A 57,671-nucleotide genomic window follows, 5' to 3' on the forward strand; every position below is an offset into this window, starting at 1 on the left:
AAGAGCAATTTGACTCGTTTTGCACGCAGATTACTTATCATAAGCATAAACGGGTGACGGCAGCTATGCGCATGCTCATTGATATAACTGAAAAGCACGCTGCTCACTGGACATGAGTAGCCTCTATCCATACAAAAACAGTCTGAGAAAATTCCCAGACTGTTTTTGGTTCTAAAGGCTATTCCTTGTGGTAGACTCTCTTGCCCGCTACAAAGGTCATGCTCACATCAAACTGCTTATCCAATACCGTCACATCCGCATCGTAGCCTGCTGCGAGACGCCCTTTTCGCTCCCCCAAGCCGAGAATCGTTGCCGGAGTGTGCGAGGCCATCTCTACCGCTTCTGGCAACGGAACCTTACTTAGCGTCACCATGTTTGCCACCGCGCGATTGAGCGTCAGGATGCTGCCTGCCAATGTGCCATCTGCCAGCTTTGCCTGATCGCCATGCACATGTACTTCCTGTCCGCCCAAGTCATACGTGCCTTCTCCCATCGCCGCTGCCCGCATGGAATCACTGACCAGCGCGAGTTTTCCTGCCGTTTTGACGCGATACAAAATGTTCATCACGGCGGGGTGCACATGTATTCCGTCTGCGATCAGCTCTGTACTGAGCTGTTCATGGTACATAGCGGCGCCAACAACGCCCGGCTCCCGATGATGCAGCCCTGTCATCGCATTAAAGCAGTGAGTAAAATGGCGCACGCCTGCCTCAACTGCCTGCGAAGCCTGCGCGAAGCTCGCACCGGTATGCCCTGCCGACACAATCACACCCTGCTCCTTCAGCCAGGCAATCGCTTCGAGCGCCTCCGGCTGCTCGGGTGCGATGGTCACAACCTTGATCAGCCCCTCCGCCAGCTCATACAATCGCTGCACCGCATCCAGCTGCGGCAAAGCGATATTTTCTTCCTTTTGCGCTCCTTTATAACGCGGGTTGATCCACGGTCCCTCCAGATGGATGCCAACCACCTCTGCCCCATCCAGCCCCTGGCGACTTACCTGAGCAATCGTGGAGAGGACAGGCTCGATCTCTTCATACGGCGCGGTCATGGTCGTTGCCAAAAAGGAAGTCACGCCAAAACGGGTCAAGGCTTTGGAAATCCCCTGAAACGATTCAGGCGTCCCGTCCATCGTATCGTGTCCGTCAATTCCATGCATATGAATATCCATAAATCCTGGGCAAATCCATCCCTCTACCTGAAGGATTGTATCAGGCAGCTCGCCACTGTAATCCTGCGCCTCTCCGGCAAAACGAATGCTGCCCCCATCGATTACAACGAGTCCATCCGTTATTTCAGCGCCATTTGCGATTACTGCCCCACGTAAACCAAACTCCTGGTTCATTCTTTTTCCTCCCATGAAGATCTTGCTACCTGTCTGTCTATGCTTGATGAAACCGTCCAATGACTCGCTCTGTTTCTGCTACCAGCTGCAGCAAAAGCTCGCTCGCGCTCATTTCCCTAGACAAAGACGCAGCCTGTCCTGCCCACATCGACATGTATTCGCCTCGCTGGTTTTTCGCAGCCGCTGCGCGAATGTCCTTGGTCAGTGCATTTTGGATCGGATAGGACGGCAATTCGTGATCGTGGGGAAGCAGCCTCATCATGAAATCATTTTGTATCCCTCTCGCCCACTTACCTGAAAAGGCCCGCGTCAGTACAAGCTGCTCATCCTGTATTTCCTGAATCGCTTTTTTATGCAGGGCATGTGCCCCACTTTCCGTACAGGTCAAAAAGGCAGTACCTAGCTGCGCAGCCGCTGCTCCTAGAGCCAGAGCCGCAGCAATCCCGCGCCCGTCCATAATGCCTCCAGCTGCAACGACTGGTATGTTGACTCGATCTACTATTTGCGGAACGAGTGCCATGGTGCCAATCAGGTTGCTCGGTGAATCCGGTAAAAAAGAACCGCGGTGACCGCCTGCCTCACTGCCCTGTGCCGCAATCATATCGACTCCACTGGCTTCCAGTGCGATCGCCTCTCGCGTCGTCGTCGCTGTACCGATAACGGTCGTTCCTTGCTGCTTCAGCTCGGCAAGCCAGCGCTGGTCCAGAAGCCCAAACGTAAAGCTGAAAACGGGCACCTTTTCCTCCAAAACGACAGCAATCTGCTCCTCAAAAGGCTCCGTATAACGGGACACTTTTGGATCAACCGGGATGCCCAGCTCCTCACGCATCGCATTCATTTCCGCCGCCACATCCGCAGCAATCGGCTCGTTCGGGTCAAAGCTCTCTGGTATAAACAAATTGACCGAAAAAGGCTTAGCGGTTTGCTCTCGAATGGATCGGATCGCTTCCCGGATACTCTCCGGACTCATGTAAGCAGCCCCGAGTGAGCCTAGTCCACCAGCTTCGGAAACGGCAGCAACCAAAGCGGGTGTCGTCGCTCCGCCTGCCATTGGCGCCTGAATGATCGGCCACTTGATTTGTAATCGAGTCGCAATTGGATTTGATGACCACATACGGCATCTGCTCCTTAATCGATAGTTTGTCTTATGAAAAGGCCTCGTCTGACTGAAGCAACTCCAGAAAATGTGCCAATACCTTTGCCGTCAGCCCCCAGATTACTCTGCCGTCTATCTCATAAAATAGGTGCTCAACAGTCCCCGCACGCCACGGATAGCGCTTGCCTCCTGGTATAAGATGAAATGGAAAATCGTCTTCGGGCTCTGTCGATATGTTCGAGCGATACGTAGCTGGCTGAGTTGTACGCAATGTATCCAACGGGATGATAAACACGTCTCCGACCTCTTCTGGATTCGGCTGCATGCCTTCGATCCCTTCCACATAGCCCACAAACGGATAGATGGTTGCTGATCCAGGTCCCATCAGCATATCCAGCTCTCCTATATAGTGAATATTTTCTAGCGGCAAGCCCAGCTCCTCGCTCGTTTCACGGCGTGCTGTCGCCCAGCGCGAGTCATCTCCTTCTTCGGCTCTGCCACCAGGAAAACAGACCTCGTTAGCTTGTCTGCGCATTGTACTTGCCCGCTTTTCGAACAAGATTCCGAGCCCTCCCGCTTCCATCTTGACCAAAGGCAGCAGCACGCTGAAAACGCCTGATCTTTGCGCGCCCATAATTCCCGCTTCTCTTTGATTAAATACCCGAGAAATATTTGTGAGTAGCGGATCAGCGGGTGAGTCCTTGCCAGCTGGCGGCACCGTCAAATAATTGGAAACCTCGATGAGATTGTGATCGGGGTCACGCATGTAGACGGACAGGATCGGACCCATCGCCCCTGTTTTTTGCACAGGCCCTTCTACAATCTCGACTCCATATGTCTTCATGGACTGAATCACTTGTTCCAGCGGGACGGAAGCGATCAGACACAAATCCGCAGAACCGCTGACAGGGTGCCATGCTTTTGGCTCAAACTCGTGCCCGACCTGATGCAGGTTTATTTTTTGTCTGCCAAACTGCAGCGCTTTCCTGCCCTCTGCAAACGTAACTGTCTGCATCCCCAACACTTGCTCATAGAAGCGACAAGTAGCTTCGATATCTCGTACCGTCAAAACCAAATGGTCCAATCTATCAATCACGTTTCCCACTCCCTTGCTGCTTGCACCATTCTCTTATTCGTTATTATATCAAAACGCGATCGTCCTTCTGCCAATAAACCAGTTTGAAAGTGTTTTTGCGTTTTTTAAATTGTATCTGATCCAATAAATTACACGATCTCATTATACTGCACGCCATGCTGCAAGCCCATAAACAAACGAGCGCCCCCACTTTTGTTGTGGAAACGCTCGCTTCTTTCTGAACCTGTTGATCGTGATCTGGCTTGAGTAATACATGATGGATGCTACGATCCGAATTGTGCCTGGTGGAGCCGGCTGTACACTCCATGGGTTTGCAGCAGCTCGTCATGCTTACCTTGCTCTGCGATGCCTTTCTCTGCAACGACAATAATTCGGTCTGCATTTTTGATCGTTGCCAAGCGGTGGGCAATCACAAGAGTTGTTCGTCCTTGGGACAATTCCGAAAGAGCTTGCTGGATGGCTGATTCCGTCTCTGTATCCAGTGCAGAGGTAGCCTCATCCAAAATAAGAATCGGTGGATTTTTCAAGAACATCCGTGCAATCGACAGGCGCTGCTTTTGTCCGCCTGACAGCTTCACACCGCGCTCCCCGATCAGTGTATCCAAACCTTCTGGGAGTGACATTATCAGCTCTTCCAGCTGCGCCCTTCTTGCTGCCTCCCAAATATGTTGATCAGAAGCTCCAAGCTTGCCGTATGCGATGTTTTCCCGAATACTGCCATCGAACAGGAAAACCTCCTGCTGCACGATACCGATATGGGAGCGGAGCGACTCCAGAGTCATTTGGCGAATATCGATATGATCGATTGTGATGCTTCCCGCGTCCACATCATAAAAGCGCGGCAGCAGGCTGCACAAGGTCGTTTTCCCTGCACCGGATGGACCTACCAGTGCGACGGTTTCCCCAGCGCGAATGGACAGGGAAACGTCAGTCAGCACCTTATCCTTGTTTTCATAGCCAAACGTAACGCCCTCGAAGCGAATATCGCCACGGACGTTGCTGATTGCTTTCGCGTTAGGTGAATCTGCGACATCAGGCTCTGTTTCCAGAAGCTCCAAATAACGTTTGAACCCTGCCACACCCTTTGGATACGTCTCAATGACCGAGTTAATTTGTTTAATCGGTCCTAAAAACACGTTGGACAGCATGACAAATGCGATGAACTCCCCATACGTCATTTCGCCAGCGATGACAAACCACGTACCGCAAACGAGGACAAACAACGATACGAGCTTCATCAAAATAAAGCTAAGCGATGAATTCCACGCCATAATGCGATACGTGAGAAGCTTTGTAAAACGAAAACGCTCATTGTTTTGTGCAAAACGTTTAATTTCATGATTTTCGTTAGCAAACGCTTGAACGACACGAATTCCACTGACATTATTCTCTACGCGCGCGTTGTAATCAGCGATATCTTTGAACATACGATCAAACGCTTTTGACATTTTGCGGCTAAAGTACATCGACAAGTAAATCATCAACGGCACGATAATAAAGGTAAGAACCGCCAGCTGCCAGTTGATGCTGAGCATGATTCCAAAAGCACCCGTCAAGGTCATGATCGCAATAAACAAATCCTCTGGCCCATGGTGAGCGATTTCGCCAATGTCCATCAGATCGTTCGTCATACGCGAAACGAGATGGCCTGTTTTGTTGTTATCAAAAAATCGGAACGACAGCTTTTGCACCCGATCAAACAGCTTCTTGCGCATGTCTGACTCGATATTGATCCCCAGCTTGTGTCCCCAGTATGTAACGACAAAGTGAAGCCCGGCACTGACCACATAAATCCCCAAAAGAATCAGGCACGCATATAAAATCACCCTCCAATCGCCGCTGGGAAGCAGATCATCCACCACCCTGTTTACGGCAAGCGGGAAAGCAAGCTCTAAAAGCGCTGCTAAAATGGCGCACGAAAAATCCAGGATGAACAAACCCATGTAGGGCCGGTAGTAGGCAAAAAAGCGGCGTAGCATGTATCTCCTCATCTCCCTTCAGGTACTGCCTCATTCGACTTGCAAACGCAAGTCTACGACTTCGTACGAGCGAGCAAATACAAGAAATAAGGAGCTCCGATAACTGCTACTACGATGCCTGTGGGAATCTCAGATGGTTGTAATATCCAGCGTCCTATCGTATCTGCAACAATAACGAGCAGCGAGCCAACGAGTGCTGCAGTCGGCAGTAGCATTTCATGCTTTGGACCAACCAGTCTGCGCGCCAGATGCGGTCCGATCAAGCCAACAAAGCCAATTCCGCCACTCACGGCCACGCACGAAGCAGCAAGACCGACGGCTGCTGCGAGCAGCTTCAGCTGTTCTCTGGATACGGGAGCGCCAAGGCCAGTCGCCAGCTCTTCCCCCAGATTCAGCACGTTCATGACACGTGCTTTGTAAAAAACAAACGGCAAAAGAACAACGATCCACGGCAGCAGAGACAAAACAAATTTCCAGTTCGTGCCCCAGATGCTACCAGCCAGCCAAGTTGCTACAAATTGATACTTTTCCGGGCTCAGCTTGAGGGTCAATACGATCATGGCTGCGCTCATCCCAGCCGCAACAGCGATCCCGGTCAGCAAAATGCGGATCGGAGACAAGCCTTTGTGTCTTTTATATGCGAGGATAAAGATTAGTGCAGCAGTGAAGCTCGCACCTACCAATGCCAGGACAGGCAGCAAAAATACTGGTGCTGCGGCAGTAGACGGGTAAAACGAAATGAACAGCATGACCATCAAGCCCGCTCCGGCATTGATCCCCAAAATTCCCGGATCTGCTAATGCATTTCGCGAAATCCCTTGGATAACGCAGCCAGACACAGCCAGACCCGCTCCAATCAGGATGGAAATCACAATACGAGGTAGGCGGAAATCAAACAGAATCAGACTTTGTTTCTCCGTTCCCGAACCCAAGAGGGTCATAAGCAAATCCATTGGTGATAAGCGAATAAATCCTGTATTCATACTGATGATAAAAGCGATCAAGATCAAAACACCAAGTACGATCATGACAGCTATGCCCCTCGCTCGCTTACGGGCATCTACATGAGCTGTGAGTGATTGCATGATTACATCTCCCTTCTTTCTTTACGTGCCAGGTAAAGGAAGAACGGCACGCCGATTAGCGCGATGAGTGCCCCAAGGGGGGTCTCGAAGGGTGGATTCACCATTCTCGCCGCCAAATCGGCAAAAACGACAAGCAAGCTGCCCAATACCGCTGAACACGGAATAATCCAGCGATAATCCACACCAACCAAATAACGGGTCAAGTGAGGAATAATCAGACCGACGAAGCCCACTGCCCCAACAACGGATACTGCTGAGCCTGCCAAAATCAGTACAATGATCATTCCTAAAAATTTGACCAATACAGTGCGCTGCCCAAGTCCCTTGGCAATATCCTCACCAAGGCTAAGCATCGTAATGGAGCGAGACAGGGCGATCGCACCGAGAATCGCTACCAAAATCCACGGGAACATAATTTTCAGCTGGAACCATTTTGTTCCGGCTACGCCACCTGCGTACCAAAATGCGAGGTCTTGGCCAATTTTGAAATAAAGTGCAATCCCTTCACTCAGCGCAGACAATAATGCACTTAGTGCCGCGCCAGCCAAGACCAGACGCACTGGCGTGAGGCCCCCCTTTGCCAACGAGCCAATCCCGTAGACGAGTCCGGCACCAACACCGGCACCCAAAAAACCGTAAAGAATCAAATACATGAACGGCAAGCCAGGAAAAAAGGCAAAGCACAGTGCCAAAACAAAGCCTGCCCCTGCATTTAGACCGAGTAAGCCGGAATCAGCCAAAGGATTGCGCGTCATCCCTTGCATGATCGCCCCAGCCACGGCAAAGCTGGCTCCCACCATCGCCCCGCCTAAGAGCCGCGGAAGTCGAATCTCCTGAATAATCTGATGCTGTGTCAAATCAGGATTAAAATGAAAAATCGCATCCCAAACGACTGAGAAATGGATGTCAGCCGCTCCAAATGAAACGGACAAAAACATTCCAAGTATTAAAGCCAAGACGCCACTCGTCAAAATAAGTGTTGCTGCCCAAGGACGAGTGCGAAACGTGACCGGATTCGTTGTTGCTCCTTTTTGCATGGAATGTGCATGTTGACTCATACTTGCCACCTTTTCTATCAATATCAATAGGGATATAACCTGCTTTGGATTATGTTCCCTTCCCAAAAGCATTGATATTGATAATTATTATCACAATGAGAATTGTAGGCGATTGAGGAAATAAGTGTCAATGGATAAAAACGATAAATCTTTTGGACATTTAGGACATTTGTTACGCCAGCAAGCGTAATACCTCATCAATTTTTTTCGAATTTGCGATAACCCCATGATTCATCCAGGTCATAAAATCGACGTGGTAGGCACAGTTGTTTTGGACAGCTGGAAGGGATCGCCAAAGCGGATGCTGAATTTGCTTTTGTTCCGCACCTGTCCCTGCCTGATGCCATTTGTCAAATGCATAAAAAATATGATCCGCATCCAGTGTAGACAGCTGCTCCCATGTCACACCCGCCCTCGCTTCCTGCGGAGATAACTGGGTGACGAGCGGATGGGGCTTCATCTCCAAATCCTGAAACAAAACAGGAGCCGTATAGTATTTTTCAACACTGATCGTCTCTGCAGACACACGCAAAAAGGCGACTGTCTGCCCCTTGAGACTGCGTGCCAGCACGCTTTTAGCTGCCAGGGCTTTGTACTCGTACTGCGAAATTGCTGTTTCAGCCTGCTCCCCCCGGCCGAGCTGCTCCCCTAAAATACGCAGAGTCGAGCGCCAATCCGGGCCGAGCTGACGAATAACGCATGTACGTGCAATACGGGCGCACTCCTCGTACAGATCAGCTTTCAGACCGGTGCATTGACGCAGCATAATGACGTCCGGATATTGACTCGCCAAGTCGTTTACCTTGCTTTTTAATACGTCATACGTAGGTACTCCGTCCAGAGCGAGGTAATCTTGCTTACCCCAAAATGAATGCGCCCACTGTACAATCGGAGTAAGCCCCAAGGCAACTACATAATCCTCCATAAATAGAGAAACCACTCGCAAATCATCACGATGAATATTCCGATACTTTCCCGGGGCAAGCCCTACGCTTTGCTTGAAGCGGCGGTTAAAATAATATTCACTCGTAAACCCGACATTTTGCGCGATCTCATGAATCCGGTCACCAGTCATAAGCAGCAGCTGCTTTGCACGGTTCATCCGCAAGCCATTGATATAATCTAGCGGAATCTGCCCGGTTACCTCTTTGAATAATTGCGTGTAGCGCCAGCGCGGGACTTGTGCTTTTGCAGCCAATTGATCGACTGTCAGCTGCTCTTGGTAATGCTGCTGAACATACTCAATCGAGTGCTCGACAGCCTTGCGAGGGTCCAATGCAGGCATCGCGGAAGCATATTGCTGGAGTAAAAAACGCATGAGCTCCTCGAAGCGCACATGATTGTAATATCGTTGAAGCCCGTCTGCCTCTTCCCGATGCCTAAATATCTCGTTTACAAGCTCGACTAGCTTGGAAAAAGGAGTGCAGGCCAGCTCCCCCGTCCATGGAAAGGGCTCCGTAGATTCGCAGCTCTCCATAGAAGTCAGGTGCAGCATGCGAAAGGTCATCCGAAAATATTCAAGGACGTGTCGATCCGAACGAATCCAGTGATTTTGACCTGGCTGTATCACCCAGCAGCTTTCCCGTTTGATATCACATTCTGCATCTTCTACATACAGGTGACCCTGGCCGTCTAAGGCGATGAGAATCGTATAATGATCTACTTCTCTATAAGACTGCAAAGCAGCAGGTGCAAGACTGCCTCTTTCCATTCCTGTCAACAGGTAGAGGGAAGGAGGATACAGCACTTCATCGGAGCTGAGAATATGTATCTCCCTCTTTCATTTAATCGAGAATGATTATCATTTTTATTTATTATAATGAAAAACAGAAAGCTCATCAACCATCGTCGACAAGCTTTCTGCCTATTTTTTGAAACGCGCTATAGACGCGACTTATTTGACGAACGTTTTCACCAAGTCATCTGCTTTCATCATGTTCGCCAGCAGGGCACCTGATTGCCAGTGAGTCCGGTCCATTTTATAAACATGTCCTTTTTTGACAGCAGAAACCGCTTGCCAGATCGGTGTTTCGAGAATTTTCAGCGACTCTTTGTTATCCTCAGAGTCCCAAGTGCCATTGGACGGGAACAAAATGATATGATCCGCATCAATAGCCGGAATTGCTTCCTCCGTAAGAACTACGTGTGTTTCCTGATTTTTGGCAGCCGAGTATGGCGTAAGGCCAAACTCCGAATAAAGCATACCCGTATAGGCATTGCCATCACCAAACAGGGCGAGCGTAGGCTTGTTGCCGACATTCAGGCGAATGACTGCGACTGTCTCATTCCCAACTGCCTTTTGCAGCTTTGCTTTTGTATCGGCTATTTTTTGCTCATATTTCTTAATAACCTCGTCTGCTTTCTCCGGAATTCCAAGCAGATCTGCGATTTTCTTGAGACGTCCAGTCGTATCATTGCGCAGTTCATCCGGCAGCTTGTAGGTAGGTGCGACTTTGCTGTACTGCTCGTATTTCTCTGCATCCGCTCCCCCATCTACGATAATCAAGTCAGGTCCCGCCTGCAGCAGCGCTTCCATGCTTCCCGTTATATCAAACTCCGGCACGTCCAAACCGAGGTAATCCTGTTTGCCCCACGCAGGATGATACCACTGGACAATCGGCTTCACGTCCAGTGCCAGCAGGAAGTCTTCCTGATAAATGGCAGCCACTCGCTGTGGATGAGCAGGGATGGTGACATCGCCATATGCATCCTGAACCACTCTTGTTTCAGCTGATTTCTCTGCAGGTGCCTGCTGTTCTGCCGGCTTTTGTTCTGCTGACGAGGTCGTTGGCGCGGCTTGCTCGGGCGCTTTTTCTGCGCATGCAGTCAAGCTGAGTGCCATAACCATAACCAGAGCTATGGACATCCAACCCGTTTTGGTTCTTCGTTCGGTTCTTTCCATGTCTCGATCCTCTCCTGTATGCAATGAGCATCATTTTTGTGTGATTCTCATTCTCATCCGTTGTTTTCCATCCCGATCATATGTCCATACACTGCCTTCTGGCAATGCACTTTCTCCAGTTTTTTTTGTCCAAACTCGTGAACAAGCTTCCCGTATATCCTTGTTTTTGTACAAACGCAAGGAGGCCTCATCGATTTTGTCCATTGAGCAGCCCGTTTCGTTTTACTATGATGAATCAGTAAGTGATAATGATTATCACGCACAAGCACTAACTTATCATCGATTTCTTATTGGAGGAAGATTTGGAATGAACAACATTCGTAACATAGCGGGAGCACTGGGAACCATTGTACTTGCCACGAGTCTGCTTTTTGGGTGCAGCAGCCAGACTAATCAAAAGCAAGAGAGCGATCCTCCATCTGCAGAAGCGGTTACTCGCTCGTATACCGATTATAAAGGGCACACAAGTACCATTCCGGTATCACCGCAGCGGATCATCTTTTGGGGCGAGACTTTCGGAGATACACTAGCGCTGGGAGTCAAGCCAGTTGGAGGCTATGGCTATACCAAGCAAGTATTTGAAGACAGACTGCAAGGCGTAGAGAACGTAGGCTTCCCGATCAATTTGGAAAAGGTATTGGAGCTGAAACCAGACATCATTTTATACGCTGGCATAGAAGAGAAGGACTTTGAGGCACTTTCCAAAATTGCACCCACAGTCATTTTCGATACATTTGCCCCTTTGGAAGACCGAATGACGCACCTTGGTGATCTGCTAGGGAAAAAGGAAGAGGCAAGCAAGTGGCTGAAAGAGTACAAACAAAGCGCTGAAAACATGTGGAAAAAGCTAAAGGAAACGGAGATGAAGGAAGGCGAAACTGCCTCTGTCTTTACGTACTATCCCGGGGATCGTCTGTTTGTCATGGCGAGAACAGGCTTATCTCAAGTCTTATACGACGAGAACGGATTCAAGCCGACACCGCTCATCCAGGAAGTGCTTGATGCCCAAAAAGGGTTTGAGCTTGTCTCACTGGAGCGCTTGCCTGAGTTTGCTGGGGATCGGATTTTTATTTTGAATTCAACAGATGAAGAGCCGAAACGATCGACAGAAGCATTGCTCAAAAGCCGCATCTGGAATGACCTGCCCGCTGTCAAAAATGGAAAAGTCTACTCAATTGATATCGAAAAAGCAAACTCAGATGCAACCACCAGGGAATGGCTGATAGAAAAAATACCTGCTATGCTGCATAAATAATCCAGGCATATCCGAAGCTTTCAACCATCGTTGAAAAGCTTCTTTTTTTTGGATACAATGATTTGGTGATGATAATAATTATCACTATCAGAAAGGAGTGCAACAGCCTATGCTGGCTTCCTCTATGACTCCTGTCTCCCTATCTTCCCTCTTGTTTCAATTAAGAGCTTGCGAAATGGTGCATAGCCATCTGAGCAAACAACGCGAGGTCATCACAACTGCTGAACATACCTTGCTCATTTTTACAGAAGGACAAGGATTTTTACATAGTGATCATACCTTTTTCCCTATCCTGGTCGGAAAATGCTATCTGCTTCCGCCTGCGACTGCCTATCAGCTTGAACAGGAAGTCACTCGTCCACTCGGCTACTACCGCATCGCATTTTCAGTTGTTCATCTCGCTGACCAGCATATGCCTGTGCTTTATCAGCAGACGCTTTTACCAGGTCGTATGGAATTGACCGCTCACCCCGTGAATCGACTCTATCGGCTGGCGGATGAATTGATGGCAAGGAGCGACAGATCAGATGAACATGAAGCATTCACGCAGCAGCTTCGTTTTCAGGAGCTGATCGGTTTTTTATTAGAGCAAAATAGTTCTCGCGGTAAGCAGACGATGAGCACAGCCCAAGACGTAGAGAGCACGATTGATTATATCAGGCAAAACTATCATGAAAATATGACAGTCGGACAGCTGGCTGAGCTGGCTCATGTGCCCTCCTGGCAGTACACCCCGCTCTTTCGGGACCTTACAGGGAGGAAGCCGCTTGAATTTTTGACTGAAATCCGGGTTGAACAAGCCAAGGATTTATTGATTCACTCAGATGCTTCGTTGCGAGATATTGCCAACCAGGTCGGCTTTTCCGACGAATATTATTTCAACCGCCGTTTTCGCAAAACAACAGGGTACTCCCCCAGACAATATGCCCGGTTGCTCAAAAGCAAAAAAAGCGTCCGTGATTGGACAGGGCATGAGGTCGAGATTCCCGTACAGCCCCAGCGGATTGTATATATCGGCGAGACTTTTAACGATTTGTTGGCCTTGCAGGTGGAGACAATTGCAGGCGGGAATCTTTCCTGGATTGATCGGACCATGTACAGAGATAAGCTAAAGCATGTACAAGACCTTCCTTTTCCGTTCACCCCAGACGATTTAATGGCGCTGGGGCCTGATCTGATTCTTTTCGCCAGCTCTGATGAAGACGAGTACAACCAGATTGCAGGGATTGCCCCAACACTCACCTTTAATTCCTTTGCTCCGCTTGGATGCCGGCTACACACACTTGGAGAGTGGCTTGGAAAAGGAGAGATCGCCAGGCAGTGGCTTGAGCATTACGACGCCAAGGAAGCTCACATGTGGCAGCAATTGCGTACGGTGCTAAAGCCGGGGGAAACTGCCTCTGTCTTTATTCATGATCACGGGGATCGACTGTTTGTCATGGGCGTGAGCGGATTTTCCTCTGCCCTCTATCACCCGCATGGCTTTGCAAGTGGAGGCAAAATTCAGGAGATGCTCGCTGCTGAGGAGGGCTTCTCGGAAATTTCAGAGGCTGCTTTGCCGGACTATGCTGGTGATCGCCTTTTCATGCTGCTCTCTGAGAAGCCGGATTCCCGGTTAGCAACCCAACAACTGCTAAGCAGCGCGCTTTGGAAGAGTCTGCCCGCTGTCCAAAATGGAAAAGTTCATCTCATCGAAGCGCAGCAATGGAACTGGGGCTCGGCACTCGTACGGGAAAACTTGCTGCATGTTCTGCCGGGATTGCTGCGCAGGTCATCCTGAGGCTAGGACACACACAGCACTCACTAAGACAAAAGAAACGGAACCTCGTCAATGGTCCCGAAAATCATGCCGCATACATGAAGCTCGGTCCCGATAACGTGTTCCGTTTTTTCTTCTACAGCTCTCCTGCAACCATCCAGGTCACATTTTTCGTTTGCAAATCTGTGTCCCATTCCTCAGGAGCAGGTGTATCACTGATGACGATATCAACCTCTTTCAGGTCGGCTACCTTGCACAAGGTACTGATCCCGATCTTGGAATGATCCGCCAAGACGATGCTTTCATTTGCATTTTCGATAAAACGCTTGGCCAGCTCAGCACGCTCTGGATCGTAGCAAGTAAGGCCTTTGTGCAAAAGCAGCCCGTCCATCGACAGAAACGCTTTGTCGACAAAGAAGGACTTCATCATCTTTTCTGCAAAGGCGCCTCCGACCCGATGGTGCTTGGCATTGACTTTTCCGCCCAAAAAGTAGACTTCTGCTTTGAGAACACCACTGTTTTGATACTCGATCAAGAGGTTGAGCGCCGTGATGGAGCTCGTCAAGATCGTCAAATCCTTTTTGGTGGACAAAAAGCCGATCATCTGCAGTGGAGTCGTTCCTTCATCGATGACGATCGTATCATTGTCCTGCACCAGCTCAGCAGCGACACGGCCGATCCGCTTCTTTTCCTCGGCTCGCATAACCTCACGACTGAGATGCGAAGGCTCGGAGCGCTCCATATTCAGCTTCACTGCACCGCCATAGACCCGTTTCAGCTTTTTTTCCGCTTCCAGGTCTTCCAAATACCTGCGAATCGACTCTGAAGAAACCTGCAGCTTCTCCACCAGCTCATTGGTTCTCACTTTGCCGTTTGAGTTGACCAGCTGCAAAATGATCTGCTTACGTTCTTCTCCGAATAACGACGACACGCCATGTCCCCCTACTAAATCTGCTATCAGATCAAACACTCCTCAAACGAGATCTGACGCTTCACTTCCTTTTGCAGGCATCCTGCGTGGAGTTTCCCAACATTTCTGCATCTTTTCCTACCATAAATTGTAGAGGTATTGGGATCTACAATCAAGGAGCTATCTACCAGAATCGATTCTCTTCGATTGCTACTAGTAAACGTTCCATATCTTCTGCATAGACTTCGCCGATGTTTCCAATCCGAAACGTATCTGCTTGTGATATTTTTCCTGGGTAAATGACGAAGCCTGCTTGCTTCAAACGATCATAGAGCTCTTGGAACGAAAAGAAATTGCTCTCGGGATAATAGAAGGATGTAATGAATGGAGATTGGAACTCTTTTGGCAGCAAGGTTCGGAATCCGAGGCGCTCCATCCCGCCAGACAAGATTTCTTGATTACGTGCATAGCGCTCATATCGCTTAACTACCCCGCCTTCTGCCAGAAGCTCTGTCAGTGCTTGGTCAAAGGCACGTACAACATGAGTCGGAGAGGTATATCGCCACTTGCCGTTCTCCTCCTCCATGGTTTTCCACTGATCGTATAAATCGAGGGAAAGTGTTCGAGCAATACCTTTGCACCCCGTGAGCGCAGCTGTTCGGGCAATGACAAAACCGAAGCCAGGCACACCCTGAATGCATTTATTCGCACTTGAAATGAGATAGTCGATCGAAAGCTCTGCGACATCCAGCTCGATTCCTCCAAAGCTACTCATCGCATCTACGATATACACTTTGCCATATTTCTTGACGGTTTCGCCGATTTCACGGATCGGATTGAGCATCCCTGTCGTCGTTTCCGAATGTACGACTGCTACGTGTGTGATCGAAGCATCCTCTTCCAGAGCTCGACTTAATGATTCGGTAGACACCTGCGCTACTTCCCCGTAATCGATCACGGCAGTTGCTATATTGTGTACCTGCGCCATTTTCACAATCCGATCACCGTATGCCCCATTTGTCAGGACGAGCAGCTTTCCGTCTGTCGGAATCACACTGCTGATGACCGCTTCCACGCAAAAGCTTCCACTGCCTTGCATAAGTACGGTTGTATAGTCTTCCGTTTGATCCGTTGCGAGTTTCACGAGCTTTTGCCGAACCGACTGTACGAGCTCGTTATAATCCCGGTCCCATGTGCACCAGTCGCGCATCATAGCTTCGCGCACACTACGCGATGTAGACAGCGGTCCTGGAGTAAGCAGCAAATACGGATTGTCTGTTGCTTCCTGTTGATGTTGATTCAAAATGTCTCATCCCTTCTGACTGAACTGATCGAAACTACTTCACTCGTTATGGGCGTTCTCCAGCTGCCTGGCGCAGCTTGATTTTTTCCAGCACTTCATCTAATAACCCGATTTCCTCTATCACATAATGAGCACCTGCTGCTCGCAATCTCTCAGATGTTTTGGCCATTCTCTCTTCCAGCTCATCCGCTGCCATGTGCGCCACTTCCTCCTGCGCCAAGCCCAGCTCACTGCCGCCCTTGAGGACACCGACTGTCCACATTCCTGCGTTTCGCCCTTCTTTCATATCACTTGTCGTGTCTCCTACCTTGACCATCTCACTCATCGGGTAGACATCAAGCAGGATCGCATTTTGATAGCACATCCACGGATACGGTCGACCGGCAGGCATGTCGCTTGGCGTAACCAGCACATCTGGCGCATAGCCTTGCTCTTTGGCTGCTTTTGTTACAACGGCCATCATTTCGCGGGTATAACCCGTTGTTGATCCAATTTTGAGGCCTTGGCTTCGCAGCCGCTCTACCAACTGGATTGCTCCCGGTACGGGTGTTGCGTATTGATGCAGCGTCTCCATCAGCATCGGTTCAAAATCCGCGTACAAAGCATCTACATCGGACTCATCTGGGAGACGTCCGTACTTTTCCTGCCACAAGCCTGCTACACGCTCCATCCGGCACAGTGCCTGGATGTGATCACGCTTGAGCATGCCCATCGGCTCACGTGCTTCTTCGGCGGAAAGCTCAATGCCTCTGTTTTTAAAAACCTGCAAAAAAACGGCTAACGGAGCGAAACAACCGTAATCCACCATTGTTCCTGCCCAATCAAATACGACTGCTTTCATAACTTAAGCCACCTGACCTTTCTCTTGGTTGGACCATGCCGTGCGTTTTTTGAGGCGTGCTGCTATCCATTCCGCGCAAGCACGAGCGATGATGTTGAGGACCACGATCAGCACCGACATAGCTGCTGCTGGGGCGACGTCACCAGCGTCATCCATATTGACAATCGAGACGGACGCCAGTTTAAAATCGGCCGCGTACAGAAAAACAACGGCTGAGATCGTGACCATGGAATTGATAAAAAAGTAGACTGCCATTTCGATAATTGCTGGCGTGCATACGGGAACTGTTACTCGCCAAAAAACCTTGATTTGCGAGATGCCCATCGACTCTGCTGCTTGCTCAAACTCCGGGTCGAGCTTTTTCAAGGCACTGGTTGCAGTAATGAACCCGACTGCGAAAAAGTGGATCACGTTGGCGAGAATCAGAATCCAGATCGAGCCGTACAAGCCATTCAGCGGATTGTCTGGATTGTTGAAAAAGAAAATGTAAGCAAGACCAATGACTAATCCTGGCAGCGCCAAAGGAAGAATCGAAAGGAAATAGCCTGCTTGCCGAAGTCCTTTCCACACCTGTGATTTCTCGATAGTGTAAGCGGCTATAAACGTGACTACGGTTCCGATCACAGCTGTCAGCAAGGCGACCAAAATACTGTTCCATAGCGGTGTCATGCCTTCTCCGGCAACACCTGAAAAATCGTAATGCTGCCAGCCGAATTCGAGATTGTACGGCCATACCTTGATAAAGGAAGCGATCACGACTGCCGCCATCATTAGAAGCAAAAATCCACTAACACTCAGACAGATGAGCGAGAAAAAGAAGTCGCGAAAACGGTTTTCTTTGATTCGGTATGGCTTGGACTTGGCGGTAATTGCGGAATGCTGCTTGCGCTCTACGATTCGATCGACGATAAAGGCGGCGAGAGCCGGAATGATCAAGAGCAGACCAACTGTCGCTCCCATCGTCATGTTCTGCTGGCCGATGACCTGCTTGTACACATCGGTAGCCAGCACAGAAAATTGTCCTCCAACTACTTTTGGTGCCCCAAAATCGGTAAACGAGAGCGTAAAGCAAACAAAGCAAGCACTGACGATTCCATATTTGATGCTAGGAACTGTCACGGTAAAAAATTTGCGCCAGTTGCCAGCGCCAAGCGTATCCGCTGCCTCATAGAGCTGGTAGTCAGCGAATGCAAGTGATACAGCGAGGATCAAATAGGCCTGTGGAAACACATAGACGATTTCTGCCAAAATAATGCCAACCGGACCGTACAAATCAATATCCCACTGAAACGGAAGCATTCCGAATACCCCTGTGGTGACGAGTCCCTGGTTGCCAAACAGATAGGTCAGGGCAATCCCATGCATCATGGTCGGTGCGAATAACGGCAGCAAGGCAATCGCGCGAAATGCTCCTTTTCCCCGAATGCCGCTGCGCGTCAAGGCGTAGGCAAAAAGAAACGCGAGTGTAACGGCAATCACTGTCGTCATGGATGAAATGTAAAGCGTGTTCGTAACCGATTGGGACAAGGCCGGCGTCGAAAAGTAAGTCACAAAGTTGTTCAGTCCGATAAATTGCCCGCTCTTGTCATAAAATGCACGCGAGAACAACTGAATCAATGGCAATAGGACGCTTACACCTAGGGCTACGATGACGAGTGAAATCAGCCATTTTTGCATCGTCCTGCCTGTGGCTTGTCTGGCTGCATTCATACTGCTCACCCCCGTTCCTCCGTAGTCGTAGCTGACTGTTCAAAGGCGAGCAAATTTTCCAACGGCAGCTCCAGCCACACCTTTTTATTTCGAGATAGCCCGAGCTTGCGGGCTTCCTGGGTCAGTACATCAAGCGTGAGCAGCTCTTCGCTCATCTGTCCCGCAGCATCCTGCCACTGTAAAAAGATCCGGTAAAAGGCTCCGCGAAACTCCAGCTCGGAAATATGGGCCGGGATTCCGTACTCTGATTCTTGCTCCAAAATGCGGATATGCTCCGGGCGAATCGCGAGCAGCTTCGTTTGATCCGTAAACGGATGGCCAAAGCTGCTGTTTGAGAAGAAATTGATCGCTCCGATAAAATCAGCAACAAACGGGCTCAATGGTGTATTGTAAACTTCCTCCGGGGTACCAACCTGCACGACCTCCCCGTGGTTCATCACTACAATTTTGTCTGCCATCGTCAGTGCTTCATCCTGATCATGGGTCACCATAACCGTAGTCATTCCGAATTGCTCATGCAGACGGCGAATCTCCCGGCGCAGCTTTTGTCTTACTTTTGCATCCAGCGCAGACAACGGTTCATCCAGCAGCAATACTTGTGGCGAAAGTGCGATTGCCCTTGCCAAAGCAATGCGCTGTTGTTGACCACCGGAGAGCTGGGCGGGATATTTGGCGGCGGCATGAGAAAGATCCACCATGTCCAGCGCCTCTTCTACTTTCGCTGCAATTTCTTTCTTAGACAGCTTTTTTTCTTGCAGGCCAAAAGCAATATTTTCGGCGGCAGTCAGATTGGGAAACAACGCGTATGACTGAAACATCATCGCAATATTTCGTTTTGCCGGGGGCAGGGAAGTAATTTCCCTGCCGTCTACGATCATCCGGCCAGTTGTCGGGTGCTCCAATCCTGCCAGCATTCTCAGTAACGTCGTTTTTCCGCAGCCACTAGGACCGAGCAGACAGACGAATTCATTCTTGTCAATTTCGATGGAGACATGCTCCAAAGCGGCAAATAATCCGAAGCGTTTACTGACCCCTTGAATGGATAGATAGGATTGTCTCATGCTGATCTCCTCGCTGCTTACTTAGGCTCGCTCTTGGTAGCGTAGCGTTTTTCCCACTCTGCCAAGACGTTATCACGATTCTCTGCTGCTTTTTTCAAGTCCAGCTTGATCAATTGCTTGATCGGGTCTACGGCGTAGCCTTCTGGAAGTGTTCCACCTTCTTGCTTCACGCTGACGATCGCGAAATTTTGGTTATAGGCTTTCATCGCTTCATCCGAGATGGCCCAATCCAAGAACAGCTTTGCTTCCGGCTTAATCTCAGTCTTTTTCATCAGGGCATTGGCCTCTACATCCCAGCCAGAGCCCTCAGACGGGAAGACAACCTCGATCGGTGCCCCTTTTTTCTTTTCCGTAATGGAGCGATAGCCAAAGGAAATACCGATTGGATATTCTCCAGACGCTGCCATTTTTGCAGGCTTGGAGCCTGAATGTGTGTACAGCGCCATATTTTCATGCAGCTTGTCGAGATATGCCCAGCCTTCCTGTTCACCTTTTAGCTGCATAATTCCGTTGATGGTCAAAAGTCCCGTTCCAGATGACGCCGGATTTGGCATCACGATCAGCCCTTTGTATTCTGGCTTGATCAAATCTTCATAGGTTTTCGGAATTGGCAGGTTTCGTTTTTCGAGTTCCTTTGTATTTACAGCAACGGCTGTTTCCCATGCGTCAATGCCTACCCAGCTTGCTGGCTCCTTGGAATCCTTGAACTCGGCAGATACTCGTTCGACCCCTTTTGGCGAATAGGCTTCGAGCATGCCTTGCTGTTCGAGAACCAACAGGCTGGTTGCGGCTGTTCCCCAGACGACGTCGGCTTGTGGATTATCCTTTTCTGCCAAAAGCTTCGCTGTGATTATACCAGTCGAGTCTCTGACGATGTTTACTTTTACATCCGGGTACTTGGCTTTAAAGGATTCCAGATACGTTTTGATCTGGTCATCCTCCAACGCAGTGTACACTGTAATAGCGCCCGAAGCCGGAGCTGCTGCGTTGGAGCCACCTGAAGCAGGTGTTTGTGCGTTTGATTGGGACTTGGGAGCTTGTCCACATCCTGCCAGAACTGCCAAGGACAAAAATGATGCTAGTATCGGATAATGCCACTTCTTCATGAAAACCTCTCCCCTGCGTGAAATGTTCAATTTTTCTTTTGTTAGGTCTCATGTTACGGGGGAAATATTAAGTGAATGTGAATGCAAGGTAAAAGAAATGTGTTTATGTGTTTTTGTGTGTTTTTAGTTGCATAAGAGAGAAGGAATGTGTATGCCGGACTTTGTGGAGGAGAGGAAACCGGAGAAAATGCTCCAGGTTCTTGGAACGCTTGCAGGGGGTCATTCCTGTACGGCTGCATGGAAAAAGGGAAACCGCGTCCAAAGTCGCGGGTTCGGGGATGGCTCTCAGAGGTGGACGCTTAAGTGCGTGTTTCCCTTTTTCCACTCCGCCTTGGCAGCGTTCCAAAGACCTTCGCTTTTTTCTCCGGTTTCCTCTCACTAGCTATTTGTGGTCCACGTACTTAAATCCATTACACAAAAGGAGTTTTGATAGAGTCGGCAATAATACAAAAAACCGCTTCCGTCCTCCCTCTAAGGGCATGACAGATAGCGGTATTCGTTCACCCTTCTAATTCGCCTTCCATAAACTTGATCAGGTACTCCTCTGGCTTTTCGAGAAACGCTGGAAAGCTGCACAAGTCGGCATACTCCTTGTGCTCGATGTCATAGCAGCCGATCTGGCCTTTTTTCTTTGGATTCCACACGAGCTGCAGGTGGGAGTAGTTATCGATGTCGGCTGACAGGCGCAGGTATTTTTGTCTGCCGACTTTTAGCTCGATGGTATCGGTCAGTGCAAAGAAGTCAATATAATCAATCTCATACTCATTGGGAGCAAGCTCCAGGCGCAGCTTGTCTCCGGTAAGAAAGCGGATCAGCTCGTCGGTTAGCTTGAACTTTTTCAGCTCAAGCTTTTTGTTTTCCACGTCATGAAATTCTGGCGGCTCGAGCGATTTTAAATAGTCTGCCAGTGCTGCATTTTTGTTGCTTACGGCAATCGTATACGCTCTCTCCCCATCTTTTTCCGCTAAGGTAACGTCCGCACCCTGTTCAATCAAATATTTTACCATCCCGATATTCCCCATACGTGCTGCCACTGTTAACGGAGTCGCACAATAAGGATAAACCATATCTGGCTGATTATAATTAATGTCCACCCCTTGATCGAGTAAATACGCAATCGTCTTTCGATCATGATCCGACACGGCTTTGCGCAATACGGCGCCTCCATGCTGCTTCAAATCCAAGCCCAGCTCTTGAATAAGCGGGATGTTATTTTTGTTGCCATAGTAGGCCTCCGTATAAGCGCCTGAGCCAACCTGGTTAAGCATGTCCAGCTTGGCGCCTTGTGCTGCAACGTAGCGAACGATGTCTTCCTTGCAATAGCGAACCGCATTCAAAAACGCAGGATTGCGATGGACATTCAGATTGACCCCGTGCTCTACCAGCAGCTTTACCACATCGAGTTTTTCCGATAGAAGCGCAAGATCCAACGGACTGAGCGTAGTATACTTGCTCAAAACGATGCCTTTCTCGATGTCCCAGCCTGCAGCAATGGCAGCCTGCAGGGCCGGAATATTTCCTTCATATATGTTTAGCGCGATCTCTGGAAGCTCCTCGAACGTCCCAATATCTTTCAGCTTGATCATCTGTTCCCCTCCACGATCCAAAATCTTACGGAAAATTATAGAAAAATACTCAGAAAAAAACAACAGAACCAAAGACTCATCCTGATGATCGATCCGTTGCCATCGGCTTCTCCACGTACATTCGAAACAATTGGATATACAGTACGGCACTGACGAGGGCAAACAGTAAAATGAGCGTGAATATTCCCAGAGGTGGCACCCAGCTGGACAAAAAGACAGTGATTGGCGCTAAAAATTTACCGATGGTGGGCTGCAAGCTGTCTGCACCCATATACTGTCCTCTTGCATTTTCCGGGGCATAACGGCTTATGAAGCTCTGTGTCACTGGAGAGCGCGCCATCTCCCCAAAGGTAAAGATGATCGTCACAAAAAACAGAAACCAGATATGGGTGCTAAATCCGAGAGCAAAGGTGCCAATCCCAGACAACAACGACGACAGAATGAATACATCGCGTTCCTTCCAATTTTGGAGCCATTTTGTGACGGGGAGAATAAACAGGACAAACAAAAGACCATTAAACCCCAGCACCCACCCGTAGATCTCCGTACTGGACAGCATCAGGGAGTCACTACTCCAAGGGAATAGAGCCTGGGCTGGAACTTCATTGATTACGTAGACAGCCAAATAAAGATCGAGCTGCATGATCGGGACCAGCGCACAGATGCCTGCTAATGTATAGACGAGGAACACCTTATCCCGAAAAATGATGCCATATCCCCTCCACTGTTCCTTGAACACACGAGTCATGGAAGCAGAGCCCTTCGGTGCCTTGACCGAATCGGGCATCGTTTCGCGGACCATAATAAAAATCGCAATAAAATACAGAAGCAGGACCACAGCACAGGTCCATAGCAGCTCTTGGCGGTAATGGAAGAAGAAAATGGCTCCGAGTGCAGGACCAAGCACAGCACCAATGTTATTGGCGGTCGTAAATGTCGCAAATATTTCGCGGCGGTACTGTGATGGAACGAGGTCAGCTACCATCGCGGAGCTGGCCGGACGATAAATCGAGCCTCCCAACCCAAGACCAATAAATGCGATATAATCTATCCAATGAGATGGCGACACGGCAAACAAGGCAAACATCGCCGTCTGTAGCAAAGCTCCCAGCAGCATGACAGGACGTCTACCTATTCGGTCTGCTAAAGCTCCGCCAAGCAAGCTCCCCAAAAGACTGAAGATCGGCGGAACCGTCATCAAAATGCCTGCGACATGATTACCTAATGCTGCACCAAAATAGACGGTTATAAACGGAAAATACATCCAAAAAAGCATGTTGAACAATGCTTCCCCGATTAACCTGACTTTCAGGTTGTGATCCCATAGCCGTAGCTGCATCGATACCCTCCCCTAATCGTGTTTACACTTCACAATGTTTTCCCGGCCGGGTATAAGAAACTTTAAAACAATTTCCTGGAAAAATATAGACTTATAATCGCAGGTGGTTTACACTAATAATATGAAAGCAGAAAATACTGACTTCTATTTTAACTGCTAGATAAAACGAACGCATGTTCCGAAACGACAAAGACGCTCCCATTGGAAGCGTCTTTTTTGGTGTTTTGGCCCCTTGTACCTACGCCCTACAATGTGTAATCCCGTTCCACCTTGCAAATGCGTGTAATGTAATAGCCGTACCACATTTCTCTTCCTTTTTCCTGTGCTACCCGGTGCTCCTCATCACGCTTCCAGTCCCGGATCGCTTCGAGTGAGGACCAGTACGAAACCGTAATGCCAAAGCCAGATGCATCACGGACACTTTCAACCCCAAGAAAGCCCGGCTGACCAGTTGCCAGCTCTACCATACGCTCTGCCATTTCCCCATAGCCATGATCGCCTTCTGTTCGCTGTGACGAAAAAATCACGGCATAGTACGGAGGTGCTGGTGTTTTGGCGAAGTTCTCCATCATGATTGCACCTCATTTTCGAGCGCAGCTTCAACCGCGATCCGTGCATGAATTGCTGTCGTATCAAAAACAGGAACCGGACTGTCCTCTGCTGAAATCAACAGACCGATCTCTGTACAGCCCAGGATCACAGCCTCTGCCCCCTGCTCCACCAATCGCTCGATGATTTGGACGTACCGCTGCTTAGATTCCTCACGAATGACACCGACACAAAGCTCATGATAGATGATCTCATGGACACTGTTGCGCTCCGCCTCATCTGGAAGCAATACCTTCAGGCCATGCACATCGCGCAGTCTTCCTGTATAAAAATCTTGCTCCATCGTAAAACGGGTGGCGAGTAGCGCAACACGTTTATGTCCATTTTCCAGGATGGCTGCCGCTGTCGCATCGGCAATATGCAAAAAGGGCAGCTTCGTCGCTTCCTCAATCGCATACGTCAGCTTGTGCATCGTGTTGGTGCAAAGAACGATCAGATCAGCTCCTGCTGCCTCCAGGCTTCTCGCAGCTTTTGCCATCTCTTGTCCCGCTTCGTCCCACCTCGCTTCGCGCTGCAAGCGTTCAATTTCAGCGAAATCAACCGAATACAGAACACATTTAGCAGAATGAAGTCCGCCCAATCGCGCCTTCACCTCTTCATTAAGCAGGCGATAATAGACCAGAGAAGATTCCCAGCTCATTCCCCCGATTAACCCAATCGTTTTCATGGTTTGTCGTTCTCTCCTTTTGTTGCAATAGTTGCTGTTCTCGATTGAGAGTCCCACTGCACACTAGTATCTAGCATCTCTGCGGCAAAACGAATCGGTATCATCAGTTTTCCGGCGATCATACGAGACCGAACCGGTGTTGGTGGATTTCCTCCATCAACCGTAACTCCTCCGCTTTCCCACAAATGAATCTCTCTTCCTTCTTTCGTTACGGTAATTATTTTTTCCTGTTGCATAATGGTCACTTTTGCTCCCAGCTTCGCAAAGATTTCTTCAGCCAAAACATAGACACTACCATTTATTATCACCGGCTGACGTGAAAAGGAGAGTATCTGTGAATCCCATTTCACTTGTATGGGAGGTGACTTACGCTGTACCACGATCAATGCGTTGCTCAAATTTCTACCTGGTCTAGTTAACAACTTTCCTTTTGCATACAGGCCAGATGATGCTCCACCATCAAGATTCATGGCCGCCTGCAATCCCATTGACTGACAAATTACGGCTAATTGGTTTAACGTAACGTTTGGCACGGTGCCCATCACCAATTGATTATCTGCGGTATAACCGATAAAGGAGCGCTGGGCACTCAGTGTTGTCAGCTTTGGGTCCTGCATCCCTTCGGCCAGAGGGTCTACAACAACTTTTCCATCTTGTACGAGTGTCGGTCCAGCACTTGTGATATGTTCAAAGGAGTTTTCACTCATCTTCTTGCTAGTCATGATCACAGGACGCAGGTTTCCGTTAAAGCCGATGGAAGAACCGCTCGTTTTTTCATTCTTCTTCTCGAAATCAATCACGATCATTCCCCACGGCGGCTTGGGATCTTCCTTGTTATAAGCCATAAAAAAGGTTCCATTAATCACCGCTAACGCATTGTTCTGCTTCGCCATCTCTTGGAGGCTTTGCGTCTTTCCTATTTCATTAAAAGCAAGGACAGGCCGTACCTCCAAACGGGAGTCATTGAGATTAATTCTGACAATTTGTGCGGTTCGTTTTCCCGACGATGTTGTAAATGTTTGACTCATTGTACTTATACTTTTGGTTATTTCCTGTTGCTCTCCCTTTGCACTAACAGCAGGTAGTGCAGTTAGTGATGCAATCAGAATAATGGAAACCACCCATTTTCTAATTTTCACTATTGTTTCCTCCATCACAGTTGGCTTCAAAACATTTCGAGCTTTCTCATTAACAATTACACCTGACGAAAACGAGTCCGCAGCACGCTACTAGCCAGACGCGTATCCAGTGAAGTATCCAGAGGCACTCCCCTCTCACGAGCTTCATCCTCGGCCAGACTACTCTCTTTAATCCGTTCAGCACCCATCCCTAGTGAACCAGCCAGCTTGTGAAAAAAGGAATAGTAGCTCTCTTTTTCCTGCGGCCCCAGATGAAGCAGCCCCGTAAACTCTCCTTCGACCAGCTCACAGATGGCATGTGCTACGTCTTCCACATGAACAAATGTTTTATACAGATTTCCAGGACGTAGCATCTCTCGTCCTGCAGCAAGCTCTGAAAGCATAAAAGCCACTCGTTTATCCCAATTTCCAGCCGAATTGCGGCCATAAATCGGACCAAGCCTTACGATAGCATGGTTGTCATGCCGCGTTTGGACAAGCATCTCGCCCAGTTGCTTGGCATGAGAATATGAAGCCAGCGGGTTGACGTCAGCTAGCGGGACTACCTCATCAGCCTCTACAAACGCTCCATTGCCTTGTCCAAAAATACCGTCTGAGGATATGTAAATAAACCTACTTTCTTTCGGCAAATGCTCCAGCAGCGTATTCATTCCGCTCTTGATTATCGCGGGTTCATCGGTACTGCTCATCAACGCCCAAATGACGACATCAGGGGAAATCTCCTGTAAAAGCTGAACAAAAGAAGGTCCGTCGGTCACATCCAGTCGGATGAAACCATCTGCTCGTCCCGTAGAATAACAAGTAGCGATAACTTCATGTTCACCATTCTGTCTAAGGCAATCGTAAATTTGTGTTCCTAAATAGCCACTTCCTCCAAGCAGCAGTATCCGTCGCTTCTTCATCACACGCTTCGCTCCCTCATCCCGAATCCGCCTTACTTTTTCCTGTATTATCCAGTACAATATTTATTATAACGCCTATCGTCCCCTCTCGCCCGTTCAAAAGTTCAGATAGAAAGCAGGGGTATCTCATGAATCAAACGATCGTTCTTGCAGGAGGCTCCGGATTTTTAGGAAAAGCGCTCGCGACATTTTTGCAGCAAAACGGATTCGATGTCGTGATCCTCACCAGAGGAGCGGCACATGTCCGCGATCATATTCGCTATGTTCAGTGGGATGGAGCAACTCTCGGTGAGTGGACCAAAGAAATAGAGGGTAGCCGTGCTGTCGTCAACTTCACAGGAAAAAGCGTCAATTGTCTCTATACGAAGAAAAACAGAGAAGAAATCATTCGCTCACGGCTTGATTCTGTTCAGGTGCTCACAGATGCGATACTCGGCTGCACAACGCCCCCACCTGTATTCATCCAGGCAGGCTCTCTCGCTATTTTCGGGGACACCAGAGAAATTTGTACCGAGGAAGCCCCACACGGCACTGGTTTTTCCGTTGAGGTTTGCAAGCTATGGGAGCAGGCTTTTTTTGCACGTGAGCTGCCCCAGACGCGAAAGGTTTTGCTGCGGATTGGCTTTGCCTTGGGGAAAAACGGCGGAGCTCTCGAACCACTTGTTAATCTCGCCCGTTATCGTTTAGGCGGTACAGTAGGCTCAGGAAATCAATACATTAGCTGGCTGCACATCGATGATCTAAATCAGATGTTCCTCGCCGCGATCGAGGACGAGCAGCTAAATGGCATTTTCAATGCGACAGGTCCGACACCAGTTACAAACAAGGAATTCATGTCTACCCTACGCAGCGTAATGAACAAAGGCTGGGCGCCCCCCACTCCAACCCCTTTTGTCTGGATCGGCGCCTATCTCATCATGGGAACAGACCCGAGCCTTGCCTTGAGCGGAAGAAATTGTCTCCCCAAAAAGCTTTTGGACCATGGTTTTTCCTTTGCCCACTCCGATTTGAAGACTGCACTGCATGACTTGCTTCAAGACTAAAGGAAAAAAGAGCCGGGCTAAAATTGAGTACGGTGTTCGGTGGGGTTGCGAGACAGCCTATATAACAATAAAGAAACCAGTCCCTGAAAGACTGGTTTCTTAACGTAATACCTTTCTAAAAAGCTGCCTATTCCTTTTTCAGTCGTTTATGCTTTTAGTTTTGCCTCTGCCTCTTGCAGCTGGGCTTGCGGTGTATTGCGATCCATCATGTGCTTGCCTACAAAAATGGCTGTGATCATGAGGTAGGAATACACAAATTGCATGGACGATTCAAGAGCGAAGCCTACCGTTGGCGAGTGAATAATGCCAAAGAGTGAGAGAATCGCTCCACTACCAGCGGCGATTGCAGCACGCAATGGTTTATCGGTAATGGCAAAGATCGCGATGCATCCCCAAACCATACTGCTGATCGGCGCGCCGTTGCCCAGATGAACCAGTCCGTTGTAGTACACTCCTTTATTGGCCATGACGGCTGCCCCTACCTTTGCCCCGGTCGTTCCCGCTGCGGAAAGCACGTTGTTGGTCAAAGTCAGCGCCCAGTTTGCAATCCATGGAAACATACATATGAAGATGACTGGTACTTCCAGCTTCGGTGTTTCGCGCACGACCTGGTTGGCGGTGACAATCCCAATGTAGACCAATATGGGCACAATTGCAGCGACAGGGATGACAGCCAGTAAAAAGGCTCCGATTCCGAACAGAGAAATGATGAACATCGACAAGCCCGTAGCTACTGTGTAGCCAATACCAGCTCCGAGAGACTTCCAGCCGGCATGTCCAACGTAGACTGTCACTGGGTACGGATTTCCGCAGAAGCAGCCGATAATGGAAGAAATTCCGTTAGCCAGCATCACTTTTCGCGTGTTGTACTCATCACCTGCTGCATGTGCGCTTTCGATATTTTCCAGATCAAAAATATAGTTGGCAAGGCCAAGTGGCACAGCAGAAGCCAGGTATGGAAGCGCGTGCGGTAACCCTTGGATGAGACTATCGATATGGACAGTAGGTGGATTGAAGCCAAAGGATTTCATAGATGCAGCGATTGCTGCCGGATCTTGCAGGCCGAATATCCAAGCCAGTGCCGTTCCTGTTGCGAGCAGCAGAAAGCCTGTCGGGATTTTGGCGAATAGCGGTTTTTTACCAAACCAGTTCAGGAAAATGATAATAAGGACAGCAAAAGCAACGACAGGGGTTTCAAAGGATTGCAGCATCGGATTCATCGCCAATAAGAGCAGGCCAAGACCAGACAAGCAGGATAAGAGAACGGTTCGCGGGATCATTCTTCTAATCGTATCGCCTAAAAACGAACCGACCACGAGAATCATCGCTTCAAAAAAGCACCAGACAAGGGCAATCTGAAAGGCGAATTCAGCATTTTTCGTAGAGAGATAAACGGGGAGAATAACGAGAAAGGTAACGGTAAAGATAGACGGTGCACTAGGTCCGGATGGGAGTGCGGTTACATCCCTTCTTCCGGTTGCTTTAGCAAGAGAGTAACCGAATATAAAATAGCAGGCACTTGCTAAAAAGATGGCAAGGCCAAAAGAAGGAACAACTCGTCCATATACAATCTCTTCTGGAAAGCCTACGACAAAAAGCAAAAGGGCAATCATCGTCAACAAATTGGTTAAATTATTTGCCAGCAAGCCAAAATAGGCAGCCCAGTCCCCTTTTTTCCATAGTAACCCTTTCATTGCTTGATCCATGTCAACTCACCCCTACAGATTGGTTTCTGAATCATGACTAAAGAATGCGGGATACATTGATAACGCTTTCATTTCTTTGAAACAACTGCCAATCTAAGATGTCTGGGATGTATATGTAATCGTGCTAGGAGCAGCGGCAAACACCATGAATGCGTTGCTGCCGCTGCTTCTAGCACTGGAATGTTGCACGCCTCAAAAAAGGATACTCACCATCCAGGTCGAGGCTAAACACGCTTACTTAACAATGTGTGTCCCTGCTTTGCTCAAAATCGCATCTTTTAAACTTTCGGGATTGGTGATGATTACACTTGTCCCATTTTTCTCCAAAAAGCTCAAGCTAGCCTCGATTTTTGGCAGCATACTGCCTTTTGCGAAATGTTCTTCAGCCACATATTGCTTGGTTTCCTCGACAGTGATACGCTCCAGTGCCTTTTGATTCGGTATGCCGAAGTTGATGCATACCTGTGGAACACCTGTAGTAATAATCAGCGTCTCTGCATCGATTTGCTCTGCCAGCAAGCTAGTAGCAAAATCTTTGTCAATGACGGCGTCGATGCCCTCATACGTATTTTCATTTGTTTTCACAACCGGGATACCGCCTCCGCCAACAGCGACCACTACATATCCCGCTTCAATCAACGATTTGATAGCGTCTTTTTCTACAATGTCGATCGGCTTTGGTGAAGAAACGACTCTTCTGTATCCTCGACCGGAATCCTCGATAAACACCCAATCCTCATGCTCTTTTTGCATTTCTTCCGTCTGCTCCAGCGTGAAAAAGGAGCCGACTGGCTTCGTTGGATTTTGGAAGTTCGGGTCTTCACTGCTAACTTCTACCTGTGTGATTACACTAGCAACTTTTTTATTGATTCCTCTTTTGGCAAACTCGTTTGTTAAAGCTTGCTGGATCTGGTATCCGATTCCCCCCTGTGTATCTGCAACGCAATTCACCAGTGGGACTAAAGGCATCTGTGCTACTTCGCTCGCAATTTCGCATCTTTGAAGAGCAAATCCAACCTGTGGCCCATTTCCATGAGTAACGACAACATTGTATCCCTCTTGAACCATATCAGCGATATTTACCGCCGTTTCACACACGGCTTCGTATTGGTCTTGAATGGTATTGCGACCATTATCCTTGACCAATGAATTTCCTCCGATTGCAACAATAACTAATTTTTCCACTGAACTGACTCCTTTTGTCATGATACTTTTGCAAGTGTTTCTCGCTTTTCATTGTTGCTTGGTTTATTCCATTTGTAGCAAAGGGCATACAAGACGCTTGATATGATCAACCCGCTAATGAACGCTGACTTACTGATGGTGGCCAGCACGATCACATTCGGCAGGAAAGCGCCAGATAGCGTAATCATAAAGCTGACGATCAATACGCCGCATGCCATCATATTAAATCCGTTTTTGTATTCCCCGTTTTCACCTGGTTTCACGTAGATCGCAGATAAATCGAGCTTCCTTTTTCGTTCAATGAAGAAACTAACCAGCATGATCCCTGTAATAGGTCCGTACATAGAGCCTATAAAGCTATAGAACATATACAGGGCTGCTGTTCCATTCACAAGCTTCCAGGGCAAAATGATGGTGCCTAGAATGGCTGTTACAATAGCCGCTGATTTTACACTAAACACTTTTGGAAAAAGCGCAGTCATTTGTAGACCTGATGGGAGTAAATTACCAAACACAACATAGCTAGTCGAACCTATATTCAGTGCCAGTAATAAGATTATCACGGCAACAGGATTACCAATTTGATCAATCGCAGCTACTATATCAAAATTAGTTAAGCCAAACGCGATTTGTGTTCCAACCAACAATCCTACTGACGTAATCGCAAATAGGATATAGGATACAATCATCCCCAGCGGTAAACCCACCACCGGAGCCTTTGGTGTTTTTGCTCTTTGCGTAAGGTCTGCAATGTTTACAATAGGGCCACCCCAGTTTGATACCAATGCACTTACACACGCGATGAATACAAGCCAATTTTCAATTGGTTTGGCAGGAACATAAGCAAAGATCGGACCAAATCCGCCAGCCACCTTGATCGCCCAAATCGCTGCGCCAACGATGAAAATATAGATGATCGGCGAAGACCATTTGCTAAACAAGCTAAGAATTTTCATTCCGCCCAGGAACAAACCAACCGTAATGACCCACAGGATCACAAAGGAAAGGAGAGTTGGGAAATCTAATCCGAGAAAATCAAACCCTGGGAGCAAATCCATATAGCCAGGGAATATTTTCGTAAAAATGACATTAAACGATTGTGCACCAATAATCGTTTTTGTTCCGAAAAACACAACACCAGCAATAAGCCCGCGACATATGGCAGGAATGACCGAGCCTTTTACGCCAAAGGAGCTTCGCAACAGCATCGAATACCCTATTCCATATTTCGTTCCTGCATAGCCGTTCAACACATAGCCAATCGAAACGATTATGGCAGCAGTCATGACTGCCCATAAAACTTGTGGAACGGAAAGTCCGAGCACAAAGAAACCAGCAACTGTCATATACGACATGAGATTGTGCACAGCGCCCATCCAAACCGTAACGTAGTTATAGACGCCCCAATCTCGTGTCTCAGCTGTTTTTGGTAAAACTTCTTCTGAATAACCGTACGATTTCAGTTCTTCATGAGAAATGCTCAATTTCGAAAGCTCCATGTTGTCACCCTCCTGTGCGTCCATCCTTCAACCCGACTCTCGTAGCAAAAACTTTCGAAAGTCGGGTTATTACTAGATGGGCACCTGGCAAATTGGTATTAGCTGATTTTCTCACTCAATGCAAGCAGCGCTTTTTCAAATGCTTCCATCGGTGGGTGCGTAATTCCCGCACCAATCATGCCAATCCCTGCATCCTTATGGGCAATCGCTGTATTGATAATTGGCAGAATGCCTGTTTGCACGACTTGGCGAATATCGATACCAGTTGGTACACCTTGGAAGTTCAAGAGTGGGATTGTCACGTTTGGATTTTCACCCAATGTGATTTCTTTCATTTTGGTTGAATAGCCGATTGCTTCATCAACCGTTCCACCTACCAGAGCTACGATCGCTGGTGCTGCTGCCATCGCAAAGCCGCCGATTCCATATGTCTCAGTGATCGCACTGTCCCCGATATCCAGACCGGAATCTTCTGGTTTGTAGCCGGCAAACATCGGTCCAACTACTTTTTGTGCTGGACCCACGAACCAAGTATTGCCTGGCATACCGCTTACACGAATACCGAAATCAACGCCGTTACGAGCCATGGTTGTGACAACAGTGGAGTATTCAATTCCATGAGCTGCGTCAAGCGCACATTTGCTCATTGCCATCCAGGTCGGACCAGAGAAGTAATCACTGCTTGCTACGAAGTCGAATACTTCACGTTTTTGTTCCTTCGTAAAATCTGTCTCCAGAATGTAAGGAGTCAGCGCTTGAATCAACAGGCTTGTACCTGCATTGTTGCGGTTATGGCACTCGTCACCCATGTGCAAAGCCTGGGCAAGCATGAGGCGCAAATCGATTTCGCCTGCAATTTTCATCGCATCGCGCAGCATTGGACCCAATACGTCGCGCATCCAGTTCAAACGAGTGATCACACTTTCATCGTTTGCACCCATGCGCAAGATTTTTGCCATTTGCTCACTCATGTTAGTGAAAGCGATGTTGCCATACGTTTTGTTTTTAACCACGTGCATGAACATCGAAGCCGAAGTCACACCCGCCATGGAGCCTACGCAATCGTGCTCGTGGCAAGGGGAGAACGTGATTTCACCAGAAGCTGCTACCTTCTCTGCTTCCTCGATGTCTTTTGCCAGTCCTTCAAATACGATCGCCCCAGTAACGGCACCTCTCATCGCACCACACATGCGATCCCAAGTAATTGGCGGACCGGAGTGCAGAATCGTTGTTTTCGTCATACCTGGAACGACGTTAATCGCTTGGTCATAGCCGATTAGCACAGGCTGGGAATTGATGATGCGCTCAACAGCCAGCTTGTTTGCTTCCTCAATTTTTTGTTCCAGCGCAGCGTTTTCCAGGCTGTCCAATGCTTTAATGATTTCTGGCTTTCCGCCGCCTGGAGGCTTCCATTCCAAATGAATGGCGTCTGCATTTTGCTTTTTAATATCATCTTTGAAAAATTCGATCCCTACGTTGATCGCATGAATTTTACCGGTAAAAAGCTCGTTGATTTTACTCATGGTTAAACCCCTTTCGCCACAAATTCTCTAGCCAGCAGACCAGCATTTGTACTGCTGCTTGCGATTGTCACGCCTGCGTCCATCAGCTTTTGCACTTGATCCTCGAATTTAGGGCTGTCCAGATCGGTTCCCATTACATAGCCGAGGATTTCCAAGTGTCTGCCTTCTTTTTCAGCCAATTGCTTCGCTTCGATAATTGCTGGCAGCATAACCCCAACCGGATCTTCATGAGAGCCAAAGCCTAGAATGAAGTCCATCACAATAACGCCAACAGAAGGATCCTTTGCTTCCTGTAGGAATCTGGCGATACGTGTGGATGGGTCAATCATTGGATGCGGCTTGCCGTTTGTGAAATCGTCATCTCCCATGTCCAGGAACGTATGAGCGATGCTCTCGTGCAGGTTTTTCAGCTTGTATTCCGGTTTCTTTTGAATGTTGCTATATACGTCTTCATAAGTATCCATCGCCAGGTACATCGCTTCATCACACAGCGTTCCGCCGCAGAACAATCCGCGAATGTACTTTTGCTCCGGAGTCAATTTTGCGCGTACTTCTTCAATCAAAGGCCAGTTGAGTGGACGCTTGTTGAGCTCATCCTCGTTGGCACCTGCCAGGACAACTGCTTTGAGGGCAGCTTCTTTAGTCGTTTTGGCAAAATGTCCGCCAGCTGCTACGACTGCAGTTTCTTCTCCGCCGATGAAGTAGACAACGACTGGCTTTTTGCAATTTTTGATCTGTGCCAATACTTTTTCTTCCACACTCGGTGCTGGTGGCTTGGAAATGAGTACGATTACTTTTGTCGCCTCGTCCTCGTCCAGTGCCTTCATTCCGTCCAGCATCATGATGCCGCCTACTTGCTCGCTCAGGTCACGGCCACCTGTACCAATCAGCTGGGTAATACCGCCGCCGAAGTCGTGAATACGCACGCTTACTTCTTGGCTGCCTGTACCGGATGCGCCGACGATTCCGATGTTGCCTTTGCGAACAGCGTTTCCGAAGCACAGCGCTACGTTGCCAATGATCGCAGTACCGCAGTCAGGTCCCATCATCAAGAGGCCTTTTTCATGAGCGAACTGCTTCAGTGCGATTTCATCCTCGATGCTTACGTTGTCAGAGAACAGCATTACATGCAGATCGTTTTCCAACGCTTTTCTCGCTTCTCTCGCTGCGAACGCACCGTTTACGGAAATAACAGCCAGGTTTGCTTCTGGAATGGATTTTGCCGCCGAATCGATGGTTGCGTATTTGATCTCGGTTTTGCCCTTGGTGTCACCTTTTTTCGTGAACAGCTCCTCGATACCCACATACGCACTCTCGCACAGCTCATCTGTCGCTGCTTTTACCACGATCATCAAATCGCTAGTTTTCGCTGCTTCCAGCTCAGGTGTGAGCAATCCTACGTTGCGCAGCACCTCTTTGTTCATTTCTGTACCCATGGCAATTACTGCTTGCTCTACCCCTTCAATCTGATTCGCTTTGGTCGAAAGCGACATCAGAGACACGGAGTCAAAATACGTGCTCTCTTTAATCACGACTTTAATAGACATGCCCTACCTCCTGCTTCTATATTGAGTTCCAAACCACAGACCAGCCCCAGCGCCATGTCTGTTCCTGATGATGAGCCTATCGCCAGCACCTTTTCCAAAGCTCCCAGCAGCTCCTCTACCGTGCCCTTGGACAAGGCTTGGAGCAGGCTCACGACAGATTCTCGAACTTGTCCACTAGCTGCCTTTTTTACCATCATGTAGCTGATTTCATTCGTTAATTGTTTTGCTTTTAATGCTATTTCTTCTAAAAAATGGCATGATAAATAGTAGGGGGTGCCCTGCATATTCGCTATGCTGAACAATCCCACTAAAAAATCGTCACCAGAAGGTGTTAATCCTGGTCCAAGACCCACAAGTCCTAGTGCATGCTGCACAGCGACCTCGCTCTTGCCTGCTGCCAATGCTTCTCGTAGCAAGCCTGATCGCTGCAGGAGCATATTGGACATTTCTGCTTCAAACGGTGTGGACGGTCGGGAATTTCTCTTCATACCGCCGCACTTGCCATGAGCAGCAATATATTCCTTCATGAACGCGATATCTACTTTTAGAGTTTCTATGTTGGAAGGATAGGGAGGCAGTGTGCACTCCCACTCTTTTGCTTGCGTAGCTGCGATTTCTATTTTATTGCCAATCTGTAGCGTCTGGCCCTGTGACAGAACGCGGTCGCCCACTTCCAGCCCTGTCTCATGAAAGCGTTTTACATCAAGGACTAACGTGTTTGGCCCATTATCCAGTTGATCACAGGCGATCGTATACAACTCGTTATTTTGATCACACTGCAGATTGATCGTTCGCTCGAAAATACTGTGAACCTTCCCGCTAAAGCTTGAGCTTGCCAATATCCGCAAAAACTCGGCATCGCCAGACAGTGCGTGAATGTGCATGGAGGAATTACTTCGCTCCCGCTTCCAAAAGGATTTGCTCGATTTCTGTGTAGCCTTTTCTTCTAGCCAGCTCAAGTGGAGTGACGCCGTATTTATCTACCATGTGAACATTCGCACCGTGCTCAATCAAAAGCTTGATGATCGTTTGTTGTCTTTCTCCGCCATCGTTCAAGATGATCGCTTCAATCAGTGGCGTCCAACCGCAAATGTTGGTATGATTCACATTGATTTCAGTCGTAGTCAAAAGCTCACGTACGATTTCAACATGACCTTTTTCACTTGCAGGTGTAATCCCTACCCCACCAAAGCGCGTGAGCAAATCGATGTCCGTACCTGCTTGAATCATCATTTTTACAAGCTCCAGCTTGTTGTTGATGCAACCGTACAAGAACGGATTGAAGCAAGTTTCATCTTGTAAATCAATGTTTGCACCTGCATCTACTAAAAACTGTACGGCTTCATACTGGTCGTTCATTGCAGCAATGAGGATGGCTGTGCGCTTTTGTCTGTTTCTAACATTGATATCAATGCCTTGCGCCAGATGCTGCTTCAGTGCATCGATATCGCCCTGGGCTGCGGCATCGTGAAATGCTTGTACTACGCTTTTGTCCGTCATATTCGCCCTCCATGTACCCGTATTGAAAAATAAATTAGACAACTAAACCATTCTTACAGCATTATTTTAGACAGGAAGTATGCAAACGTCATTGTGTAACGAAACTAAAAAAACTCAGATTCAATTGTGCACATTGCACAAAGACCTATATCTCCAACATACCGAGGGAGTGAATACGGATGCTGACCATTAAAGATTTACTCCAGATCAAATCAATAGATGGAATAAAGATCATCGCAGGAGAGCAAGGCATCGATAATGTCGTCTCCATCGTCAATATCATGGAAAACCCGGATGCGTTCGACTGGCTTTCTTCTAACGAATTGCTTTTATCGACTGGTTATATTTTCAAGGATAATGAGGAATTGCAAAATAAAATCATCAAAGAGCTGGCAGAAATCAATTGCTCCGGGCTATGTATAAAGATGCACCGTTACTTCGATCGTATTCCGCAAAACATGATCGATCATGCGAACAAGTACGGACTGCCACTGTTGGCCCTGCCTTTTGAATATACGTTGTCCAAAGTAATTGCCATCATCAATGAAAAAGCATCAGGGCGCTATGATTTGTTGAACCGTAAAACATTAGATATGCACAATGCCCTTTTTCGCATCGCGCTTGAGGGAGGGGGAATTGACCGGATTTCCTCCGAGCTGGCAGAGACCATAGGCAACCCGCTGCTCATTTTGGACAGGGACTGGAACCTGTTACACTACACCGAAATCAGACAAAATCCCGTCCCGCTAAAGTCCTGTCTGACGCTCGCAAAAAACAGACCGGTCTTCACCCGTGAATTCACGGAAAGCATCCCGAAAAATATTAGCCAAATTAAAAAATCGATCAAGCGCATTTATCATGGAAAAGACCAGGAAATCAAATGCCGCGTGCTTCCTGTTGCTGTAGCCAATTACATTTATGGCTATATCGTCGTCTGGCAAACTGTTCGAGAGCTGACCGAATTTGACTATATCGTCCTCGAACAAGCCTCGACGATCATGGCATTGGATCGCATAAAAGCCCGGGAGATTGAGGAAGTAAAGCTAAAAATTAGGCAAGACTTTTTCGACGATCTGCTTACGGGAAAAATTACATCGAGCGATTCGATCCAGACGCTGTGTGACCTGCATGGCTTAAAATCGACGTACATGTACTACTGTGCCGTCATCAACATCGAGCCGATAGAGCTGGAAAATTTGCAGGACATGGTCGATCGCAAGTATGAGCTGGATCGGATCGCCAAAAAATGTGTAGATATTGTCTATGATTACGCGAACAAAGCCCACGGGGAGATCACATGCTTTTATCGCAACAACCGGATTATCATTCTCGTGGGACAAAATGAGCACAAGCCGCCAACCTCTGTCAGCGAAGCCAGACAGTTCGCTACCGAGCTGCGCACGACTCTGCAAGAAAAGATCAAGAAAACGACGTTCTACATGGGAATCGGCAGGCAATACAAAACAATTACTTCCCTGCACAAAAGCTTTTCCGAAGCACATGAAGCGATCCGGCTGATGCAAAAATTCGATAGAAAAGGGAACGTCTCTCACTTTGACGACTACTCCGTCTACCATTTTCTTGATTCCAATATTAAAGACATCGAGCTGGAGGATTTCTTCTTAAAACAGCTGGGTACCCTCTATGAGCACGACCATGCTTTTGGTACAAGCTTTATGAGCACTCTGGAAAATTACTTTGCGTATAACCAAAATGTGAGTGAAGCAGCCAAAGCGATGTTCATTCACCGCAATACGTTTATTTATCGGATCGACAAGATCAAGGAGCTACTGAACATGGACCTGAAAAACTCCGAGGAGCTTTTGCAAATTCAGCTCGCTCTCAAAATTGGCAAGCTGCTGCACAAAGAATAAGAGCAGGTGCTACTTTTTGAACACCCATTTCTAGTTCATTGGACAGAGTGCCTAATTGCACCAAAATTTGTATAATCGAAATAAGAACGAGTGGCTTCTGCTAGTTTTACCCTTTTGCCAAATACATCTTCCTTAGGAGGAGAGGTTGCATGGGTACAAGCTATGATCCACATTTTCTTGGTGATAGGCACCCTGTTTATTTACCTCAGCTTTTAGGTGACACAGCAAAAGGCTCTTTAGCCGGTGGACAAGTATTTGATTTTTGTCATTTTGCAATCGTCATGAGCAAGCAAACGAGATTTGCCATTTTCTCTGCTGCATGCGTAGACAAGTCAAAAGCAGTCCCTGTTACAAGAGATAATACTTCCTGGCATTTTGATGAGCGAATTGGCATGGAAAATCAGGTAGGGCCTGAATATTACGCTGAAAATGATTATGATCGCGGCCATTTGACGCGCAGAAAAGATGTTTGCTGGGGAGACGTGCAGGAGGCTAGACAAGCCAACTACGACTCATTTTGCTATGCGAATATCTCGCTCCAGCACCACAACTTTAATACAGGGATTTGGAACTGCCTGGAGGATTGGGTCCTGGAGAGAGTCCGAACAAAAAAGCTGATCGTCATCACAGGTCCCATTCACAAAGCAGAGGACGAAGAATATTGCGGGGTTCGAGGCAAACCGGGGTGTGCGGTGAAGGTTCCGTTCGGTTTTTGGAAAAGCGTTTTCTATGTAAATGAAGGGCAGAAGCTCGCCTGTCTCTCGTTTCTCATCCGGCAAAGCGCTGAACGCTCAAAAGATCGCTGCGAGTATGACAGGCTTGTCACCTATCAAATCCCTCTAGACACGATAACAAAAGAAGCACAGCTGCAATTCGAAGACAGCCTTTATGAAATCAATCCACTCGTGTCAAAACTAGGCGTTACGAGACCTGCATTCGACCAGCCTGTCCCAGTCATAAAAAGGATTTTGCAGCCCGGCGATATCGAGCTCGGTGCAAAGTGATGCGTCCCTTTTTCTATTTTAGTGAAGCACTACTCTTTTATCCGATACCAATGCACGTACTGTTCATGGTAGCCGATTTTTTCATAGAGGCTCAGAGCAGGCTTGTTGTCCTTCAACACCTGCAAATACGAATACTTTGCCCCTTTTTCCTGACCCCATTGCAACAGGTTTAAGACCAGCTGCTCGCCCAGACCTTGATTCCGGTACGCTTGATCTGTCACGATATCAAATAGTCCGATATACTCTCTCTCCACTACTCCAAGGCCACAAGCTACGATTTTGTTGTCTAAATAAAGCGAGGCATAACAAGCTGGTGGGATTATTTTTCCCAGCGTCTTGGTCATCGTCTCTTTCGCCTTTTCTCCTTGGTGGCTTAGTCTGCAATAGGCGTCTCTCCACTCCTCTGTGCAGTGCTCGTCAAAACGGGCCAGGTGGAGAGACGGCACTGCCACTTTATCCAGTGATACCGCCTGCATGCTCGTAAACGCTTGGGCGACATATCCCTTTTCTTCGAGTAACTCATCCAGGTCGTGGGGCTCGGCGAACGGTGTCATTTTAAAAATGGTGGGAAGCCCCTTCCTCTGATAGTAGGCTTCACAAGCAGCTATTTTACTCTCCAGCTCCTCCGTGGAGGGATACAGGGCACATACAGAGTTTGCCCGTTTGGTATAGCCATCTGCGAACCGTAGGAGCCAACCGTCATACACCATCGTTTCTAAAGCTGGCCAGGCGTTCAGCGACAGTTCTTCTAGTTTTGGATACAAGGTGGTTCCCCCTTTTTTAATAATTATACATTTTATTGAATAATTATTCAATTGGATCTGTCAGGCTAATACAATAAAGCCGTGGCAAGCTCTGCTTTTGCGAGTTGTCCACGGCCTTTTATTTGAAGCGAATCGTTTGCCTACTTACAGCCAGGTTGTTTTGTTCTCAGCAGCCACACGATCTGTCTCAGGAGCTTCACCATCCGGGTAGCCGATAAAGAGCGTGCCAACTACTTTCCTGTTCTCAGGTGAACCGAGGAATTGCAGCAAGCGCTCGTCACGAACCAATCCCACACCTCTAGTCCGCCATACCATTCCGAGTCCCAGCTCCTTGGCAGCTAGCCACATCGAATGAATCGCACAGCATACTGCATATTCATTGTCTTCTGACGATGCTTCGTCACCAGGAATCACATCTGCTGTTGCAACGATCACCAGCGGTGTTTTTTCCAGGACTTCCAGTGAACTGTTCACAAGATTCGGTTTGGTTGGAAAACGCTCCAGCAAAAACGCCTTCGCAATGTCCTCAAAGCGTTGCTTGGCTTCTCCTCTGATCACATAAAAATGCCACGGCTGACGCAAACGGTCATTCGGAGCGAGGACAGCGCAATCGAGCAGCGCCTGAATTTTCTCGGTCTCTACTTCTTTCTGAATATAGTTTCGCACAGCTCTGCGGTTTTTTAGTAGGTCTTGTACGGTCACTTTTGCATCCTCCTTTTACATCCAAGCAGCTTTCAACAAATTTACCATTCATTATATACAAGCCCGTATCGTTCGTATAGCTTATGCGCTTCTGGAAGCACATTTACATGCTCTTTCGTTGCCTTATTTCGTATGAATCGCCATTTGGGCTTTATGCTCGTCAGCTTTTTTCACATAGATATCATACTGTGTAAAATCGTTTCTCGGAAAAAAGCCCAAGGCTGGCGAACCGAATTGATTCCCTTGCTGAGAATACGACCTAGTCCGAAACTGCACACCACCTGCCGCTAGCTTGTGAACGATACGCAAATAATTTTCATGGCCAAAAGCCGTATAAACCAAGCACTTATACCTGGAGAAAAAGAATTGAAACAAGCTCATATCTGGCCACTCCCCTTCCCCTTTTTATTCGTATACGTCAGGAGCTGGAAACGGTTTCATCTCTACTACCCATATATGCTTTTCAAGGCAAAAGACCCTTCGCAACCGGCAGAATCAACTGGTTTGAAAGGGTCTTTCCTTAAAAGTATAGAAGACGTTTTTCGGCGATGGTCACAGCTCGATAAGCGGAATTCCGTTTGACGCTGCTACTGGCTCGACTGCTTTTCCTGCGGTACGAACCAAGGTGTAATATTCATAGCAACCGATCACCCCGAAATCCCCGTCAATTACGCCAGGATAGGCACGATTTACAGAATATACCTGACTTTGATGGGCCTTCAGCGCTTCCCCTTTTTGCGTTCGATATAGAGTGATGTCCACTTTTCCCGTAATCGGTACAGCCGCTTTTGGTCCGCGATCCGGGCAGTGGTCATAGTAGTGAGGGATCGACACATAGTACAAATCAGGATATTCATCAATTGTCAGCTGAAGCTCTGCTCGCTCTACTGCGATCGTAGTCGCCTCGCATGTGACGATATGATCAGGATGTCCTGTTACCCCGTCTGGCGGAAAGGTAACAACTACATTTGGCTTCCAATCGACAATCGCTGCCTGGATTTTTCCAATCAGCTCCTCCCGATCCGCATTCTCCAGTGAGCCGTCCGGGTAACGGAACAAATCAAGCCGATTGATCCCCAGCACTTCCGCTGCTTTGCCCAGCTCCTGTTCGCGATGACGCGCCAGCTTCTCGCGGCAATCGATATCAAACGGACCCGAACGTCCCTTGCACCCCGATGTGATGCATAATAGGCATGTTTGTTGTCCGTGATCCTGGCATTTTGCAAGCGTGCCCCCACATGCAAATGATTCATCATCTGGATGGGGGAACACAACCATTACTTTTTTCATGTAAGGCACCTCATTTACCGTTCGCCTGGTTCTCCTGACTATCGAGATAAGCCAAGCCTTTTGCAATCACTCCGTATATAGGAGCGTTTTGCGCATTTTCAATAACGACCTGCGAGGCATAGCGTTTGACCTGCTCTACGACAATTTCCCGCACACGCTCGTCGTTTTGCAGGACGCCTCCCTGCAAGATCATCTGGAACGGTTTATTTTTCATTTCCAGCTGGTCAATGACGGCACGAACCGATAAAAACAGTTCTTCGCCCGCTGCTTGTAGAATCGCTTGCGCCACCTGATCATGGGCGTTTGATGCCTGACTTACGAGTGGCGACAGCTCGGCTACCTTGTCTACCGAGTAATGCGAGCTATAGGTCCAGTTAAATAATTCATCTACACGCGTAAGTCCTACGTAGGGGAGAAGCAATTCTTTGAGGATCGTTTTCTCTCCTCTGCCGTCCGCATGCTTTAAAACGGCCATAATTGCTTGCTTCCCGATCCAATAGCCGCTTCCTTCGTCTCCAACCCGATGCCCCCAGCCACCGGCACGCGCTGTTTGTTGACTCTCATTTACCCCAAACGCGATCGAGCCTGTTCCTGCTATCACCAAAATACCAGGCTTACCGCCAGTTGCGCCAAGCAGCGCGGCAAAGCCGTCGTTTTCTACGATCAAATGGCGGACGCGGATGTTTAGCGACGTAAGTACTTTCTCCACCATGCCACAAATCACCTGTCGGTCATGCTCGGTATCCAGTCCAGCAAGACCAAACACCGCACACTCCACTTCCCACTCCACCTGTTCGTCAATCTGAGATTGTGACTGAGCGATTAACTCGTTACGTCCTTTTGCATCTTCCAGTGCCTGTGCGATCGCAGCAATCAGCTCGCGTGATGCCGCTTCCTCTCCAATTCCTTGATAATTACATGAGCCGGAACGACCTATTCCGACTTCTTGGCTGGATCGGTCCACCAGCACCGCCAGGCACTTGGTGCCTCCTCCGTCCACTGCCAGAAGAGGAATCCGCACCACTGCCATTACCCCACACTCCATTCGGCTGTCATTTGGTCGAGCTTTTGCGCTGCAGCCGTGCATGACTGCTTCGCCTGCGCTAGCCATTCCGCCTCTTCCTGCCATGCCCTTTGGCGTTCGCCGATCATCCGCTTGATCTCGTCTGGACTCGGACCGCCAGGCAGCTTGCGAATTGCAACGAAATGAACCGGGTCTAAAGCGAGCGCCAGCTCTTCTGCTGTGAGCACCAGTTCTCTGCCGATGACGGCTTGCGCTGCGCGATTTACTAGTTCGAGACTGATTTGATTTGCTGCCAGCCCGGCGCTCATGGCTTCCTTAACAACACTGCTTACGATGTGATGCGCCTTGCGAAACGAGATGCGATCTGTGCGCACCAAAGTATCAGCCAGCTCAGTTACCGTAGCATAGCTTTCTTTTGCCCGTGCCAAAAGAACATCCTTGTTTACCTCCATCGTTCCTACCACGCTTGCCATGAGTCGATACATTTGCTCTAGCACGGACATTCCGCGCCATGCATAAGGCTGCATATCGTCTTCGGTATCCACAATATCCCCGAACGGTGTATTGTGCATCATAGTCAGAACTGTCGTCGCATTCCCTGCACAACTGGACAATAAGGAACGCATATGTTCAAAGGAAACCGGATTACGTTTTTGCGGCATGATCGAGCTGATCTGAACATAGGGGCTTGCTACTTTTAGTCCGGCAAATTCCTGCGTGCACCACAGCAGCATATCTTGTACGGTACGTCCCAGGTTGATCGCTGCCAATTGTATCGCAGTTGCAACTTCTCCTAAATAATCGGCCCCACATACAGCATCATAGGAATTTTCTACCAATTCGTCAAATCCGAGCAATTCCTTCATTCGCTCACGACTGATTGCAAAGCCCGATGTCGTCAGTGCAGCTGCCCCCATCGGACTTCTGTTGCAGGTGTGGTACGCTTGGATAAGCCTTTTGATATCACGGCTGAGCAAATCAGTGGCAGCCAGCATGTAATGAGCCATCGTCGTTGGCTGTGCCTGCTGGGTATGCGTATAGCCAATCATCACCGTCTCCGCATGCTCATGTGCAAAGAGGAGCAAATGCTCTTTCAGATAGAGGGCAGATGCCAGGGTCACAAGCAGTTTTTCACGCAGCACCATGCGGTAAATCGTAATCCCCATATCATTGCGGCTTCTTGCCAGATGCAGATTGCCCGCTACATCCGGTGCCAGCTCCAGCAGACGGCTCTCTACCTGAAAGAACAAATCTTCAAACTGCCCGGTATACGAAGAGCGACGCAGTTCATCCAGATCAATACCGCTGAGTGCACGAGCGATCATTCTCGCTTCATCATCGGTAATCAATTCCTGTTCTCGCAGCATGATCAGATGCGCCTTGTTGATGGCCATCATCGGTTCCAAGAGATGGTTTTTGGCCTCGTTAAAAGCAGGCTCCAACACAGCCTCCACATACGTCCTCCCAGGGAAACTAGCCCCCTCCTGCTGAAAAATCCGTTCTCTGTAATCCATCTTTTCGCATCTCCTTCCCTGCCGATTCGTTGGCTACGTTTTCTGCGACGAAATCTCTTTCGCAAAAGGAGGGGAAGCGACCCAAAAAGAGAATCGCTTCACCACTTTTGCTAAAGAATCGTGATCCTACTACGGACCGCGAAATGCTGCTTTTACTGATGCAGGCTGACCATGTTTACAAACATCCGAATCGCGCCAGGCACCAGAGCAGGAATTTCTCGGTACCAGACAAGCGAGCTGTAGGTATAGGTTCCTTTGCCATATTTGGCAGAGAGGAACGTTCCTGTAAACTCATTCTCTCCCGGGTCGCCATTTGCGATCAGCTCGGTATATTCCTTGCCCCACTCAGCCGGGTTGTAAGCTGAGCGGTCCTGAATCCAGTTATCCCAATCCCCATCTGTGATTTTGTTTGGGGTGTTGAACAGCGGATGATCTGGTGCCAGCATCGTGACTTTGGAGTTTTCATCCGTCACGCGCCACTGAATCAAAGGTGCACCGATTTTGATTGGATAAGGAGCGAGCTCAGGCTTCCATTTGTCTTCGGGCTTATGATACTGCACGACGAGATTGCCGCCGTTTTCTACGTATTTAAGCAAACGCTCATTGCTCGGAATCAGCTCGGGACGGAAGCCGTATGCGCGTATACCCAAAACGATGGTGTTGTACTGGCTAAGATCACCTGACTCAATATCTTTCGCAGTCAAATTCGTCACATTGACGCCGACCTGCGACAAGTATTGATCGATATTGTCAAAGCCGCTGGATACGTAGCCGACCTTGAGACCAGCAGGTACCTTGAGATCAAACGCTTGGATCGCAACTGTCGAAGGCTGCACGAAGTAAGTCGTTCCCAGATGCGGATAACGAATGACCTGTACGCCATGACGGCTTTCTTTGCCGCCACCTGTTGCGACTGCCGTGATCGTGTATTGATCCGGCTTGACAGAGGCTGCGGCTTTTACCGTAAAGGCAACTGACTTCGTTTCTCCTTTTGCGTCAAAAGCGAGTGGTGCTGCTTTAGGCTCTACTGTCCAGCCTTTTGGTACATCGAGAGAAATGTTCGTTTGTGCTGCACCAGGATTGTAGTTTTTCACCGTTACCTTGACAGGAATCGGCTCCTCCGGCTTTTGCGTATTCAATACGGTAGCGCTTGGGCTTGGTACCAGCGAAAAAGATGGAAGGACTGCAATTGCATCAGCTGGCACAACATGGCTATTGGCTGCTTGGCCGGATAGGCTGTACGAAACATCAGCCGTAATCGCTGGCGCTGCATACGGTTGGAACAACTCCGCATTTGCTGGAACGGATACGTCAAACGTCGTTTTTACCGTCTGATTGTAGCCCAGCTGCGAAAAGCTCGTAGTGGACAAAGCTTTTGCCGTCCAGCCCGCTGGAACGTTTAATTTCAAATCAACCTTGCTGATTTTGCTTTGTCCTCCGTTGTAGGCAGTCACGGTTACTTTGGTCTTTTGACCAGCCACCAGCTCGGTAGTCTCCGGCTTGACCTTTGTCACCAGAGAAAGTGCCTCGGCACTTGCCTTGTTCAGCTGTGCCTGCTTGACATCCAGACGGTGCAGCAGGTCTGTTTTTGTGTCGGCAGGCAGATTAGCTGCCTTTACAGTCGCTGTTGTTTTTTGCACGTCAGCGAGCATTTCATGTACTTCCTTGGCTACTGTCGCAAACTGTGGATATGCTGCAATTACTTCGGAAGAATCCTTTTGCAGCTTTTTCAGATCAGCAGCTATTTTTTCTCCGCCAGGCTGGTTTGCAACCTCCTTGGCTAAATCGTCAAAGGTATAAGCGATTCCATCGAAAAAGTCCGTTTCTTTCTTTTTGCTCTCCACTACAGCTTGATCCAGCTTGTAGTAGTTTAAGGTCGGCCCCTCATCGTAGTGGCGTCCCATTCCTTGGCTCTTGTGCATGAAACGGGATTCCTCACCCAGCTGTAAATACGAAGCGCCGTAAATTTCGTCGTAGTCGCCGACAGGAACACTCACAGAGTAGTCGGATTCCTTTGCTGGCAAATACAGCTTTTTCACTTGCCATGGTGCGAGCCCTTCTTTTATCTGCTCGGGAAAAATGTTCGGATCGGCTGCATCCTTGAAAGCTCGCACGGTAATGACATTGATCGCGCGATGATGGCCGTGAGTCGAAGGTTCGTTCAGAAATGCGGGTATTACTACATCAGGTCTGATTGTACGGATTTTACGAATCAGCTTTTCGTACGCAACTTGCTCTCCCCATTTTTCCAGTGTTTCATCAGGACTCTTGGAAAAGCCGAAATCAAAAATCGGGTCATCGATTTTTTCACTCAGATTTTCCAAATGGATGTTGGTGATTTTGGAAGCCTCCTGTAATTCGCGTGTGCGGATAATTCCCAGGGCATTACCCAGCTCACTTCCAATTTCGTTTTGGCCACCTTCCCCCCTGTTTGCGATGACGCTGGACGTATCCACTCCCCTACCCAGTGACAGATACGCGAGCATGGCACTGTGCTCGTCATCTGGATGGGCCCCGGTATTCATGGCGCTGGCGATTGTGGCGAGCGGTTTGATCGCTTTCCACAAATCGACAACCCCCCGGTCGGCATGGGCAGTCTGGGGTGCTACCGGCATAATCAAGCTACCTGCTAGCACCGCCGCTGTCGTAATCGTGTACAACTTGGCAAGCTTCCCCTTTTTCAATGAACTCTCCTCCATTCCCCTTTTCCGAGTCTGATCAAAAAGCTGTGCTTCCGTACCTTTTGAGCATCCTCTTCAGATTGATGTCTATATCAATCATGGCTACTCTAGTAGCTTTTCCTGATGTGCCATGGATCGACCCTAAGAAAAACATAACGGAGTGGTGAAATGGGTGAATCGCTTACTGCTTTTGACTGATCATGTTGACAAACAGGCGGAATGCACCTGGCACAAGCTGCGGAATTTCTCTAAACCAAGCGAGTGAGCTGTATGTATACGTCCCTTTGCCGTAATGCGCAGAGAGGAAAATCCCTCGAAACTCCGGCTCACCTGGATCACTTGTCGCAATCAACTCGGTATATTCACTGCCCCAGCGCGAAGGGTTGTAGATGGAGCGCTCCTGTACCCAGCCATCCCAATCTGCTGACGTAATCAGATTTGGCTTGTGAAACATCGGGTGCTCCGGGGCAAGCATGCGTACATCTGACTGCTCATTCGTGACTCGCCAATCAATCAGTGATTCTCCGATAAAAATCGGATACGGTGCGAGCTGCGGCTTCCATTTATCCTCCGGCTTATGGTACTGCACGACGAGATTTCCGCCGTTTTCCACGTACTGCAAAAGGCGCAAATTGCTATCGATCAATTCTCTGCGGAAGCCGTATGCGCGAATACCGAGAATAATCGTGTCATAGCGAGACAAATCACCTGATTGAATCTCATTGGCATCGAGGTTGATGCAGTTTACCCCTACCTGACGCAAGTATTTATCAATATTGTCAAAGCCGCTGGATACGTAGCCAATCCTCTGATTCTCCGGAATAACCAGATCAAACGCCTGAACGATTAGTTCTGTCGGAAGGATCAAATAACTGCGACCTACGTGAGGATACTCAATGACCTGGACGTTGCGCCCATTCTCCGTCACGCCATCTGTTCCTGTGACCTGCGCAAGAATCTCGTACTTTCCGTTTTCTACCTTAGGAGTCGTTTTCACTGTAAATGAAATCGTCTTGGTCTCACCGCGGAAAGAAAACGGAACATCGACACTGCTTGGCTCGGCTGTCCATCCGTCCGGCAGCTGCAGGGATACTTTTGCAGTCGTTGTACCCGTCCGGTACTGCTTCAATGTCACTTTGACAGGGATCGTCTCATTGGTGTGCAGTGTATTGAAAACGACATTATCCGGTGTCAGTGCCAGCGAGTAGGGTGGCAAAACGGCTACGCAGGCTTCCGGTTCAACCCGAATCGCACTCGCGGTATCAAAAGCAAAATACTGGGCCTCGACTTCGAGTGCAGGTGGCTTGTAGGGATGAAACAGACTGGCATCAGAGGGAATCGACACCTCGTACACCGTGCAAACCGTCTGGTTATATGGCAAACGCGGGAAAGCAGTTGGCGTCAGTGGTTTTGCTGTCCAGCCTTGTGGCACACGCAATCGCAGCTGGACATGCTCAATTTCTATCGCTCCACCATTGTAGGCCGTTACCGTGACTGTCGTCGTTTGGCCTGCCACCCATTCGCCAGTATCCGGCTTAATCTTGACCACGAGTGAAAGTGCCTCGGCACTTGCTCGATTTAGCTGCGCTTCCTTGATTCCTAGACGGTACATCAGATCTATTTTGGCTGTCTTGTCGATGGAAGCAGTATGTACCTCCTGCTGCGCGGCATGAAGCAACGCTTTCATTCGGTGTACACGATTGGCTACCTCCGCAAAGCGCGGGTACGCTGCCAGGACATCCATCGCCGCATCATTCAATCGTTGCAGGGCGTCTGCCAGCTCCGGCGCTCCTTTTTCCGCTACGTCCTCTGCCAAATCTGCAAAAGTGAACGGAAGTCCTGAGAAGAAATCGCGTTCTTTTTCCTGGGCAGGAACAACCGCGGCGTCCAATCGGTAGTAGTTGTAAGTCGGTCCTTCATCGTAATGAACCCCCATGCCCTGCGTCTTATGCATGAAGCGCGAGCGCTCACCAAGCTGCACATAGGAGGAGCCGTAGTTTTGATCGTATTCTCCCACAGGAACGGCTACATGGTAGTCGTCGTTATCGATCACTGGCACGTACAGCTTTTTGATTTGCCAGGGCAACAGCCCACTCTCCTGGTGCTGTGGAAATACATCAGGATCTGCTGCGCCCTGAAAAGCCCGTTGGGTCAACAGTGTAATGGCCCGGTGATGTCCGTGAGTAGTAGGTTCATTTTCAAAGCACGCAATCACGACATCCGGGCGCAGCTCCCTGATTTTCCGCACCAGACGTTCGTAGACGACCTCTTCACCCCACTTGCGAAAAGTTTCCTCTGCGCATTTGGAAAAGCCAAAATCATGGATCGGGTCAATCAGCTCTTCGCTTAAAATACCGAGTGTGACATTGCTGATCCGCGATGCTTCCTCCAGCTCTCTGGTACGGATAATCCCCAGAGCAACACCTTGTTCGCAGCCAATCTCATTTTGGCCACCTTCTCCTCTGGTGGCGATGATACTTGAGGTGTACACGCCTCGTCCCATTGCGAGATAAGCGAGCATCGCACTATGCTCATCATCCGGATGAGCACCCGTATTCATCGCGCTGGCTATCGTAGCAAGCGGCTTGATCGCTGTCCACAGATCGAGCAAGCCATGTTCCCCATGCCCTGCACGTGCAAATACAGGGATGGGAGGGCAAGGCAGTCTGGCCCCCGGCATGTGCTTGTCAATTGACTCACTGCTTTCCATGTTAAAGCTCCTCCTTTATCACCATGGCGGGTGATGAAACCGCGGCGTGGGGGCGAGTGCCAGCCTATTTAGCCGTTACTAAACGGCAGTACCGGCTTTATCCCCCGACAGCTTTCTGGAGATGAACAATACGATGATGATGACCACGATTTGCAAGACGCCGTAGGCACACGCGGTACCGAATTCAAAATTGTACATACGTTGGAAAACGGCTACGGACAAAGGTGTCGTCCGTGGTGTAAAGATCAGGATCGAAGCAACGAATTCTCCGATACACTGTACGAATGCCAATAGTGTCCCGGCGAGAATCCCGCCTAGAGCCATCGGAAACACAACACGTCTGAAGCTGTACCACCAGGAGGCTCCAAGATTGCGCGCAGCCTCTTCGACAGAAGGGTCCATCTGCATCAGGGTTGCCGAAGTCGAGCGGAACACCAATGGCAGATGGCGGACGAAGTAAGCAAGCGGGATGATCCAAAACGTCCCGATCAATACCTGTCCAAAGCTAAACACGTTAGGCTGACTGAAGGCTGCAATCAGGTTTACGGCAACAACCGTACCAGGCAATGCCCACGGCAGCATGATCAGCACATCCAAAAGTGTTTTACCGCGGAACTTGAGGCGAACCATCGAATAGGCAGCAGCTACCCCAAACAGAACAATTCCGATGGAGGCGATTGCAGAAAGCTGCAAGCTATTGGCGATCGGACGCCATGTCTTGCTGTCTGTAAACAAATCAATGTAATGACTCATCGTATATTGAGGAGGCAATATCTGTACCGTCCACGTACCATCCACCGAGAAGGAGATCAGTACCAGGACGAGAATTGGCAGCATCAGGATAATCGTGCCGATAAACGACAGCACAATCGTTACGTAGCGCCCAGCTTTACTCTTGATCTCGGTGCGATGCACACTAACCCCTTTGCTGAGGTTCTGATAATTGCGTGCGCCCTGATACCAGCGCATGATCAGCAAAAAGGCAATCGAAACGATAGACAAAATCGTCGATTGTGTAGCCGCCATGTCCAAGTCCCCATTGGTACGGGACAGATAAATTTGCATGGTCATCGTACGGTCGATTCCAAAAATAAGCGGTGCGGTGTAAGAAGCCATCGAGATCATAAACACAAGAAGCGATGACGCTACAATCGCAGGTGTCAGCATCGGCAGGATGACGCGGCGCCAAACCGTAAATCGGTTAGCCCCGAGACTCGCTGCTGCCTCTTCCAGCGAAGGATCAAGTCCTTTGATGGCAGCCGTCGCCGTCATGAAAAAGTACGGGTACATCGTAAATGCATGGACCACAACTACTCCCCAAAAACCTTTCAGGGAGAAAGGCACTTGTGCCAGATCAAACAGTTCCTTGAACATTCGCGGGAAGATACCGCTCTCTCCATATAAGAAGGTAAACGAAAGGACTCCAATCAGTGGCGGCAGTGCCATCGGAACAAGCGCCAGAACGGACAAGATTTTGCGTCCAGGGAATTCATAGCGCTCCAGCAAAAAGGCCATCGCCACACCGACAATTCCACAACTGATGACACTTAAGATGGAAATGTAGATGCTGGTCCAAAGCGCTTCCAGGTTGGCGGTATGCTCCAGACTGAAAAAGCGCGTGTAGTTTTTCCACGTAATTTGCTCATCGACATTGATACTTGCGATAAAGGTTTCAAACAACGGATAGATGACATACGCCAGTAAGATCAAAAAGAGCGGCGAAACCAGAACATAGACGAAGGCGGGTGAAGAAGTGATAGACTTCCGTCTGGCTAATGCCGGCACTTGCTGCAAATCTGCTTTCAAAAGCTTCTTCCCCCTTATCCTGCGAAATAAATGCTCTCTTTCGGGATATGCAGCCCGATTGAGTCTCCCCGCTGCTTTACTGGCCGTCCCAGATTAATAGACATGCTGCGCAGCTGTTCTTGACCGACCTTGGTCGTATAGTTCACGCATGCGCCTGTAAATTCGGACATTTCAACAGAACCGGAGACGATATTGAATCCCTCAGCTACTGTGCTTTCCTGAACCGATTCAGGACGGATCGACATCGTAATGGTCTCCCCAGCCTCCAGACGAGCGCGTGGCGAAGCATTTTGTTTCAGCCCGCTGAGCACATGACCGGAAGCGAGGCGTACTTTAACCTCTTCTCCTTCGATGCCGACAACGGTTCCTTCCCACAAATTCGTCTCGCCAATAAACGAGGCGACAAATCGATTCACGGGGTAATGGTAAATCTCATGCGGAGTGCCTATTTGCTGTACCTCTCCACTCTGCATAACCATAATCCGATCGGACATCGACATCGCTTCTGCCTGGTCATGCGTCACGTAGATGGTCGTAATCCCGAGCTCCAGCTGCAACCGCTTGATTTCAAAGCGGGTTTCCTCGCGCAGCTTGGCATCCAGATTGGACAGTGGCTCATCCAGCAGCAAAATTTGTGGCTCAATAACGAGTGCTCGCGCCAGCGCGACCCTTTGCTGCTGCCCACCTGAGAGCTGATCAATGCGTCTGTCGCCGTAGCCCTCTAGTCGCACCAGCTTCATGATGCGCTCGACACGTTCCTTTGTATCTGTCTTGTTGATTTTGCGCACCTGCAACCCAAACGCGATATTTTCAAAGACAGTCATGTGTGGAAACAGTGCGTAGTTTTGGAAAACCATCCCCGTGTTGCGCTTGTGAGGCGGTACAGCCGTAACCTCCTGGCTGCCAAAACGGATTTGTCCCTCTGTCGGAAAGTAAAAGCCCGCGATCATTCGCAAGGTGGTTGTTTTGCCGCAACCGCTTGGCCCCAAAAATGTGAAGAATTCACCTGATTCAATATGGATGTGAACGTCCTCGACTCCTTTTGCATTGCCAAACCGTTTGTATACATGATCAAGTGTTACGCTGCTCATCAGGTCTTCTTTCCTCCTTTGTGGCAAGTTGTGGCCACATGCCCTAGCTTTGCATTGCACAAGTGACTAGACGGAAAGGAATCATCCTTCCCGTCTAGACATCATTACTTCTTGCCTTTGCCCTTAATGTTTTCATCCCAATGCTGCATCCACTCTTTTTCCTTAGCAGCCATTACATCCCAATCGAGATCCATCGGCTTCAGCTCCAGATTTTTCATGAAATCTGGCAAATCGTCTTTGCTGATATCGGTACGAGCAGGGAACTGGAAGCGCTCCTTAGCCAGCTGAGAAGCAATTTCCGGACTCATCAAGAACTCCATGAAGTTTTTCGCCGCATCCAGGTTTTTCGCGCCCTTGACGAGAGCGATACCGTCTACGAGAATAGGTGCTCCACTCTTTGGATAAATGAAATCATAAGGATGGTTGTTCTTTTTGCCTTGCAACAGAACGTCTTGCAGGTTCCACAGGGAGATTACGCCTTCTTGACGATCTAGCTTGAGGTAGAGGTTGGTTGGGTCTTGGGTGTATTCCTTCGTGTTAGCATCCAGCTTCAACAACCACTCATAGCCTTTTTCAGGTGTATCTGCACCCTGGCGGAAAATCATAGCGGAATAAATGGTGCGCATCGTGCCTGACGGCAGAACGTTACGAATCACGATTTTGTCCTTGAATTTCGGATCGAGCAATTCATCCCAATCTTGTGGCGCTTCTTCCGGCTTGAGCACATCCTTGTTGTACATGATGACCTCTGGCAAGAGCATCTCACCATACCAGCGATCTTGCGGGTCTTTGTACAAATCAGGAACCTTGTCAGAGAAGGTAGGCTTGTAAGCTTCCAGTAGTCCTTCATTAGCAGCTGTGCTCAATGCGGACTGTGTGCCGCCCCACCAGAAGTCAGCCTGCGGGTTGGCTTTCTCTGCACGAACACGCTCCAAAATTTGTTGGGCGCCCATCTCCAGTGTTTCCACCTCGATGTTTGGATACTTCTCCTTGAACTTCGGCAGGACGACTTCAAAAATGTTTTTGTCGCGTCCTGTATAAATAACCAGCTTTTGCGGTTCTCCAGACGGAGCTGGTGTTGCCGGTTGTGCTGCTGGCTGTGAGCCGGAACCACCACCGTTATTGCTGTTGTCAGCAGGTGCTGATTGTTGTCCTCCACCTGAGCACGCAGCCACAGTCAAGGCCAAGGAACTGACGAATATACCTTGCATCCATTTTTTTATGCTGTTGGACTTCTTCAAAACTTACTCCCCCTCTTCTTCTCTTCTCACTCTTTGTCAAGCAGTCTGCTGAACGGAAACGCTTCCAAGACGCAATGCACTGCGCCAATCAAGCCTGCCCGTTCCCCCAAGCTTGCCTGTTCGAGTCTTGGCACCTCTGGCACCCACTCGCTTAGCCAATCGTGAATTCGTTTCACCCCTTCTTCGTCGACGTGGACCATCTCCCCGCTCAGGATTAACAGCTCCGGGTTCAATACACTTACGATGTTTGCCATGCCATACGCCCAATGTCGATACACATCATCGAGAAGACGTTGTGCATCGGCGTTATTTTGCCGGGCGAGGCGGATGAGCGCTTCTATGACACTCGACCCTTCCTGAAGGTCGGAGAGAAATCCCTTTGCTTGCTGCAAAATTCCCGAGGTAGAGTAATTCGTCTCAAAAACCCCAGACGCGTCATTCGGACGGTTATGTACGGGACCGATCATCATAAAGCCGATCTCACCTGCTGCTTCTCGGCTTCCTCGGTAAAATTGTCCGTCCAAAATGATACCCGCGCCAATGCCTGTACCTACGTACATGTAGACGACATTGGAATGACCGACTCCTGCCCCACGGACGTATTCGCCCAGTGTCATCATATTCACATCGTTATCGATGATGACAGGCAGTCCAAGCCGCTCCTCGATGGTTTGCTGGATCGGAGAACCCATCCAGCCCGTACTGGGTGAAAAGCTGACAGTACCGCTCCCACGCTGAGTGACACCCTGCAAGCCGACGCCAACACCGAGCAGTCGTTCTCGCTCGATACCGCTCTCTTCCAAGAGTTGCTCCAAACCTGCCGCCAAGTCCTCAATGACGGTTTCGCCATTGGATGGCAGAGCCAGTCGCTTTCGGTAGCGTGCCAAAAACTCGCCTTTCAAATCGGCAATCGCCATGTCCAGTGTGGTACCCTCGAAAATCACCCCTGCAATCGCATACGCCTGGTAATTGTATTCCAAGAGAATCGGCTTTCGCCCGCCTTTGGAATCTCCCATCCCTACCTCGTGCAGAAGACCTTCTTGAATCATCTCTTCTACCAGAGCAGAAACACACGGACGACTGAGCATGGTCTCCTTGGATATATCGGCGCGGGAAATCTGACCGTGCTGTATGACCTGCTGTAAAACCTCTCCCTTGTTCAGCTTCTTCACCAGTTTGCTGTTGCCTGTTTTTCTGGGAACACGCACGCCTCACCAATCACCACCATAGAGTTAGTTAACTTTACTAACAAAGATTAACCAAATTATACCTGCCCAGTTCCGAATAGTCAAACAATTTTATAACAAGAAAAAGCGAATCCCTCTATACAGGAATCCGCTTATTATCCTCTACTCTTCTCCTACCGTTTGCCATACGTCCTTTACCAGCTCAATAAACGTTTGGATAGCAGCCTCGCCCTTTCTCCGCTCCAAACATACGAGCGAGGTCTCTGCTTTTTTGGAGAAGCGGTAAAGCTCTGTCAGTTCTCCCGTCCCAAGCTCCTTCGCTACCAAAGCCGTACTAAGCAGCGCTACCCCGATTTCGTTTAGAACAGACCGCTTGATCGTTTCCTCACTGCTGCACTTGATTACAGACGGCGGTACATACCCGATCTCCAGCAAGCACTGTGAGATGAATCCATCCAGGTTGCAGCCCTCCTGATAGGACAGAAAAGGAAAGGCTGCCAAAGCCTCCTGCATGGAGCGTTTCTTGATCATGTTAGGAGACGCGACAAGTGCAAATTCCTCCATGTCTACAATCGTAGAAAAAATCTCGGGCTGTGAGCTGACACCTGCAATAATGCCAATATCGGCCTCATGCGAATGAATTTTTCTGAGTGTCTCCTGGCTCGTACACGAAATGACCTGTAAATTGACCTGCGGATGAGTCTCGACGTACACTTTGAGAATTTGAGGCATGAAATGTGTACAGTAAAACTCAGGTGCTGCTACAACGAGCGGGCCTACGGGCAAGTGCAGCGTATTTAGCTCTTCCTCCATATGCTGCAACACAAGAAACAGCTGATCGGTGTACTGCTTGACTGTTTTTCCTGCCGGGGTTAAAAATGTGCGCTTGCCTACTCGATTGAGCAGCGGATGGCCAAGCTCACGCTCCAATGCCTGAATTTGCACGGTAATGGTTGGCTGACTGTATCCTAATACCTCGGCTGCCTTGGTCAAATTCAAATGCTCGGCTACCACCAGAAATGTTTTTAAATTCCGTAATTCCATAGTGGTTCCACTCCCCCCTTCCAATGCGACCCGTTTCCTGTGCCTATAGAGAGAAGTTTAGCCGAAGAATAGACATTTGATCAACTGATGAGCTTTCCAGACAAAGAAAAGAGGCCGTTCGCAGATGCGGCGACCTCCTTCCTTTTAGCGCTCTGAATATTTGCTCACAATACCTGCGAGCTTTCCGGCATCCACATTGCTGCCACTGACGATGGTCAGTACCTTTTTCCCTTGCAGATCAGGTACCGTACCCTGCATCAATGCCGCAACCCCTACTGCCCCTGAGCCCTCGACCATGAGATGATGCTCTTTTGCTAGCCAATGCATCGCCTGGGCGACATGCTCTTCTTCAACGAGCAAAAAGTCGTCCACAATCTCAAGTGCCAAATCCAGATTTCCCTGCGTAATTCCACCGTGCAGTCCATCCGCCAGTGAATCGCTGTACTCCACATCAGCCAGCCGCTTTTCACGGAAGGAATAGTACCACGGTGGTGAAGCGTGTGTCTGTATGCCAATCACTTTTACATCCGGCTTGATCGCCTTGGCGGCAAGTGCTACCCCGCAAATCAATCCGCCTCCACCCGCTGGCACGAGGATGACGTCAAAATCAGGCTCCTCCAGAAGTGCCTCCAGTCCGGCTGTTCCTTGACCTGCAATGATCTGATCATCTTCAAATGCATGAACAAACGTCCTGCCCGTCTCTTCTGCCAATTGGTACGCGTAGCTTTCAGCCTCATCATAGCTGTCACCGTGCACGACCAGCTCCGCACCATAGCGCTTGATTCCGGCTTTTTTCGTCTCTGGCGCTGTTTTCGGCACTACGATCAGAGCGGAAATGCCTTTCAGGGAAGCCGCATAGGCAACTCCCTGTGCATGGTTACCGGCAGAAGCGGTGATTACTCCACGAGCGAGCTCGTCTTCACGCATAGAGGCAATCTTGTTGAGTGCCCCCCGCGCCTTGAACGATCCGGTTTTTTGATGGCACTCCAGC

General features: G+C 48.9%; 47 protein-coding genes (2 of these 47 running past the window's edge). 6 read left to right on the forward strand and 41 right to left on the reverse strand.

The window, feature by feature from the left end; translation table 11 throughout:
• On the forward strand, positions 1-116 hold the 3' end of the coding sequence (locus tag C3B52_RS13635; protein WP_103106754.1) for a LysR family transcriptional regulator. The gene continues 772 nt to the left of window position 1, outside the view; the window shows 116 of its 888 coding nt (coding positions 773-888); its start codon lies off the left edge, out of view; it ends in the stop codon at positions 114-116.
• A gap of 62 nt (positions 117-178) precedes the next feature.
• On the opposite strand, the gene nagA is transcribed toward C3B52_RS13635, so the two are convergent.
• The 8 genes from nagA to C3B52_RS13675 all read right to left on the reverse strand — a co-directional run bounded on the left by nagA (position 179) and on the right by C3B52_RS13675 (position 10,558).
• Positions 179-1,342, reverse strand: coding sequence for an N-acetylglucosamine-6-phosphate deacetylase (gene nagA / locus C3B52_RS13640; RefSeq protein ID WP_103106634.1), 1,164 nt, complete (start codon positions 1,340-1,342; stop codon positions 179-181).
• Between the two features lie 37 nt (positions 1,343-1,379).
• Positions 1,380-2,456: an NAD(P)H-dependent flavin oxidoreductase gene (locus C3B52_RS13645; protein WP_103106635.1), complete on the reverse strand. Its 1,077-nt coding sequence runs from the start codon at positions 2,454-2,456 to the stop codon at positions 1,380-1,382.
• Between the two features lie 31 nt (positions 2,457-2,487).
• The gene (locus C3B52_RS13650) at positions 2,488-3,534 is read right to left on the reverse strand and encodes an NUDIX domain-containing protein (protein ID WP_103106636.1); all 1,047 of its coding nucleotides are present in this window, start codon (positions 3,532-3,534) and stop codon (positions 2,488-2,490) included.
• Positions 3,535-3,797: 263 nt separating this feature from the next.
• Positions 3,798-5,513, reverse strand: a complete 1,716-nt coding sequence (locus C3B52_RS13655) for an ABC transporter ATP-binding protein (protein WP_103106637.1) — start codon at positions 5,511-5,513, stop codon at positions 3,798-3,800.
• A 53-nt stretch (positions 5,514-5,566) separates the two neighbouring features.
• A complete protein-coding gene (locus C3B52_RS13660) occupies positions 5,567-6,598 on the reverse strand; it encodes a FecCD family ABC transporter permease (protein WP_103106638.1) in 1,032 nt (343 codons plus the stop codon).
• Between the two features lie 2 nt (positions 6,599-6,600).
• The gene (locus C3B52_RS13665) at positions 6,601-7,656 is read right to left on the reverse strand and encodes a FecCD family ABC transporter permease (protein WP_103106639.1); all 1,056 of its coding nucleotides are present in this window, start codon (positions 7,654-7,656) and stop codon (positions 6,601-6,603) included.
• Between the two features lie 172 nt (positions 7,657-7,828).
• Entirely contained in the window at positions 7,829-9,367 is a 1,539-nt protein-coding gene (locus C3B52_RS13670; protein WP_103106756.1) for an AraC family transcriptional regulator, read from the reverse strand.
• A gap of 183 nt (positions 9,368-9,550) precedes the next feature.
• The gene (locus C3B52_RS13675; RefSeq protein ID WP_103106640.1) at positions 9,551-10,558 is read right to left on the reverse strand and encodes an ABC transporter substrate-binding protein; all 1,008 of its coding nucleotides are present in this window, start codon (positions 10,556-10,558) and stop codon (positions 9,551-9,553) included.
• A 307-nt stretch (positions 10,559-10,865) separates the two neighbouring features.
• On the opposite strand from C3B52_RS13675, the gene C3B52_RS13680 reads away from it, so the two are divergent.
• Together C3B52_RS13680 and C3B52_RS13685 are read left to right on the forward strand one after the other, a co-directional pair.
• Positions 10,866-11,813, forward strand: coding sequence for an ABC transporter substrate-binding protein (locus tag C3B52_RS13680; RefSeq protein ID WP_103106758.1), 948 nt, complete (start codon positions 10,866-10,868; stop codon positions 11,811-11,813).
• 109 nt (positions 11,814-11,922) lie between these two features.
• Positions 11,923-13,593, forward strand: coding sequence for an AraC family transcriptional regulator (locus tag C3B52_RS13685; RefSeq protein ID WP_103106641.1), 1,671 nt, complete (start codon positions 11,923-11,925; stop codon positions 13,591-13,593).
• A gap of 115 nt (positions 13,594-13,708) precedes the next feature.
• Here the strand turns inward: C3B52_RS13685 and C3B52_RS13690 are convergent, their stop codons facing one another.
• The 12 genes from C3B52_RS13690 to C3B52_RS13750 form a co-directional block, all read right to left on the reverse strand.
• Positions 13,709-14,542, reverse strand: coding sequence for a DeoR/GlpR family DNA-binding transcription regulator (locus tag C3B52_RS13690; protein WP_235615706.1), 834 nt, complete (start codon positions 14,540-14,542; stop codon positions 13,709-13,711).
• A 124-nt stretch (positions 14,543-14,666) separates the two neighbouring features.
• Positions 14,667-15,785 carry a 2-aminoethylphosphonate--pyruvate transaminase gene (phnW, locus tag C3B52_RS13695; protein ID WP_103106643.1) on the reverse strand — a complete coding sequence of 373 codons (1,119 nt, stop codon included), beginning with the start codon at positions 15,783-15,785 and terminating at the stop codon, positions 14,667-14,669.
• 46 nt (positions 15,786-15,831) lie between these two features.
• Positions 15,832-16,626: a phosphonoacetaldehyde hydrolase gene (gene phnX / locus C3B52_RS13700; protein WP_103106644.1), complete on the reverse strand. Its 795-nt coding sequence runs from the start codon at positions 16,624-16,626 to the stop codon at positions 15,832-15,834.
• Between the two features lie 3 nt (positions 16,627-16,629).
• Positions 16,630-18,336, reverse strand: a complete 1,707-nt coding sequence (locus C3B52_RS13705) for a putative 2-aminoethylphosphonate ABC transporter permease subunit (protein ID WP_103106760.1) — start codon at positions 18,334-18,336, stop codon at positions 16,630-16,632.
• 5 nt (positions 18,337-18,341) lie between these two features.
• Complete coding sequence (locus tag C3B52_RS13710) at positions 18,342-19,397, reverse strand: ABC transporter ATP-binding protein (RefSeq protein ID WP_103106645.1); 1,056 nt, start codon at positions 19,395-19,397, stop codon at positions 18,342-18,344.
• Between the two features lie 17 nt (positions 19,398-19,414).
• Positions 19,415-20,503, reverse strand: coding sequence for a putative 2-aminoethylphosphonate ABC transporter substrate-binding protein (locus C3B52_RS13715; protein WP_103106646.1), 1,089 nt, complete (start codon positions 20,501-20,503; stop codon positions 19,415-19,417).
• 500 nt (positions 20,504-21,003) lie between these two features.
• On the reverse strand, positions 21,004-22,089 hold the full coding sequence (locus C3B52_RS13725) for an ankyrin repeat domain-containing protein (RefSeq protein WP_103106648.1): 1,086 nt from the start codon (positions 22,087-22,089) through the stop codon (positions 21,004-21,006).
• 76 nt (positions 22,090-22,165) lie between these two features.
• Entirely contained in the window at positions 22,166-23,428 is a 1,263-nt protein-coding gene (locus C3B52_RS13730; RefSeq protein ID WP_103106649.1) for an MDR family MFS transporter, read from the reverse strand.
• 245 nt (positions 23,429-23,673) lie between these two features.
• Positions 23,674-23,997 (reverse strand): antibiotic biosynthesis monooxygenase family protein, encoded by a 324-nt coding sequence (locus C3B52_RS13735; protein WP_103106762.1) that lies wholly within the window; start codon positions 23,995-23,997, stop codon positions 23,674-23,676.
• Positions 23,997-24,704, reverse strand: a complete 708-nt coding sequence (locus C3B52_RS13740; protein WP_103106650.1) for an aspartate/glutamate racemase family protein — start codon at positions 24,702-24,704, stop codon at positions 23,997-23,999. Before C3B52_RS13740 ends, C3B52_RS13735 begins: the two co-directional genes overlap by 1 nt.
• Complete coding sequence (locus C3B52_RS13745) at positions 24,701-25,843, reverse strand: phosphodiester glycosidase family protein (RefSeq protein WP_164684779.1); 1,143 nt, start codon at positions 25,841-25,843, stop codon at positions 24,701-24,703. The genes C3B52_RS13740 and C3B52_RS13745 overlap by 4 nt, the downstream gene beginning before the upstream one ends.
• A gap of 56 nt (positions 25,844-25,899) precedes the next feature.
• Complete coding sequence (locus tag C3B52_RS13750) at positions 25,900-26,805, reverse strand: NAD-dependent epimerase/dehydratase family protein (protein WP_235615707.1); 906 nt, start codon at positions 26,803-26,805, stop codon at positions 25,900-25,902.
• Between the two features lie 68 nt (positions 26,806-26,873).
• Between C3B52_RS13750 and C3B52_RS13755 the strand changes: the two genes are divergently transcribed.
• Positions 26,874-27,788 (forward strand): TIGR01777 family oxidoreductase, encoded by a 915-nt coding sequence (locus C3B52_RS13755; RefSeq protein ID WP_103106653.1) that lies wholly within the window; start codon positions 26,874-26,876, stop codon positions 27,786-27,788.
• Positions 27,789-27,934: 146 nt separating this feature from the next.
• On the opposite strand, the gene C3B52_RS37315 is transcribed toward C3B52_RS13755, so the two are convergent.
• From C3B52_RS37315 to C3B52_RS13790, 7 genes are all read right to left on the reverse strand, one after another.
• Positions 27,935-29,494 (reverse strand): xanthine permease, encoded by a 1,560-nt coding sequence (locus tag C3B52_RS37315; RefSeq protein WP_103106654.1) that lies wholly within the window; start codon positions 29,492-29,494, stop codon positions 27,935-27,937.
• Between the two features lie 234 nt (positions 29,495-29,728).
• Positions 29,729-30,679 carry a carbamate kinase gene (gene arcC / locus C3B52_RS13765; RefSeq protein ID WP_103106655.1) on the reverse strand — a complete coding sequence of 317 codons (951 nt, stop codon included), beginning with the start codon at positions 30,677-30,679 and terminating at the stop codon, positions 29,729-29,731.
• A 17-nt stretch (positions 30,680-30,696) separates the two neighbouring features.
• Entirely contained in the window at positions 30,697-32,178 is a 1,482-nt protein-coding gene (locus tag C3B52_RS13770; protein WP_103106656.1) for a cytosine permease, read from the reverse strand.
• A gap of 98 nt (positions 32,179-32,276) precedes the next feature.
• Complete coding sequence (locus C3B52_RS13775; protein ID WP_103106657.1) at positions 32,277-33,701, reverse strand: DUF1116 domain-containing protein; 1,425 nt, start codon at positions 33,699-33,701, stop codon at positions 32,277-32,279.
• 2 nt (positions 33,702-33,703) lie between these two features.
• Positions 33,704-35,248, reverse strand: a complete 1,545-nt coding sequence (gene fdrA / locus C3B52_RS13780; RefSeq protein ID WP_103106658.1) for an acyl-CoA synthetase FdrA — start codon at positions 35,246-35,248, stop codon at positions 33,704-33,706.
• Entirely contained in the window at positions 35,230-36,132 is a 903-nt protein-coding gene (locus C3B52_RS13785; protein ID WP_103106659.1) for a DUF2877 domain-containing protein, read from the reverse strand. Before C3B52_RS13785 ends, fdrA begins: the two co-directional genes overlap by 19 nt.
• A gap of 7 nt (positions 36,133-36,139) precedes the next feature.
• Positions 36,140-36,748, reverse strand: coding sequence for an ankyrin repeat domain-containing protein (locus C3B52_RS13790; RefSeq protein WP_103106660.1), 609 nt, complete (start codon positions 36,746-36,748; stop codon positions 36,140-36,142).
• A 179-nt stretch (positions 36,749-36,927) separates the two neighbouring features.
• Here C3B52_RS13790 and C3B52_RS13795 point away from each other — a divergent pair, with 179 nt between their 5' ends.
• Entirely contained in the window at positions 36,928-38,622 is a 1,695-nt protein-coding gene (locus tag C3B52_RS13795; RefSeq protein WP_103106661.1) for a PucR family transcriptional regulator, read from the forward strand.
• A 149-nt stretch (positions 38,623-38,771) separates the two neighbouring features.
• Positions 38,772-39,626 carry a DNA/RNA non-specific endonuclease gene (locus C3B52_RS13800; RefSeq protein ID WP_103106662.1) on the forward strand — a complete coding sequence of 285 codons (855 nt, stop codon included), beginning with the start codon at positions 38,772-38,774 and terminating at the stop codon, positions 39,624-39,626.
• A 29-nt stretch (positions 39,627-39,655) separates the two neighbouring features.
• Here the strand turns inward: C3B52_RS13800 and C3B52_RS13805 are convergent, their stop codons facing one another.
• From C3B52_RS13805 to C3B52_RS13870, 14 genes are all read right to left on the reverse strand, one after another.
• On the reverse strand, positions 39,656-40,390 hold the full coding sequence (locus C3B52_RS13805; protein ID WP_235615708.1) for a GNAT family N-acetyltransferase: 735 nt from the start codon (positions 40,388-40,390) through the stop codon (positions 39,656-39,658).
• A gap of 144 nt (positions 40,391-40,534) precedes the next feature.
• Positions 40,535-41,092 carry a nitroreductase family protein gene (locus C3B52_RS13810; protein WP_103106663.1) on the reverse strand — a complete coding sequence of 186 codons (558 nt, stop codon included), beginning with the start codon at positions 41,090-41,092 and terminating at the stop codon, positions 40,535-40,537.
• Positions 41,093-41,215: 123 nt separating this feature from the next.
• Positions 41,216-41,473: a hypothetical protein gene (locus C3B52_RS13815; protein ID WP_103106664.1), complete on the reverse strand. Its 258-nt coding sequence runs from the start codon at positions 41,471-41,473 to the stop codon at positions 41,216-41,218.
• 171 nt (positions 41,474-41,644) lie between these two features.
• Entirely contained in the window at positions 41,645-42,382 is a 738-nt protein-coding gene (locus C3B52_RS13820; protein ID WP_103106665.1) for a PIG-L deacetylase family protein, read from the reverse strand.
• Positions 42,383-42,392: 10 nt separating this feature from the next.
• Positions 42,393-43,412, reverse strand: coding sequence for an N-acetylglucosamine kinase (locus C3B52_RS13825; protein WP_103106666.1), 1,020 nt, complete (start codon positions 43,410-43,412; stop codon positions 42,393-42,395).
• Complete coding sequence (gene argH / locus C3B52_RS13830; RefSeq protein WP_103106667.1) at positions 43,412-44,920, reverse strand: argininosuccinate lyase; 1,509 nt, start codon at positions 44,918-44,920, stop codon at positions 43,412-43,414. Before argH ends, C3B52_RS13825 begins: the two co-directional genes overlap by 1 nt.
• Positions 44,921-45,072: 152 nt before the next feature.
• On the reverse strand, positions 45,073-47,604 hold the full coding sequence (locus tag C3B52_RS13835; RefSeq protein ID WP_103106668.1) for an NEW3 domain-containing protein: 2,532 nt from the start codon (positions 47,602-47,604) through the stop codon (positions 45,073-45,075).
• 178 nt (positions 47,605-47,782) lie between these two features.
• Entirely contained in the window at positions 47,783-50,311 is a 2,529-nt protein-coding gene (locus C3B52_RS13840; protein ID WP_103106669.1) for an NEW3 domain-containing protein, read from the reverse strand.
• A gap of 78 nt (positions 50,312-50,389) precedes the next feature.
• The gene (locus C3B52_RS13845; protein ID WP_103106670.1) at positions 50,390-52,117 is read right to left on the reverse strand and encodes an ABC transporter permease; all 1,728 of its coding nucleotides are present in this window, start codon (positions 52,115-52,117) and stop codon (positions 50,390-50,392) included.
• A 14-nt stretch (positions 52,118-52,131) separates the two neighbouring features.
• Positions 52,132-53,208 carry an ABC transporter ATP-binding protein gene (locus C3B52_RS13850; protein ID WP_103106671.1) on the reverse strand — a complete coding sequence of 359 codons (1,077 nt, stop codon included), beginning with the start codon at positions 53,206-53,208 and terminating at the stop codon, positions 52,132-52,134.
• Between the two features lie 104 nt (positions 53,209-53,312).
• Positions 53,313-54,419 (reverse strand): extracellular solute-binding protein, encoded by a 1,107-nt coding sequence (locus C3B52_RS13855; protein WP_373419727.1) that lies wholly within the window; start codon positions 54,417-54,419, stop codon positions 53,313-53,315.
• Between the two features lie 56 nt (positions 54,420-54,475).
• The gene (locus C3B52_RS13860; protein ID WP_103106673.1) at positions 54,476-55,657 is read right to left on the reverse strand and encodes an ROK family protein; all 1,182 of its coding nucleotides are present in this window, start codon (positions 55,655-55,657) and stop codon (positions 54,476-54,478) included.
• Between the two features lie 141 nt (positions 55,658-55,798).
• Positions 55,799-56,680, reverse strand: a complete 882-nt coding sequence (locus C3B52_RS13865) for a LysR family transcriptional regulator (protein WP_103106674.1) — start codon at positions 56,678-56,680, stop codon at positions 55,799-55,801.
• Between the two features lie 144 nt (positions 56,681-56,824).
• On the reverse strand, positions 56,825-57,671 hold the 3' portion of the coding sequence (locus C3B52_RS13870; protein ID WP_103106675.1) for a threonine ammonia-lyase. 125 nt of this gene lie beyond the right edge of the window; only the last 847 of its 972 coding nucleotides appear in the window; the start codon falls outside the window, past its right edge; its stop codon occupies positions 56,825-56,827.

Origin of the sequence: Brevibacillus reuszeri (assembly GCF_002897295.1) — a bacterium.
GTDB classification, from domain to species: Bacteria; Bacillota; Bacilli; order Brevibacillales; family Brevibacillaceae; genus Brevibacillus; species Brevibacillus reuszeri_A.

Coding starts and splice junctions, on each gene's coding strand:
- C3B52_RS13715 (WP_103106646.1), bottom strand. CDS start 20,503: ATGAAGAAGTGGCATTATCCGATACTAGCATCATTTTTGTCCTTGGCA.
- C3B52_RS13790 (WP_103106660.1), bottom strand. CDS start 36,748: ATGACGGACAAAAGCGTAGTACAAGCATTTCACGATGCCGCAGCCCAG.
- C3B52_RS13815 (WP_103106664.1), bottom strand. CDS start 41,473: ATGAGCTTGTTTCAATTCTTTTTCTCCAGGTATAAGTGCTTGGTTTAT.
- C3B52_RS13755 (WP_103106653.1), top strand. CDS start 26,874: ATGAATCAAACGATCGTTCTTGCAGGAGGCTCCGGATTTTTAGGAAAA.
- C3B52_RS13705 (WP_103106760.1), bottom strand. CDS start 18,336: ATGAATGCAGCCAGACAAGCCACAGGCAGGACGATGCAAAAATGGCTG.
- C3B52_RS13655 (WP_103106637.1), bottom strand. CDS start 5,513: ATGCTACGCCGCTTTTTTGCCTACTACCGGCCCTACATGGGTTTGTTC.
- C3B52_RS13800 (WP_103106662.1), top strand. CDS start 38,772: ATGGGTACAAGCTATGATCCACATTTTCTTGGTGATAGGCACCCTGTT.
- C3B52_RS13685 (WP_103106641.1), top strand. CDS start 11,923: ATGCTGGCTTCCTCTATGACTCCTGTCTCCCTATCTTCCCTCTTGTTT.
- C3B52_RS37315 (WP_103106654.1), bottom strand. CDS start 29,494: ATGGATCAAGCAATGAAAGGGTTACTATGGAAAAAAGGGGACTGGGCT.
- C3B52_RS13710 (WP_103106645.1), bottom strand. CDS start 19,397: ATGAGACAATCCTATCTATCCATTCAAGGGGTCAGTAAACGCTTCGGA.
- C3B52_RS13850 (WP_103106671.1), bottom strand. CDS start 53,208: ATGAGCAGCGTAACACTTGATCATGTATACAAACGGTTTGGCAATGCA.
- C3B52_RS13670 (WP_103106756.1), bottom strand. CDS start 9,367: ATGGAAAGAGGCAGTCTTGCACCTGCTGCTTTGCAGTCTTATAGAGAA.
- phnX (WP_103106644.1), bottom strand. CDS start 16,626: ATGAAAGCAGTCGTATTTGATTGGGCAGGAACAATGGTGGATTACGGT.
- C3B52_RS13675 (WP_103106640.1), bottom strand. CDS start 10,558: ATGGAAAGAACCGAACGAAGAACCAAAACGGGTTGGATGTCCATAGCT.
- C3B52_RS13825 (WP_103106666.1), bottom strand. CDS start 43,412: ATGGCAGTGGTGCGGATTCCTCTTCTGGCAGTGGACGGAGGAGGCACC.
- C3B52_RS13740 (WP_103106650.1), bottom strand. CDS start 24,704: ATGAAAACGATTGGGTTAATCGGGGGAATGAGCTGGGAATCTTCTCTG.
- C3B52_RS13770 (WP_103106656.1), bottom strand. CDS start 32,178: ATGGAGCTTTCGAAATTGAGCATTTCTCATGAAGAACTGAAATCGTAC.
- C3B52_RS13785 (WP_103106659.1), bottom strand. CDS start 36,132: ATGCACATTCACGCACTGTCTGGCGATGCCGAGTTTTTGCGGATATTG.
- C3B52_RS13855 (WP_373419727.1), bottom strand. CDS start 54,419: ATGCAAGGTATATTCGTCAGTTCCTTGGCCTTGACTGTGGCTGCGTGC.
- C3B52_RS13840 (WP_103106669.1), bottom strand. CDS start 50,311: ATGGAAAGCAGTGAGTCAATTGACAAGCACATGCCGGGGGCCAGACTG.
- C3B52_RS13645 (WP_103106635.1), bottom strand. CDS start 2,456: ATGTGGTCATCAAATCCAATTGCGACTCGATTACAAATCAAGTGGCCG.
- C3B52_RS13735 (WP_103106762.1), bottom strand. CDS start 23,997: ATGGAGAACTTCGCCAAAACACCAGCACCTCCGTACTATGCCGTGATT.
- C3B52_RS13730 (WP_103106649.1), bottom strand. CDS start 23,428: ATGCAGCTACGGCTATGGGATCACAACCTGAAAGTCAGGTTAATCGGG.
- C3B52_RS13660 (WP_103106638.1), bottom strand. CDS start 6,598: ATGCAATCACTCACAGCTCATGTAGATGCCCGTAAGCGAGCGAGGGGC.
- C3B52_RS13865 (WP_103106674.1), bottom strand. CDS start 56,680: ATGGAATTACGGAATTTAAAAACATTTCTGGTGGTAGCCGAGCATTTG.
- C3B52_RS13680 (WP_103106758.1), top strand. CDS start 10,866: ATGAACAACATTCGTAACATAGCGGGAGCACTGGGAACCATTGTACTT.
- argH (WP_103106667.1), bottom strand. CDS start 44,920: ATGGATTACAGAGAACGGATTTTTCAGCAGGAGGGGGCTAGTTTCCCT.
- C3B52_RS13820 (WP_103106665.1), bottom strand. CDS start 42,382: ATGAAAAAAGTAATGGTTGTGTTCCCCCATCCAGATGATGAATCATTT.
- C3B52_RS13775 (WP_103106657.1), bottom strand. CDS start 33,701: ATGAGTAAAATCAACGAGCTTTTTACCGGTAAAATTCATGCGATCAAC.
- fdrA (WP_103106658.1), bottom strand. CDS start 35,248: ATGTCTATTAAAGTCGTGATTAAAGAGAGCACGTATTTTGACTCCGTG.
- C3B52_RS13795 (WP_103106661.1), top strand. CDS start 36,928: ATGCTGACCATTAAAGATTTACTCCAGATCAAATCAATAGATGGAATA.
- nagA (WP_103106634.1), bottom strand. CDS start 1,342: ATGAACCAGGAGTTTGGTTTACGTGGGGCAGTAATCGCAAATGGCGCT.
- C3B52_RS13665 (WP_103106639.1), bottom strand. CDS start 7,656: ATGAGTCAACATGCACATTCCATGCAAAAAGGAGCAACAACGAATCCG.
- C3B52_RS13725 (WP_103106648.1), bottom strand. CDS start 22,089: ATGATCAAGCTGAAAGATATTGGGACGTTCGAGGAGCTTCCAGAGATC.